The 56,434-nt window shown below is 74.3% G+C and carries 52 protein-coding genes, 1 tRNA gene, 1 pseudogene and 1 riboswitch (1 of these 55 only partly in view); of the genes and pseudogenes, 29 read left to right on the plus strand and 25 right to left on the minus strand.

Features of this window, described 5'->3' with window-relative positions; translation table 11 throughout:
- Positions 1 to 895, minus strand: a pseudogene (purU, locus tag J7523_RS06800) (formyltetrahydrofolate deformylase); the annotation flags it as partial.
- Here purU and J7523_RS06805 point away from each other — a divergent pair.
- Complete coding sequence (locus tag J7523_RS06805) at positions 894 to 1,391, plus strand: GNAT family N-acetyltransferase (protein WP_291883970.1); 498 nt, start codon at positions 894 to 896, stop codon at positions 1,389 to 1,391. The pseudogene purU and the gene J7523_RS06805 overlap by 2 nt on opposite strands.
- An 80-nt stretch (positions 1,392 to 1,471) precedes the next feature.
- Here J7523_RS06805 and J7523_RS06810 read toward each other — a convergent pair whose 3' ends face one another.
- Both J7523_RS06810 and J7523_RS06815 read right to left on the minus strand, forming a co-directional pair.
- The gene (locus tag J7523_RS06810; RefSeq protein WP_291883973.1) at positions 1,472 to 2,020 is read right to left on the minus strand and encodes a hypothetical protein; all 549 of its coding nucleotides are present in this window, start codon (positions 2,018 to 2,020) and stop codon (positions 1,472 to 1,474) included.
- Positions 2,021 to 2,121: 101 nt separating this feature from the next.
- Positions 2,122 to 3,051: a DMT family transporter gene (locus tag J7523_RS06815; RefSeq protein ID WP_291883975.1), complete on the minus strand. Its 930-nt coding sequence runs from the start codon at positions 3,049 to 3,051 to the stop codon at positions 2,122 to 2,124.
- Positions 3,052 to 3,092: 41 nt separating this feature from the next.
- On the opposite strand from J7523_RS06815, the gene J7523_RS06820 reads away from it, so the two are divergent.
- The 7 genes from J7523_RS06820 (at position 3,093) to J7523_RS06850 (ending at position 10,103) form a co-directional block, all read left to right on the plus strand.
- A complete protein-coding gene (locus J7523_RS06820; protein ID WP_291883978.1) occupies positions 3,093 to 3,608 on the plus strand; it encodes a MarR family transcriptional regulator in 516 nt (171 codons plus the stop codon).
- Positions 3,609 to 3,711: 103 nt separating this feature from the next.
- Positions 3,712 to 5,964, plus strand: a complete 2,253-nt coding sequence (locus tag J7523_RS06825; RefSeq protein WP_291883981.1) for a carbon starvation CstA family protein — start codon at positions 3,712 to 3,714, stop codon at positions 5,962 to 5,964.
- Entirely contained in the window at positions 5,961 to 6,206 is a 246-nt protein-coding gene (locus J7523_RS06830) for a YbdD/YjiX family protein (RefSeq protein WP_291883983.1), read from the plus strand. The genes J7523_RS06825 and J7523_RS06830 overlap by 4 nt, the downstream gene beginning before the upstream one ends.
- A 57-nt stretch (positions 6,207 to 6,263) precedes the next feature.
- Positions 6,264 to 6,350, plus strand: a riboswitch (ZMP/ZTP riboswitch).
- Positions 6,351 to 6,438: 88 nt separating this feature from the next.
- The gene (gene glyA, locus J7523_RS06835; RefSeq protein WP_291883986.1) at positions 6,439 to 7,728 is read left to right on the plus strand and encodes a serine hydroxymethyltransferase; all 1,290 of its coding nucleotides are present in this window, start codon (positions 6,439 to 6,441) and stop codon (positions 7,726 to 7,728) included.
- Positions 7,728 to 8,609 (plus strand): bifunctional methylenetetrahydrofolate dehydrogenase/methenyltetrahydrofolate cyclohydrolase, encoded by an 882-nt coding sequence (locus tag J7523_RS06840; protein ID WP_291883989.1) that lies wholly within the window; start codon positions 7,728 to 7,730, stop codon positions 8,607 to 8,609. Before glyA ends, J7523_RS06840 begins: the two co-directional genes overlap by 1 nt.
- A 121-nt stretch (positions 8,610 to 8,730) precedes the next feature.
- The gene (locus J7523_RS06845) at positions 8,731 to 9,216 is read left to right on the plus strand and encodes a VOC family protein (protein WP_291883992.1); all 486 of its coding nucleotides are present in this window, start codon (positions 8,731 to 8,733) and stop codon (positions 9,214 to 9,216) included.
- Positions 9,217 to 9,290: 74 nt separating this feature from the next.
- Positions 9,291 to 10,103: an exodeoxyribonuclease III gene (locus J7523_RS06850; protein WP_291883995.1), complete on the plus strand. Its 813-nt coding sequence runs from the start codon at positions 9,291 to 9,293 to the stop codon at positions 10,101 to 10,103.
- 3 nt (positions 10,104 to 10,106) lie between these two features.
- On the opposite strand, the gene J7523_RS06855 is transcribed toward J7523_RS06850, so the two are convergent.
- On the minus strand, positions 10,107 to 11,489 hold the full coding sequence (locus tag J7523_RS06855) for an MFS transporter (RefSeq protein WP_291883999.1): 1,383 nt from the start codon (positions 11,487 to 11,489) through the stop codon (positions 10,107 to 10,109).
- A 103-nt stretch (positions 11,490 to 11,592) separates the two neighbouring features.
- Here J7523_RS06855 and J7523_RS06860 point away from each other — a divergent pair, with 103 nt between their 5' ends.
- Complete coding sequence (locus J7523_RS06860; RefSeq protein WP_291884001.1) at positions 11,593 to 12,174, plus strand: winged helix-turn-helix domain-containing protein; 582 nt, start codon at positions 11,593 to 11,595, stop codon at positions 12,172 to 12,174.
- Positions 12,175 to 12,236: 62 nt separating this feature from the next.
- On the opposite strand, the gene J7523_RS06865 is transcribed toward J7523_RS06860, so the two are convergent.
- The 9 genes from J7523_RS06865 to J7523_RS06905 all read right to left on the minus strand — a co-directional run bounded on the left by J7523_RS06865 (position 12,237) and on the right by J7523_RS06905 (position 21,993).
- Positions 12,237 to 13,481, minus strand: a complete 1,245-nt coding sequence (locus J7523_RS06865) for an ABC transporter permease (RefSeq protein ID WP_291884003.1) — start codon at positions 13,479 to 13,481, stop codon at positions 12,237 to 12,239.
- Entirely contained in the window at positions 13,478 to 14,401 is a 924-nt protein-coding gene (locus J7523_RS06870; protein WP_291884005.1) for an ABC transporter ATP-binding protein, read from the minus strand. Before J7523_RS06870 ends, J7523_RS06865 begins: the two co-directional genes overlap by 4 nt.
- Positions 14,398 to 15,435 (minus strand): secretion protein HlyD, encoded by a 1,038-nt coding sequence (locus tag J7523_RS06875; protein ID WP_291884008.1) that lies wholly within the window; start codon positions 15,433 to 15,435, stop codon positions 14,398 to 14,400. The genes J7523_RS06870 and J7523_RS06875 overlap by 4 nt, the downstream gene beginning before the upstream one ends.
- Positions 15,436 to 15,681: 246 nt before the next feature.
- Positions 15,682 to 16,896, minus strand: a complete 1,215-nt coding sequence (gene galK, locus J7523_RS06880; protein WP_291884011.1) for a galactokinase — start codon at positions 16,894 to 16,896, stop codon at positions 15,682 to 15,684.
- Positions 16,893 to 18,071 carry a galactose-1-phosphate uridylyltransferase gene (gene galT, locus J7523_RS06885; protein ID WP_291884014.1) on the minus strand — a complete coding sequence of 393 codons (1,179 nt, stop codon included), beginning with the start codon at positions 18,069 to 18,071 and terminating at the stop codon, positions 16,893 to 16,895. Before galT ends, galK begins: the two co-directional genes overlap by 4 nt.
- Before the next feature lie 8 nt (positions 18,072 to 18,079).
- Positions 18,080 to 18,880 (minus strand): DeoR/GlpR family DNA-binding transcription regulator, encoded by an 801-nt coding sequence (locus J7523_RS06890; RefSeq protein WP_291884016.1) that lies wholly within the window; start codon positions 18,878 to 18,880, stop codon positions 18,080 to 18,082.
- A gap of 75 nt (positions 18,881 to 18,955) precedes the next feature.
- Positions 18,956 to 20,125: an Mrp/NBP35 family ATP-binding protein gene (locus J7523_RS06895; protein ID WP_291884019.1), complete on the minus strand. Its 1,170-nt coding sequence runs from the start codon at positions 20,123 to 20,125 to the stop codon at positions 18,956 to 18,958.
- Positions 20,126 to 20,183: 58 nt separating this feature from the next.
- Complete coding sequence (locus J7523_RS06900; protein ID WP_291884022.1) at positions 20,184 to 20,702, minus strand: DUF1003 domain-containing protein; 519 nt, start codon at positions 20,700 to 20,702, stop codon at positions 20,184 to 20,186.
- On the minus strand, positions 20,695 to 21,993 hold the full coding sequence (locus tag J7523_RS06905) for a CBS domain-containing protein (protein WP_291884024.1): 1,299 nt from the start codon (positions 21,991 to 21,993) through the stop codon (positions 20,695 to 20,697). Before J7523_RS06905 ends, J7523_RS06900 begins: the two co-directional genes overlap by 8 nt.
- A gap of 119 nt (positions 21,994 to 22,112) precedes the next feature.
- Here J7523_RS06905 and J7523_RS06910 point away from each other — a divergent pair, with 119 nt between their 5' ends.
- Entirely contained in the window at positions 22,113 to 22,853 is a 741-nt protein-coding gene (locus J7523_RS06910) for a general stress protein (RefSeq protein ID WP_291884026.1), read from the plus strand.
- Between the two features lie 80 nt (positions 22,854 to 22,933).
- Positions 22,934 to 23,431, plus strand: coding sequence for a hypothetical protein (locus tag J7523_RS06915; RefSeq protein WP_291884028.1), 498 nt, complete (start codon positions 22,934 to 22,936; stop codon positions 23,429 to 23,431).
- A gap of 6 nt (positions 23,432 to 23,437) precedes the next feature.
- Here J7523_RS06915 and J7523_RS06920 read toward each other — a convergent pair whose 3' ends face one another.
- Positions 23,438 to 23,629 (minus strand): hypothetical protein, encoded by a 192-nt coding sequence (locus J7523_RS06920; RefSeq protein WP_291884030.1) that lies wholly within the window; start codon positions 23,627 to 23,629, stop codon positions 23,438 to 23,440.
- Between the two features lie 111 nt (positions 23,630 to 23,740).
- Positions 23,741 to 25,276 (minus strand): aminopeptidase P family protein, encoded by a 1,536-nt coding sequence (locus tag J7523_RS06925; RefSeq protein WP_291884032.1) that lies wholly within the window; start codon positions 25,274 to 25,276, stop codon positions 23,741 to 23,743.
- An 83-nt stretch (positions 25,277 to 25,359) separates the two neighbouring features.
- On the opposite strand from J7523_RS06925, the gene J7523_RS06930 reads away from it, so the two are divergent.
- Together J7523_RS06930 and J7523_RS06935 are read left to right on the plus strand one after the other, a co-directional pair.
- A complete protein-coding gene (locus tag J7523_RS06930) occupies positions 25,360 to 26,202 on the plus strand; it encodes a PHP domain-containing protein (RefSeq protein WP_291884034.1) in 843 nt (280 codons plus the stop codon).
- Positions 26,199 to 26,825 carry a MarC family protein gene (locus J7523_RS06935; protein ID WP_291884037.1) on the plus strand — a complete coding sequence of 209 codons (627 nt, stop codon included), beginning with the start codon at positions 26,199 to 26,201 and terminating at the stop codon, positions 26,823 to 26,825. The genes J7523_RS06930 and J7523_RS06935 overlap by 4 nt, the downstream gene beginning before the upstream one ends.
- A gap of 78 nt (positions 26,826 to 26,903) precedes the next feature.
- Here the strand turns inward: J7523_RS06935 and J7523_RS06940 are convergent, their stop codons facing one another.
- Complete coding sequence (locus J7523_RS06940; RefSeq protein WP_291884189.1) at positions 26,904 to 28,559, minus strand: DEAD/DEAH box helicase; 1,656 nt, start codon at positions 28,557 to 28,559, stop codon at positions 26,904 to 26,906.
- A gap of 399 nt (positions 28,560 to 28,958) precedes the next feature.
- On the opposite strand from J7523_RS06940, the gene J7523_RS06945 reads away from it, so the two are divergent.
- Positions 28,959 to 29,711 (plus strand): ferritin-like fold-containing protein, encoded by a 753-nt coding sequence (locus J7523_RS06945; protein WP_291884040.1) that lies wholly within the window; start codon positions 28,959 to 28,961, stop codon positions 29,709 to 29,711.
- Between the two features lie 69 nt (positions 29,712 to 29,780).
- Here J7523_RS06945 and J7523_RS06950 read toward each other — a convergent pair whose 3' ends face one another.
- A complete protein-coding gene (locus J7523_RS06950) occupies positions 29,781 to 30,005 on the minus strand; it encodes a DUF3107 domain-containing protein (protein ID WP_291884191.1) in 225 nt (74 codons plus the stop codon).
- 72 nt (positions 30,006 to 30,077) lie between these two features.
- Positions 30,078 to 30,743, minus strand: a complete 666-nt coding sequence (locus J7523_RS06955) for a TetR/AcrR family transcriptional regulator (protein WP_291884043.1) — start codon at positions 30,741 to 30,743, stop codon at positions 30,078 to 30,080.
- A gap of 47 nt (positions 30,744 to 30,790) precedes the next feature.
- Between J7523_RS06955 and J7523_RS06960 the strand changes: the two genes are divergently transcribed.
- The 3 genes from J7523_RS06960 to J7523_RS06970 all read left to right on the plus strand — a co-directional run bounded on the left by J7523_RS06960 (position 30,791) and on the right by J7523_RS06970 (position 38,594).
- Positions 30,791 to 31,786: a DUF3152 domain-containing protein gene (locus J7523_RS06960; RefSeq protein WP_291884045.1), complete on the plus strand. Its 996-nt coding sequence runs from the start codon at positions 30,791 to 30,793 to the stop codon at positions 31,784 to 31,786.
- Positions 31,787 to 31,902: 116 nt separating this feature from the next.
- Positions 31,903 to 35,121, plus strand: a complete 3,219-nt coding sequence (locus J7523_RS06965) for a UrvD/REP family ATP-dependent DNA helicase (protein ID WP_291884048.1) — start codon at positions 31,903 to 31,905, stop codon at positions 35,119 to 35,121.
- Positions 35,118 to 38,594, plus strand: a complete 3,477-nt coding sequence (locus tag J7523_RS06970; RefSeq protein WP_291884050.1) for an ATP-dependent DNA helicase — start codon at positions 35,118 to 35,120, stop codon at positions 38,592 to 38,594. The genes J7523_RS06965 and J7523_RS06970 overlap by 4 nt, the downstream gene beginning before the upstream one ends.
- A 34-nt stretch (positions 38,595 to 38,628) precedes the next feature.
- Here the strand turns inward: J7523_RS06970 and J7523_RS06975 are convergent, their stop codons facing one another.
- Positions 38,629 to 39,573, minus strand: a complete 945-nt coding sequence (locus tag J7523_RS06975; protein ID WP_291884053.1) for a phosphotransferase — start codon at positions 39,571 to 39,573, stop codon at positions 38,629 to 38,631.
- A gap of 128 nt (positions 39,574 to 39,701) precedes the next feature.
- On the opposite strand from J7523_RS06975, the gene nudC reads away from it, so the two are divergent.
- Complete coding sequence (gene nudC, locus J7523_RS06980) at positions 39,702 to 40,694, plus strand: NAD(+) diphosphatase (RefSeq protein WP_291884055.1); 993 nt, start codon at positions 39,702 to 39,704, stop codon at positions 40,692 to 40,694.
- A gap of 3 nt (positions 40,695 to 40,697) precedes the next feature.
- On the opposite strand, the gene J7523_RS06985 is transcribed toward nudC, so the two are convergent.
- A complete protein-coding gene (locus tag J7523_RS06985) occupies positions 40,698 to 40,958 on the minus strand; it encodes a mycoredoxin (RefSeq protein ID WP_291884059.1) in 261 nt (86 codons plus the stop codon).
- 162 nt (positions 40,959 to 41,120) lie between these two features.
- Here J7523_RS06985 and J7523_RS06990 point away from each other — a divergent pair, with 162 nt between their 5' ends.
- From J7523_RS06990 to J7523_RS07000, 3 genes are all read left to right on the plus strand, one after another.
- Positions 41,121 to 43,139 (plus strand): ATP-dependent DNA helicase UvrD2, encoded by a 2,019-nt coding sequence (locus J7523_RS06990; protein WP_291884062.1) that lies wholly within the window; start codon positions 41,121 to 41,123, stop codon positions 43,137 to 43,139.
- A gap of 200 nt (positions 43,140 to 43,339) precedes the next feature.
- A complete protein-coding gene (locus J7523_RS06995) occupies positions 43,340 to 43,600 on the plus strand; it encodes a hypothetical protein (RefSeq protein WP_291884065.1) in 261 nt (86 codons plus the stop codon).
- Between the two features lie 132 nt (positions 43,601 to 43,732).
- Positions 43,733 to 44,086, plus strand: coding sequence for a WhiB family transcriptional regulator (locus tag J7523_RS07000; RefSeq protein WP_291884068.1), 354 nt, complete (start codon positions 43,733 to 43,735; stop codon positions 44,084 to 44,086).
- Positions 44,087 to 44,128: 42 nt separating this feature from the next.
- On the opposite strand, the gene J7523_RS07005 is transcribed toward J7523_RS07000, so the two are convergent.
- Together J7523_RS07005 and J7523_RS07010 are read right to left on the minus strand one after the other, a co-directional pair.
- On the minus strand, positions 44,129 to 45,181 hold the full coding sequence (locus J7523_RS07005; protein WP_291884072.1) for a thiamine biosynthesis protein ThiF: 1,053 nt from the start codon (positions 45,179 to 45,181) through the stop codon (positions 44,129 to 44,131).
- 147 nt (positions 45,182 to 45,328) lie between these two features.
- Positions 45,329 to 45,487, minus strand: coding sequence for a DUF5679 domain-containing protein (locus tag J7523_RS07010; RefSeq protein WP_203747096.1), 159 nt, complete (start codon positions 45,485 to 45,487; stop codon positions 45,329 to 45,331).
- Between the two features lie 195 nt (positions 45,488 to 45,682).
- Here J7523_RS07010 and J7523_RS07015 point away from each other — a divergent pair, with 195 nt between their 5' ends.
- Positions 45,683 to 46,399: a YgjP-like metallopeptidase domain-containing protein gene (locus J7523_RS07015; RefSeq protein WP_291884077.1), complete on the plus strand. Its 717-nt coding sequence runs from the start codon at positions 45,683 to 45,685 to the stop codon at positions 46,397 to 46,399.
- Between the two features lie 102 nt (positions 46,400 to 46,501).
- On the opposite strand, the gene J7523_RS07020 is transcribed toward J7523_RS07015, so the two are convergent.
- Positions 46,502 to 47,983, minus strand: a complete 1,482-nt coding sequence (locus J7523_RS07020) for a zinc-dependent metalloprotease (protein ID WP_291884081.1) — start codon at positions 47,981 to 47,983, stop codon at positions 46,502 to 46,504.
- Positions 47,984 to 48,048: 65 nt separating this feature from the next.
- Here J7523_RS07020 and J7523_RS07025 point away from each other — a divergent pair, with 65 nt between their 5' ends.
- Positions 48,049 to 49,110 carry an NAD-dependent epimerase/dehydratase family protein gene (locus J7523_RS07025; RefSeq protein ID WP_291884084.1) on the plus strand — a complete coding sequence of 354 codons (1,062 nt, stop codon included), beginning with the start codon at positions 48,049 to 48,051 and terminating at the stop codon, positions 49,108 to 49,110.
- Between the two features lie 42 nt (positions 49,111 to 49,152).
- A complete protein-coding gene (locus J7523_RS07030; protein WP_291884088.1) occupies positions 49,153 to 50,262 on the plus strand; it encodes a S16 family serine protease in 1,110 nt (369 codons plus the stop codon).
- 4 nt (positions 50,263 to 50,266) lie between these two features.
- Here the strand turns inward: J7523_RS07030 and J7523_RS07035 are convergent, their stop codons facing one another.
- Positions 50,267 to 50,812, minus strand: coding sequence for a PPA1309 family protein (locus J7523_RS07035; RefSeq protein WP_291884092.1), 546 nt, complete (start codon positions 50,810 to 50,812; stop codon positions 50,267 to 50,269).
- A gap of 152 nt (positions 50,813 to 50,964) precedes the next feature.
- On the opposite strand from J7523_RS07035, the gene J7523_RS07040 reads away from it, so the two are divergent.
- The 4 genes from J7523_RS07040 (at position 50,965) to J7523_RS07055 (ending at position 55,439) form a co-directional block, all read left to right on the plus strand.
- Positions 50,965 to 53,937, plus strand: a complete 2,973-nt coding sequence (locus tag J7523_RS07040; RefSeq protein ID WP_291884094.1) for a UPF0182 family protein — start codon at positions 50,965 to 50,967, stop codon at positions 53,935 to 53,937.
- Positions 53,938 to 54,003: 66 nt separating this feature from the next.
- Positions 54,004 to 54,077 (plus strand) — tRNA-Met (locus tag J7523_RS07045).
- 135 nt (positions 54,078 to 54,212) lie between these two features.
- Entirely contained in the window at positions 54,213 to 54,683 is a 471-nt protein-coding gene (locus J7523_RS07050; RefSeq protein WP_291884096.1) for a GNAT family N-acetyltransferase, read from the plus strand.
- Positions 54,684 to 54,743: 60 nt separating this feature from the next.
- On the plus strand, positions 54,744 to 55,439 hold the full coding sequence (locus J7523_RS07055) for a carbon-nitrogen hydrolase family protein (protein WP_291884099.1): 696 nt from the start codon (positions 54,744 to 54,746) through the stop codon (positions 55,437 to 55,439).
- 43 nt (positions 55,440 to 55,482) lie between these two features.
- Here J7523_RS07055 and J7523_RS07060 read toward each other — a convergent pair whose 3' ends face one another.
- Positions 55,483 to 56,169: a hypothetical protein gene (locus J7523_RS07060; RefSeq protein ID WP_291884102.1), complete on the minus strand. Its 687-nt coding sequence runs from the start codon at positions 56,167 to 56,169 to the stop codon at positions 55,483 to 55,485.
- 135 nt (positions 56,170 to 56,304) lie between these two features.
- On the opposite strand from J7523_RS07060, the gene yidD reads away from it, so the two are divergent.
- Positions 56,305 to 56,434, plus strand: the beginning of a protein-coding gene (gene yidD / locus J7523_RS07065) for a membrane protein insertion efficiency factor YidD (protein ID WP_291884105.1). The gene runs 161 nt beyond the window's last position; the window shows 130 of its 291 coding nt (coding positions 1-130); its start codon is at positions 56,305 to 56,307; its stop codon lies beyond the right edge, outside the window.

Here is a 56,434-nt window from a genome sequence, read left to right on the forward strand (position 1 = left end):
GGTGCCCGTCGAGCAGCACCCGGTGCTCGGCGTGCCACCGCACGGCCCGGGCGAGCGCGCGCCGTTCCACGTCCTGACCGAGCGCCACGAGGTCCTCGACTCCCCGGGTGTGGTCGACCCTCTCGACGTCCTGCTCGATGATCGGCCCCTCGTCGAGGTCCCCCGTCACGTAGTGCGCGGTCGCGCCGATGAGCTTGACGCCCCGGTCGTGCGCCTGCGCGTACGGGCGCGCGCCCTTGAACGACGGCAGGAACGAGTGGTGGATGTTGATGACCCGGCCGGCCAGGGCGCGGCACAGGTCGTCGGACAGGATCTGCATGTAGCGCGCGAGCACCACGAGCTCGACGTCGAGCTCGTCGACGAGCTCGAGGAGCCGGGCCTCGGCCTGCGCCTTCGTCGCGCTCGTCACCGGCACGTGGTGGAACGGGATGCCGTAGAAGTCGGCGAGCGGCGCGAGCGACGTGTGGTTCGAGACGACCGCGACGAGGTCGACGGGCAGGTTCTCCGACCGCTGGCGGAACGCGAGGTCGTTGAGGCAGTGCGCCGCGGTCGAGCCCATCACGAGCGTCCGCATGGGCCGGCCGTGCTCGTCGAGGGTCCAGGTCATCGCGAAGTCGCGCGCGACCTGCGTCATCGCCGCCTCGAGCACGTCGCGCGGCGCGTACGCCGTGACCTGCACCCGCATGAAGAACAGTCCCGACAGCGGGTCGCCGAACTGCTGCGACTCGGTGATGTTCCCGCCGTGGTCCGCGAGCAGCCCCGCGACGGCCCGGACGATCCCCGGGCGGTCCGGGCAGGACAACGTCAGCACCCAGTGGGTCGGCACATCTGCACTCTGAGACACGAGCACCGAGAGTAGTGCGCCCGCGCGCACGGCTGACACGATGGGCCGCATGACGCAGGACGACCTCACCATCCGCAGTGTCACCCACGACGAGGCGGGCGAGCTGCTCACCCTGCGCCGCGCGGCGTTCGTCACGGAGGCGCAGCAGTACGGCGACCCGAACATCCCGCCCCTGACGCAGACGCTCGACGAGCTCCGCGCCGACCTCGACGCCGAGGGCGTCATCACGCTGGGGGCCTGGAGCGGGCACCGGATGATCGGCTCGATCCGCGTCCTCATCGAGGGCACCAAGGCCACGCTCGGACGGTTCGCCGTGGCCCCCGACCTGCAGGGGCGGGGTGTCGGCACGCGCCTGCTCATGGCGATCCTGCCGTACCTGCCGGACGGCATCGAGGAGGTCTGGGTGTTCACCGGGCGCGACTCGCTGCAGAACCTGGCGCTCTACGAGAAGCACGGCTACGAGTTCGAGCACGACCGGACCGCCGGCGACCTCACCTACTCGTACCTGCGCAAGATGCTCGGCGACGACGACCGGGCGGACGCCTGACGTCGTCGTCGACCCGACGCTGACGACCCGGATACGACACGCCGGGCGGGTGCCGGTCACCCCGCCCGGCGTGTCGTGCGTCAGGCGCGGCCCGCGGAGCGCGCGCGGTAGTACTCCGAGGACGAGGGACGCCACAGCAGCACCAGGATGACCACCGCGAGCACGACCGACACCAGGCTGACGAGGGTCGCGGGGGTGACGCCGGTCGTGAAGCCGTAGAGCGTGAAGACGACGTTCAGGCCGCCGAACACCGTCGCGACGACGCGGGCCCACGACCGGCCGCCCTTGTTCGCCGCGGCCATCCAGAGCCACAGGCCGACGCCGATCAGGCCGACGACCGTGCCCAGCACGAGCGAGATCATGACGGCGGTGTCGAGCGCGTCCGCCGAGAGGTCGGTGCCCGACTTGGCGATCCCGTCGCGGATCGTGTCCTGCGTGGCCCAGCCGATCACGATGCCGACGAGGCTCAGCGCGGCACCGACGTACATCAGCTGGACGGCGCGGGTCAGCGACGCGGGGCGCTCGACGGCCGGGCCGACCTCCTGCTGGACGGGGTACGCGGGCGCGACGGGAGGGGCGACGGGCGGGGCGGACGGGGGGCCGCTCGGCACCTGGTCGGGGTGGGTCATGACGATCTCCTCGGGACGTGGGTCCGTGCTGGACAGCCGGACAGTGGCACCAGGACGCTACCCGCTGTGCTCTGCTGACCTGCGAAGATTTCCCCACGTGGTCACGACCTGCGGCCCGACCGCCCGACGTCCACGAGGACAGCGGAGGGTCCCCGGCGTGTGCGGCGGCGGGCGACGGCGCGATCGACGGTCGGCTGGCCGAGGAGCACGCCGGCGAGCACGACGAGCACGCCCGCGACCTGCAGCGCGGACAGGTGCTCGCCCGCGACGGCGACACCGAGCAGCACGCCGGTGACGGGGTTGAGCAGCCCGACGAGCCCGACCGTGCCCGCGGGCAGGTGGCGCAGGCCGGTGAACCAGGCGAGGTAGGCGACGGCGGTCGCGACGAGCGAGACGTACGCGAAGCCGAGCAGCGCGCGCCCGTCGAGGGGCGGCGGGCCGCCCTCGACGACCAGCGCGACGGGCACGAGCACGAGCCCGCCCGCGACGAGCTGCCACGCGGTCGACGACACGACGTCGACGCCGTCGCTCCAGCGCGCCGCGAGCACGAACCCGACGCTCGCCATGACCATCGCGCTGACCGACGCGAGCAGCCCGAGCCCGTCGATCGTGCCGCCTCCGGTGAGCACGGTCGCGGCGACGCCGACCACGCCGAGCCCGGCGCCGACGGCGGCGAGCGGGCGGGGTCGCTGCGCGAGCAGGGCCCACGCGACCAGCATCATCACGACGGGCGAGGTCGCCATGACGGTCGACGCGACGCTCGTCGGCAGGAGCTGCGCGGCGACGTACACGAGCGCGAAGAACGCGCCCATCGTCAGCGTGCCGAGCACGAGCGACCGCCACCACCACGCGCCACGGGGCAGACGCCGCGCGACGAGGAGCAGGACGAGCCCGGCGGGCAGCGCGCGCAGCACCGCACCCCAGAGGGCGGCGTCCGCAGGGAGCGCGTGCCGGGTCACCCAGTAGGTCGTGCCCCAGGTGATCGGGGCGACGGCGGTGACGAGCGACCAGCGGGCCGAAGTGTCTTCCATGGAAGACAATCTAGCTTCCACGGAAGGTATCGTCGACCCCTGTGACCGACGACCGTCCCGACCGGCTCGACCTCATCCAGCGCGCGTGGCGTACGGAGCGCCCTGACCTCGACGTCCGTCCCCAGGGCGTCATCGGGCGTCTGCACCGCGTCGCGGGGCACGTCACCGCGGAGCTCACCGCGATCTACCAGCAGCACGGGCTCGGGGAGGGTGACTTCGACGTCCTCGCGACCCTCCGTCGGGCCGGCGCGCCCTACGAGCGCACGCCGACCGACCTCGCCGCCAACACGCTCGTCACGTCCGGGGCGATGACCAAGCGAGTCGACCGGCTCGAGCGCGCCGGGCTCGTCACGCGCAGGCCCAGCGACGTCGACGGGCGCGGCCGCGTGGTCGCGCTCACCCCGCACGGCAAGGACGTGATCGACGCCGCCTTCACCGACCACATGGTCAACGAGCGCCGGCTCCTGGACGCGCTCGACGCCGACGATGTCGCGCAGCTCGAGCGCCTGCTCAAGCGGTGGCTCGCCGTGTTCGAGGAGCCCGCGGCGCGCGACTGAACGCGTTGCGGGCACCTCGGCCGCAGGAGGGCGGCCCGGTTGCGGCCGGACCGGCCCCGCGTAGCGTGACCTGCGATTCGTCGACGACGCCGCAGGGGGCAGCATGGTCGCGCAGTCGCAGGTCGAGCTCGTCCGGACCGACCCGGAGCTCCCTCCGGTCGGCGTCGTGGAACGCGGCCCGGCGCCGCCCGCCCGTCGGGTCGGGCTGGTCGTCGTCGCGGTGCTGGGCGCCGTCGCATGGTCGGTCCTCGCGCTCGTGCGCGGCGAGCACGTCAACGCGGTCTGGTTCGTGTTCGCGGCCGTCTGCACGTACGTCATCGCGTACCGCTTCTACGCCCGGCTCGTGGAGTCCCGCATCGTGCGGCCGCGCGACGACCGCGCGACGCCCGCCGAGCAGCTCGACAACGCCAAGGACTTCATGCCGACCGACCGGCGGGTCCTGTACGGCCACCACTTCGCGGCCATCGCCGGCGCCGGCCCGCTCGTCGGCCCCGTGCTCGCGGCCCAGATGGGCTACCTGCCCGGGACCGTCTGGATCATCGTCGGCTGCGTGCTCGGCGGTGCCGTGCAGGACTACCTCGTGCTCGCGCTGTCCGTGCGGCGGCACGGGCGCAGCGTCGGGCAGATGGCGCGCGACGAGCTCGGCCGGGTCGGTGGAGTCGCGGCGCTGGTCGCCGTGTTCGTCATCATGATCATCCTCATCGCGGTGCTCGCCCTCGTGGTCGTCAACGCGCTCGCCCAGAGCCCGTGGGGCGTGTTCTCGCTCGCGATGACGATCCCGATCGCGCTGTTCATGGGCGTGTACCTGCGGGTGCTGCGGCCCGGACGGGTCTCGGAGGTCACGCTCATCGGCGTGGGGCTGCTGCTGCTCGCGATCGTCGCGGGCGGGTGGGTCGCCGAGACGTCGTGGGGGCAGGACTGGTTCACGCTCAGCCCCGTCGCGCTCGCCTGGTGGCTCGCGGCGTACGGGTTCGCCGCCTCGGTGCTGCCCGTCTGGCTGCTGCTCGCGCCGCGCGACTACCTGTCGACGTTCATGAAGGTCGGCACGATCGTGCTGCTGGCCGTCGGCATCCTCGTCGCGCGTCCCGAGGTGCAGGCGCCCGCGGTGTCGCAGTTCGCGCTGCGCGGCGACGGGCCGGTGTTCGCCGGCGCGCTGTTCCCGTTCCTGTTCATCACGATCGCGTGCGGCGCCCTGTCCGGGTTCCACTCGCTCATCGCGTCGGGCACCACGCCGAAGATGCTCGAGAAGGAGAGCCAGGCCAAGCTGATCGGCTACGGCGGCATGATGATGGAGTCGTTCGTCGCCGTGATGGCGCTGGTCACCGCGGTGGTCATCGACCAGCACCTCTACTTCGCGATCAACGCGCCGGCGGGGGCGACCGGTGGGACGGCCGAGACGGCCGCCGCGTACGTCAACGGGCTCGGCCTGGGCGGCACGCCGATCACGCCCGGGGAGATCCAGCAGGCGGCGACGGCGGTCGGGGAGGAGTCCGTCGTCTCGCGGACCGGCGGTGCGCCGACGCTCGCACTCGGCATGTCGCAGGTGCTCAGCAGCGTCGTCGGCGGTTCCGGGCTCGCGGCGTTCTGGTACCACTTCGCGATCATGTTCGAGGCGCTGTTCATCCTCACGACGGTCGACGCCGGCACGCGCGTCGCGCGGTTCATGCTGTCCGACAGCCTCGGCAACCTCCCTGGCCCGGGCCGCAGGTTCCGGGACCCGTCGTGGCGCGTCGGCGCGTGGCTGTGCGCGCTCGTCGTCGTCGCCCTGTGGGGCGCGATCGTGCTCATGGGGGTCACCGACCCGCTCGGCGGCATCAACACGCTGTTCCCGCTGTTCGGCATCGCGAACCAGCTGCTCGCCGCCGTCGCGCTCACCGTCGTCACCGTCGTCGTCGTGAAGAAACGGCTCTACCGGTGGGTGTGGATCCCCGCGCTGCCGCTCGTGTGGGACCTCGCCGTCACGATGACCGCGTCGTACCAGAAGGTCTTCAGCGCCGAGCCGCGCATCGGGTACTGGGCGCAGCATCGCGCGTTCCAGGACGCGCGTGCCGCCGGCGAGCAGTCGTTCGGCGTCGCGAAGACGCCCGCCGAGATGGACGCCGTCATCCGGAACACCGCGATCCAGGGGACGCTGTCGATCGTGTTCGCCGGCCTCGTGCTGGTGGTCGTCCTCGCCGCCGTCGTGGTCGTCGTGCGGTCCGTGCGGGCCGGTGGCCTGCCGACCACCGAGGACCCCGAGGTGCCGTCGCGCCTGTTCGCGCCGAAGGGCATGATCCCGACGCCCGCCGAGCGTGAGGTCCAGGCGCAGTGGGACGCGCGCGCCGCCGACCGGGTCGGGAGCGTGGCGGCGAGATGAGCGACGCGACCGCCGTCGGGCGCCGGACGGACGCTCGCGGACGAGGTGTCGTCCGCGGGATCGTGCGCGCCGGCGCGGCCGTCCGCTGGTACACCACGACGCTGCTCGGGGACCGCGACTACGCGCGCTACGTCGCGCACCTCGCGCGCACGCACCCCGGCGCCGTCCCGGTGACCGAGAAGGAGTACTGGCGCGCCCGGCACGCGGAGCAGGACGCCCACCCGTCGGCGCGCTGCTGCTGACGCCGGCCGCCCGGGCCGCGGAATCGCGGGACCGGAACCGGCTCCGGCTTGGTAGCCTGTCCCGGTCGCGACTGGCGCAGAGGTGGGGAACCACCGGGGAGCGACGCAGCAGCAGACTTCGGGTCGGACGCCTGGGCCCACGGTCACCACACCGCTGGTGTGCGTGCCCGTCCGTGTGCCGGGTGCGACCACGAGCTTCGACAAGCCGTCCGCTGATGCCTGAGGAGTGTCCATGAGCGCCGACAACACCCCGATCCTCGACCAGAACATCTCCGAGCTCGACCCGGAGATCGCCGCCGTCCTCGACGGCGAGCTCGCGCGCCAGCAGGGCACGCTCGAGATGATCGCGTCCGAGAACTTCGTGCCGAAGGCCGTCCTGCAGGCGCAGGGCTCCGTGCTCACCAACAAGTACGCAGAGGGCTACCCGGGCCGCCGCTACTACGGCGGCTGCGAGCAGGTCGACATCGCCGAGAACATCGCGATCGACCGCGCCAAGGCCCTGTTCGGCGCCGAGCACGCGAACGTCCAGCCGCACTCGGGCGCGACGGCGAACGCCGCCGTGCTGCACGCCCTCATCAACGCGGGCGACAAGATCCTCGGTCTCGAGCTCGCGCACGGCGGCCACCTCACGCACGGCATGCGGATCAACTTCTCCGGCAAGCTCTACGACGTCGCGTCGTACGGCGTCGACCCGCAGACGTTCCTCGTCGAGCCCGAGGCCGTCCGCAAGGCGGCGCTCGAGCACCGCCCCGACGTCATCATCGGCGGCTGGTCCGCCTACCCGCGGCACCTCGACTTCGAGGCGTTCCGGTCCATCGCCGACGAGGTCGGCGCGAAGCTCTGGGTCGACATGGCGCACTTCGCGGGCCTCGTCGCCGCGGGCCTGCACCCGTCGCCCGTGCCGCACTCCGACGTCGTGTCGTCGACCGTGCACAAGACCATCGGCGGCCCCCGCTCGGGCTTCATCCTGAGCAAGGAGGAGTACGCCAAGAAGATCGACTCCGCCGTGTTCCCGGGCCAGCAGGGCGGCCCGCTCATGCACGTCGTGGCCGCGAAGGCCGTCGCGTTCAAGGTCGCCGGCACGGAGGACTTCAAGGCCCGCCAGCAGCGCACGCTCGACGGCGCCCGCCTCATCGCGGACCGCCTCAACGCGCCCGACGTGGCCGCGGCCGGCGTCTCCGTGCTCACCGGCGGCACCGACGTGCACCTCGTACTCGTCGACCTGCGCCACTCGGACCTCGACGGCCAGCAGGCCGAGGACCTCCTGCACGCCGCCGGCATCACCGTGAACCGCAACGCCGTCCCGTTCGACCCGCGCCCCCCGCGCGTCACGTCCGGCCTGCGGATCGGCACGCCCGCGCTCGCGACCCGCGGCTTCGGCGACGCCGAGTTCACCGAGGTCGCCGACATCATCGCGAACGCACTGGTCAACGGTGCCGCGACCGACGTCGAGGCGCTCAAGGCCCGGGTGGCCAAGCTCACCGAGGCCTTCCCGCTGTACGGCGACCTGAAGCAGTACTGATGACGGCACAGATCCTCGACGGGACCGCGACCGCGGCCCGGATCAAGGGCGAGCTCACCGAGCGGGTCGCCGCGCTCGCGGCCCGTGGCATCGTCCCCGGGCTCGGTACGCTGCTCGTCGGCGACGACCCCGGCTCGCGCTGGTACGTGGCGGGCAAGCACAAGGACTGCGCCGAGGTCGGCATCGCCTCCATCCGCGAAGACCTGCCGGAGACCGCGACGCAGGAGGACATCGAGGCCGCGGTGCGCCGGCTGAACGACGACCCGGCCTGCACCGGGTTCATCGTGCAGCTGCCGTTGCCGAAGGGCATCGACACCAACCGCGTGCTCGAGCTGATCGACCCCGACAAGGACGCCGACGGGCTGCACCCGACGAACCTCGGGCGCCTGGTGCTGCGGGTCAACGAGCCCGTCACGTCGCCGCTGCCGTGCACGCCGCGCGGAATCGTCGACCTGCTGCTGCGGCACGACGTCGACCTGCGCGGCGCAGACGTCGTGGTCGTCGGGCGCGGAGTCACCGTCGGGCGGTCGATCGGGCTGCTGCTGACGCGCCGTGAGCTCAACGCGACCGTCACGCTCACGCACACCGGGACCGTCGACCTCGCGGAGCACACCCGCAACGCCGACGTGGTCATCGCGGCCGCGGGCGTGCCCGGCATCATCACGGCCGACATGGTCAAGCCGGGTGCCGCGGTGGTCGACGTGGGTGTGTCCCGCGCGACCGACCCCGAGACCGGCAAGAGCCGGGTCGTCGGGGATGTCGACCCGGGTGTGCGCGAGGTCGCGGCGTGGGTCTCGCCCAACCCGGGCGGCGTCGGGCCGATGACGCGCGCGATGCTGCTGAGCAACGTGGTCGACACGGCGGAGCGCCTGTCCGCCTGAGCTCGTGCTGACGGCCGCTCCGGGGACCTCCCCGGGGCGGCCGTCTCGTCGTCCGGCCGATGTCGGCTCCCGGTGGCAGCCTGGACCCTGACCGCAGCGCCGCGTCTCGGGAGGGATCGTCATGGGCAGGATCCACACGCACCTCTGGTTCGCCGACCAGGCCGAGCAGGCCGCCGAGTTCTACGTGTCCCTCATCCCGAACTCGTCCATCACGTCGGTCGTCAAGGCGCCGCCGGGTGTGCCCGACGTCCCCGAGGGGGCCGTGTTCGTGGTCGACCTGCTGCTCGACGACCACCAGGTCACGCTGCTCAACGCCGGTCCCGCGTTCCAGCTCGACGAGGCGTTCTCGTTCGTCCTCGACTGCGGCGACCAGGCCGAGATCGACCACTACTGGGACGCGCTCGTCGCCGGCGGCGGCGAGCACAGCCAGTGCGGCTGGCTCAAGGACCGGTTCGGCGTCTCGTGGCAGGTCGTGCCCGCGGGGTTCAACGACATGCTCGGGGACGACGCCGACCCGGCTGCCCGGGCGCGGGCGATGGCCGCCGTGCTGACGATGACCAAGCTCGACATCGCGGCGATCGAGGCCGCGTTCGAGGGCACCGCCTGAGCCTGCCCGTCGCGTGACCGGCACCTCACGCGAGGTGCGGCGGGGGTGTCGGTGAGGTCGTGTTGGATGGTCCGGTGCTGACCATCGCGAGCGTCAACGTCAACGGGATCCGGGCCGCCTTCAAGCGCGGCATGGGGGAGTGGCTGGAAGCCCGTCGGCCCGATGTGCTGCTGCTGCAGGAGGTCCGGGCGACCGACGAGATCCTCGCGGACCACCTGTCGAGCGACGAGTGGCACCTCGCGCACGAGGCGAGCGAGACGAAGGGCCGGGCAGGTGTGGCGATCGCGTCGCGGCTGCCGATGGACGCGATCCGCATCGGCCTGCGCACAGGCGTGACGGGCGACTCGGGCCGGTGGGTCGAGGCGGACCTCGCGCTCCCCGGGCACGACGGTGCCCCGGCGCGCACACTCACGGTCGTGTCGACGTACCTGCACTCCGGCACGGTCGGGACGCCCTCGATGGACGAGAAGTACGCGTTCCTCGACCACGTCACGTCGCGGCTCGCCGACATCGCCGAGCAGGGCGGCTACGCCGTCGTCGCGGGCGACGTGAACATCGCGCACCGCGAGGTCGACATCAAGAACTGGAAGGGCAACCTCAAGTCCGCCGGCTTCCTGCCGCGCGAGCGCGCGTACCTGGACCGCTGGATCGACGACCTGGGGTGGCACGACCTGGGCCGCGAGCTCGGTGGCGACGGACCCGGGCCCTTCACGTGGTGGTCCTGGCGGGGGCAGGCGTTCGACAACGACGCGGGGTGGCGGATCGACTACCAGCTCGCCACGCCGGACCTCGCCGACGCCGCGGTCAGCGCGACCGTCGACCGGGCCGAGACGTACGCGGCGCGGTTCTCGGACCATGCGCCCGTGGTGGTCGTCTACGACCTCTGACGGTCAGCCGACCGGCGGTTCGCCCGTGGTGCCCGCGGGGCCGCCCGGGGCGGTGTGCGGACTCGGGGTGGCGTCGAGGAGCGCGTCGTCCTCGGCGTCGTCGACCGCGTCTGCGGGCTCGTCGTGGGACGGGACGGGCAGCTCGCGCATGCGGAGCATCGGCGACAGGAGCACCGGCAGCGCGGCGACCAGCATGCCGATCGCGCCGACCCACAGCGTCGGGACCACGCCGGCGCGCGTGCCGAGCCAGCCGCCCAGCAGGCCGCCGATGGGCATGGTGCCCCAGACGATGAACCGCACGGACGCGTTCATGCGCCCGAGCAGCGCGGGTGGGCACAGCCGCTGCCGGAAGCTCACCTGGGCGACGTTGTAGACGACCACCGCGAAGTAGAACGTCACGCCGCTGGCGATGAGCAGCACCTGCGGGTCGATCGACGTCGACGCCGACAGCGGGATGAGCGCGTACGTCGGGAAGCAGAGCAGGGCGGACAGCGGGATGATCCGGCCCTCGCCGACCCAGCGTGCCAGCCGGTCGGCGACGACGGCGCCCACGAGCCCGCCGATCGCGGAGGCCGACAGGACGGTGCCCCACGCGGCCGTGCCGAGGTCGAGCGTGCGGAGCACGTAGATCGCGGTGACGGCGCCGGCGATCGAGTTGAACAGGTTGGACAGCGACGTGCACGCGACGATCCGGCGCAGCAGCGGCTGGCGGACGACGAAGGAGAGGCCCTCGGCGATCTCGGTCTTGAGCGGGCGCCGGGTCTCGGGGGCCGGTGGCGTCTCCTCGTGCGTGATGCGTCCCACCGCGAACGCGGAGACCAGGTACGTGACGACGTTGATGCCGATGAGCGCGGGTGCCGTCACGACGCGCAGCAGCACGCCGCCGAGGGCCGGAGCCGCGATCTGCGCGACCGACTGCGTGGCCTGCAGCTTGGAGTTGCCTTCGACGATGTGGTCGAGCCCGACGAGGCCGGGCACGTAGCTCTGGTGCGCGACGTCGAAGAACACGCTCGCGGCGCTGACCACCAGGCCGGCGCCGATGAGCAGCCACATCGACGCGTTGCCCGTGACCGCGGCCGCGACGACGACCGCGAGCACGACGGCCCGCACGAGGTCGGACACGATGAGCACCTTGCGCTTGCGCATCCGGTCGACCCACGCGCCCGCCGGCAGGCCGATGACGAGGAACGCTGCGGTCTCGGCGGCGGTGAGGGCACCCATCTGCCACTCGGTCGCGGCGAGGTGCTGCACCGCGTAGACGGGGAGCGCGAGGCCGGTGAGCTGCGCACCGAGCTGGCCGAACGCGTCGCCGGTCCACAGTCGGCGGAAGTCGGCGTGGTGGATCAGCGACCGGTGGGTCGTGGCGGGGGGCGTCGTGGTGCTCACGGAGCCAGGATGGACGAAGTGATTGGGATAAGTCAATCAGTGAGAGGATGGGCGCATGACAGCGGTCCAGCCCGAGCCCCGGCGAACGTCCGAGCCCGCGTCCGTGCCAAGGTCGAACCCCGAGCCGGCGACGTCGACCGCCGCCGACCGCGACGCGGACGCCCGCGCCCTCGCGTCGACCCTGCGCATCCGCATCCTGCGGCTCTGCCTCGACGAGGCGCTCACCAACCGAGAGATCGCGGCCCGGCTCGACAAGAACCCCGCGACCGTCCTGCACCACGTCCGTACGCTCGTCGACCGCGGGTTCCTCGTCGCCGAGCCCGTCCGGCGCGGCGCTCGCGGATCACGGGAGGTCCCGTACCGGGCGACCCGCAAGTCCTGGCGCACACCGGGCGGGTCGGGCCAGACGCGCGTGCTCGTGGACGCGTTCCTCGAGGAGCTCGCCCTCGTGCCGGACCTCGACGCCGTCCAGTCCGCCCGGCTCGGCCTCCGGCTCGACGAGGCCGGTCACGCGGAGCTCACCGACCGCGTGAACGCCCTGCTCGAGGAGTTCGCGGCCCGTCCGATCGACCCGGACGGCCGGCCGTACTCGCTGTTCTACGTGCTGCACGAGGACGTGACGCGCGGCTCGCTGCGTCCGCGGGAGGCGGCGGAGCAGGACGGGTCGGACGAGAGCGCCGGCTGACGGCGGAGGCCCAGGCCGGCGCTCCCCGGGGGAGGTCGGCCCGGGCCCCGGGTGAGCGGCGCTCAGTACCGGATGGCGTCGATGACCTTGACCCGCACGGCGACGGTCGCGGGGATGATCCCCGCCAGCGCGCCGACGGCCGTCGCGCACGCCATACCGACGAGGGCGGCCGACACCGGGAACGGCGGCATGTCCGCGATCTGGCTGCCGAACACCCGCTCGATCGGGATGTTCTTGATGATCGCGACCGCGATCACGACCCCGACGAGCCCGGCGACGACGGTCGCGACGACCGACTCGAGCATGACCCCGAAGAACACCCGCCCGGACGTCGCGCCGAACGACCGCCGGATGCCGATCTCGCGGATCCGGTACCGCACGGTGACGAGCGCGATGTTCACCAGGCCGAGCCCGCCGAGGAGCAGGGCGAACCCACCGACGCCGATGCCGACCCACTTCGTCGCCCGCCCGATCGGGTCACGCCCGTCGCCGTTGGGTGACACGTCGACGCCCCAGCCGGGGACCGACGAGGAGACGTCGTGCTCGATCGCGTCGGCGAGCTCGGTGGCCGACCCCGTCGGGACCCAGACCTGCATCATCGGGTACGACTGCATCATGTTCGCCGCGGCCTGCCCGGTGGTGGCCTGTCCGGGCGGTCCCGCGTTGCCGTCGGACCCGATCCACCGGTGCAGCTGGTCGTACAGGACGTACGCCATCGGCTCGGCCTCGGGCCAGTCGTTCCTCATCACACCGACGACGGTCGCGCGGACCGGCGCCTCGCCGCCGAGCTGCACGGTCGGATGGCTGGACAGGTCGGTCAGCCCGAACGCGGTGAGGAACGACTCGTTGACCACGAGGGTCGGGGCGAATGCCTCGGCGTCGGCGTCGGTGAACCAGCGGCCCTGGGACGGGACGGTCCGGTTGATCACCGCGTAGTCCGGGTCCACGACCGTCACCTGGAGCTGGCGGGTGCCGTCCGGGAACCGCGCGAGCACCTGGTTCCACTCCTGGCGGCTCGAGTACTCGATGGAGTACCGGTCGAGCACCTGCGCGAACACGGCATCCACGTCGGTCGTCATCGTCGCGTCCGGGCCCTGGGGGTACACCTGCACCGTGAGCGTGATCTGCCGGCCCATGCTCCGGTCGGCGTCCTCCTGGAACGCCTGCTTGAGCATCGACACCGCCGCCGTGACCCCGGTGATTGCGGCGACCGCGCACGCGACGCCGATGAGCGCGAGCAGCACCCGCAGCTTGTGGATGCGCAGCTCGTCCCACGCCTCGACGAGCGCGCCGACGACGCCGGTCATGCGCGGGCCCCGTCCTCGTCGCGCCCGAAGCCCAGCTCGGCGCGAAGGTCGCCGCCCAGGTCGGAGACCAGGTCGGAGCCCAGCTCGGCGCCGAGGTCGGAGCCCTGGCCGGCGCCGAGGTCGCCGCGCCGGTCGGGGCCCAGGTCGACGCCCGTCGGCAGCAGGCGCCGCTCTGCGACGGCCGAGCGGTCCGCGACGAGCGTCGGCACGTCGCCGACCCAGTCGCTGTCGCGGTCGAGGCGGATAGGGACGAGAACGCCGTCGGTGAGCCGGTACTGCCGTTCGGCGCGCGCCGCGACGGCGAGGTCGTGCGTGATGGTCACGAGCGCGGCGCCGGTCTGCGACGCGATCTCGTCGAGCAGGTCCATGACCTCGCCGCCGGTCTCGACGTCGAGCGCACCCGTCGGCTCGTCGGCGAGGATCACGCGCGGGCCGCGGACGAGCGCGCGGGCGATCGCGACGCGCTGCTGCTCGCCGCCGGACAGCTTCTCGGGCATGGTGTCGAGCCGGTCGCCGAGCCCGACGCGGGTGAGCATCTCCGCGGCGAGTCGCGTGCGCGACCAGAACTGCCGTCCGCGGGCGTAGAGCAGGGGAGCGGTGACGTTCTCGAGCGCCGTGCGTCCGGGCAGCAGGTTGAACTGCTGGAAGACGAACCCGAAGTCGCGGCCGCGACGGCGGGTGCGCGCGCGGTTCGACAGGCGCGCGATCGGCACGCCCTCGAGCAGGTACTCGCCCGAGGTCGGCGCGTCGAGCAGCCCGAGGATGTTGAGCAGCGTCGACTTGCCGGTGCCCGACCGGCCGACGACCGCGACGTGCTCGCCCGCGCCGACCGTGAGCGTGACGCCCTGCAGGATGTGCAGCATCCGGTCGTCGGGCAGCCGGACCGACCGGGTGACGTCGGTGAGCTCGAGGAGGCTCATCCGGCGCACATGCTCGGGTCGTAGGTCTTCGAGCTCGGGTCGCACGGGTCGCCGCCCGCACCACCGGGCACGGGGATGAACTGCAGGATCTCGTCGCCCGCTGCGAGGCCAGACGTGATCTGCACGTTCTCGCCGTCGGTGAGCCCGAGCCCGACCTCGCGCTTCTCGTTGGTCCCGTCGGGTCCGACGACCCAGACGTTGCCCTTCTGCACGGTGCCCTGCACCGACGTGACGGGCACGACGACGGCGTCCGCCGCGGTGCCGTTGGTGATCGCGAGCGTGGCGCCGAGGCCCGCGAACGCGGTGACGCCGGCGGGGACCGCGCAGCTGACCGTCCCGGACGCCGGGGTCTGCGCGCCCGGGTCGGCGTTCGGGTCGGGCTGCTGCGACGTCGTGGCGGCCGCGCCGATCTTGACGCCCGTGCAGTCGAACGGCGCGGGTCCGCCGTTGAGCGTGACCGTGGCCTGCGACGGCGCGCCGATGAGCCGGTACTGCTGGTCGGGCGTGAGCGTGCCACTGACGGACAGCGTGCCCGGCGCGATGGTGCCGATCTGGTCGCCGACGGCCACGACCTGGTCCTTGAGCGTCGGCAGGCTCAGTGTGCCGGCGACCTTGGCCTTCACGGTCTCGATCGTCACCTTGGGCGCGCGCTCGGTCGTCGTCTGCTCGCCCGTCTCGGCGTTCGTCGTCACGACGGGGTCCTGTGGGGTCTCCTGGCGGATCTGGAGGATCGGGGTGTCGACGGCCACGACGTCGCCGTCCTTGGCGAGCAGCTTCGAGACGGTGCCCGCGAGCGTCGCGCGGACCACGACCGCCGGGTCCGCGACGACGCTCGCCTGCACGGTGACGGCGTTGGTCACGGTGCCGGTCGCGACCTGGACCGTCGGCTCGACGAGCTGCCCGGTCGGGTGCAGCGACGTGTCTTCGGTCTCGACGGACGCGCCGTTGAAGGCGATCTTGACGAGCGTGGCGGCGATGACGGCCCAGATGAGTATCCGGAGCGTCGGGAAGATGTACCTGCGGGTGACCCCCATGGGGCGGAACTCCTCGCGTCGTGCGGCGGGCGCGGACGGGTGGTGCAGCCGCACGCTAGCGGCGGCGCGGTGACCTGCGGATCCACCCGGGGGAGGATGCGTGGGGTTACCGCGTGGACGACACTACTGCGCGATGCGCTGTAGATGTGTCGGTTTGGCCCGCGAGCATCTCGTCGACGCGGCAGGGTCCGCCGCACGGCGCGCGGGCGCCCGTGAGCGCCGCCCGCCGTCACCGCGAAGAGGGCGTCAGGACGCCGAAGCCTCCGCCGTCGCCACCAGGAACGCCGGCGCTCGAAGCCCGGCCGCCGCGAACGCGTCCGCGACCGCCGCCCGCACGCGCTGCACGTCCGTGTGCTCGACGAGTGCGATCGCGGACCCGCCGAACCCGCCGCCCGTCATCCGCGCACCGAGCGCCCCGGCCTGGCGGGCCGTCGCGACCGCCAGGTCCAGCTCGCGGCACGACACCGTGTAGTCGACGCGCAACGACTCGTGCGACGCGTCGAGCAGCGGCCCGACCTCGCGCACACGCGCGCCGTCGAGCAGCGCGACGAGGTCGCGGACGCGTCCGATCTCGGTGACGACATGCCGGACCCGCGGCACCTCGACGTCGGCGTCGGGGGAGCCGGCGAGCGCGTCGACCGCCCAGCCCCAGCCCCGCTCGTCGTCCGCGAGGGCCCGCAACGACGGCAGCCCGAGCCGGGCCGCGGCCGCCTCGCACGACGCGCGCCGAGCCGCGTACTGGCCGTCCACCAGGGCGTGCTCGGCGCGCGTGTCGACGACCAGCAGCGCGAGCCCCTCGGCGGCGAGGTCGAACGGCACGTGCCGCACGGCCCCGTCGCGGCAGTCGAGCAGCAGCGCGTGACCGGCCTGCGACCGCAGCGACGCCGCCTGGTCCATGCCGCCCGTGGGCGCGCCCGCGATCTCGTTCTCGGCGCGGACGCACAGCGCCGTGAGCGTCGCGCGGCCCGCGTCGTCCGCGCCGAGGCCCAGGTCGTGCAGGGCGTCGAGCGCGATCGCGACGGACGACTCGAGCGCCGCCGACGACGACAGGCCCGCGCCGTACGGCACGCACGAGTCGATCGCGACGTCGAAGCCGCCCACCCGGTGACCACCCTGCCGCAGCGCCCACGCGACACCCGCGACGTAGGCGGGCCAGCCGTCGACCGTCCCCGGGCCGACGCCGGCGAGGTCCACCTCGCGCGGGTCGCCCGCCTCCTGCGCGGACACGAGTCTGATCCGCGAGTCGTCGCGCACGCGCACCGCGGCGTACGTGCGGTGGGGCAGCGCGATCGGCAGGCAGAGGCCGTCGTTGTAGTCGGTGTGCTCGCCGATGAGGTTCACGCGGCCGGGCGCGGACCACACGCCGTCGGGGTCGGTGCCGAACCGGTCGACGAACAGCGTGCGGGCGCGCGCGGAGCCCTCGTCGACGGTCCAGGGGGCGAGCCGGTCGATCGCGGTCACGCGAGCTCCTTCAGCCGGGCCGCGATCTTCTCGGGCGTCGTGTCGCTGATCCAGGCGCCGGCGCCGGACTCGACGCCCGCGAGGTACTTGAGCTTGTGCGGGGCGCGCAGCACCGAGATGACCTCGAGGTGCAGGCGGGAGACGTCGCGGCCCTCGCCGACCGGGGCCTGGTGCCACCCGGAGATGTAGGGCAGCGGGATGCTCGTACCGTCGTCCTCGAAGAACCGGTCGAGCCGGTCCAGCAGGGTCAGGTACGTGGTCGCGAGGTCGGCGCGCTCGTCGTCCGTCAGTGCCGGGAGGTCCGGCACGTCGCGGCGCGGGGCCAGGTGCACCTCGACGGGCCAGCGCGCGGCGAACGGCACGTACGCGACCCAGTGCTCCGACTCGAGCACGACGCGCTCGCCGTGCTCGAGCTCGGCGTCGAGCACGTCGCGGCCCAGCAGGCGGCCGGTCGCGGCGTGGTGCGCACGGGCCTGCTCGAGCATCCGCGTCGTCCGCGGCGTGAGGTACGGGAACGCGTAGATCTGCCCGTGCGGGTGGTGCAGCGTGACGCCGATCTCCTTGCCGCGGTTCTCGAAGACGAACACCTCCTCGATCCCGGGCAGCGCGCCCAGGGCGGCGGTGCGGTCCGCCCACGCCTCGATGATCGTGCGCATGCGGCGCGGGCCGACGGTGCGCAGCGACTGCGTGGGGTCGGCGGAGAAGCAGACGACCTCGCAGCGACCGGCGGCGGGGCGGACGGTCCACAGCGGCTCGTCGTCGCGGTGGCGCTCTGCGTCGGTCGCGCCCGGCACGGCGAGCAGCGACGGGAAGCGGTTCTCGAACACCACCACGTCGTAGTCCTCGGCCGGGATCTCGCCGTCCTGGTACGTGGCGCCGGGCCGCGCGGGGGCCAGGGGGTTCGCGTCGGCGGGCGGCAGGAACGTGCGGTTCATGCGGTGCGCCGCGATGGCGATCCACTCGCCGGTCAGCGGGTCGCGACGCAGCTCGGGGCCGGTGACGGGCTGCGGCACGCCGTGCTCGTCGGGCACGGGCGCGAACCGGTCCGGGAGCGGGCGGGGGTCGTCGAGCCGCCGCGTCTGCGCGCCCGACACGTACGGCTCGGTGTCGTCGAAGTAGATGAGCTCGCGGCCGTCCGCGAGGTGGGTCGTGGTCTTGCGCACGTCGGCGGTCACTGCAGGTGTCACTGTGCGGCTCCGAGGGGGGCGAGCGTGAGGTGGGTGGGCAGGTCGCAGAGGCGTCGACGTACCTCGTCGGGCAGGCCGTCGTCGGTGAGCAGGGTGTCGACCTCGTCGAGCGGGGCGATGCGGGCGAGCCCGACGACGCCCCACTTGGTGTGGTCGGCGAGCACAGTCGTGGCCGCGGCGCTCGCCATGAGGGCACGGTCGGTGGCGGCCTCGGCGAGGTTCGGGGTCGTGAGCCCGTCGGCGTCGAGGCCGTGCACGCCCAGGTAGGCCCGGTCGACGCGCAGGTGCGCGAGGGTCGCGTCGGCGACCGGGCCGACGAGCGCGTCCGACGGCGTCCGCACGCCGCCCGTGAGGATGACCTCGAGGCCGGCGGACGACGGCGCGTGGTGCAGCACGTCGGCGACGCGCAGGCCGTTCGTCACGACCGTGAGCGGGCGCAGGCCGACGTCCGCCGCGAGGAGCTCGGCGAGCAGGTACGTGGTGGTCCCGGCGGACAGCGCGATCGCCTGGCCCGGTTCGACGGTCGCGGCGGCGGCCCGGGCGATCGCCTGCTTCTCGGGCCCGGACCACTCGCGCTTCGCGTCGAACCCGGGTTCGTCGGTCGGGCGGCCCGCGGCGTCCGGCGCGACCGCCCCGCCGTGCACGCGGCGGACCAGGCCGGCGCGCGCGAGCTCGGCGATGTCCCGCCGGATCGTCATGTCCGAGACGTCGAGGCTCTCGACGAGGTCGGCGACGCGGGCGGCGCCGTGCAGGCGCACGGCGGCGAGGATCTGCTCCTGGCGTTGCGTGGCCAACACCCGGACATCATCGCACCGGATCGAACATAAACCAACACGGCGCGCGCGGACGCCGCGACGCGGCAGGTCAGCCGCTCAGCGCCCCGCGGGCGTCAGTCCGAGCGAGCGGCCCGCGAGGCCCCGACGACGAGCCGCGAGCGACGTCGCGACCGACCGCAGCGCCTGCGCCGCGGGGGAGTCCGGCTCCGCGAGCACGACGGGCGTGCCGCCGTCGCCCGCCTCGCGCAGCCGCACGTCGAGCGGCACCTGGCCCAGCAGCGGCACGTCGCCGCCCGTGAGCTGCGACAGGTTCTCCGCGACGCGTTGCCCGCCGCCCGAGCCGAACAGCTCGAGCCGTGACCCGTCGGGCTGCGGCAGCCACGACATGTTCTCGACGACCCCGACCACGTGCTGGCGCGTCTGCACCGCGACCGACCCGGCCCGCTCGGCGACCTCCGCGGCCGCGACCTGCGGCGTCGTCACCACCACGATCTCGGACCCCGGCAGCAGCTGCGCGACCGAGATCGCGATGTCGCCCGTGCCCGGTGGCAGGTCGAGCAGCAGCACGTCGAGGTCGCCCCAGAACACGTCCGCGAGGAACTGCTGCAGCGCACGGTGCAGCATCGGCCCGCGCCAGACCACCGGCTGCCCGGGCGGCACGAACATCCCGATCGACACGACCTTCACGTCGTGCGCCACCGGCGGCAGCAGCATGTCGTCGACCTTCGTCGGCTGCCGCGTCACCCCCAGCATCCGCGGGATCGAGAAGCCGTAGATGTCCGCGTCGACGACGCCGACCCGCAGCCCGTCGGCAGCCATCGCGACCGCGAGGTTCGCCGTCACGGACGACTTGCCGACACCGCCCTTGCCCGACGCGATCGCGAACACCTTCGTCAGCGACGTCGGCTGGGCGAACGGGATGACGGGCTCGGCGTCCGTGCCGCGCAGCAGCGTGCGCAGCGCGGCCCGCTGGTCGGCGCTCATCACGCCGAGGTCCACGACCACGTCCGTGACTCCGTCGACCGCGACCGCGGCGGCGGTGACGTCGCGCGTCAGCGTCTCCTTGAGCGGGCAGCCCGGCGTCGTGAGATCGATGCCGACCCGTACCCGGCTGCCGTCGACGTCGACCGAACGGACCATGCCGAGCTCGGTGATCGGCCGGCGGATCTCCGGGTCCAGCACGGTCGCGAGCGCCTCGTGGACCGCCGCCGTGAGGCCGTCGGTCCCTTCGGCGCCGGAGGTCGGGTGGGCGGCGTTCGACGACATGGCGCCCATCGTAGGTCGGTCCCGCGCGCCGCTCGGTCGCCGAAAGGCCCTTGCGGCGTCAGGTGCGGTCGGACCCCTGGTCGGGCCGCCCCTCCGCCTCGCGCTCCTCCGCGAGGTCCTCGAGCAGGTTGCGCAGCTCCGAGCGGACGAAGTCACGCGTCGCGACCTCGGACAGCGCGATGCGCAGCGCCGCCATCTCGCGGGCCAGGAACTCGGTGTCCGCGAGGTTCCGCTCGGAGCGCTGCCGGTCCTGCTCGGCCTGCACGCGGTCGCGGTCGGTCTGCCGGTTCTGCGCCAGCAGGATCAGCGGGGCGGCGTACGACGCCTGCAGCGACAGCATCAGCGTGAGGACGGTGAAGCCGTTCGACGGGTCGTCGAACCGCGGGCGGTCCGGCCCCCAGTTCGCGTTCCACGCGAGCCACACGATGCAGAACACCGTGAGCCAGATGATGAACAGCGGCGTGCCGAGGAAGCGCGCGATGCTCTCCGCGATCTTGCCCGACGTGTCCTCGTCGAACTGCGCGCGCGGCAGCAGGGACCGCCGCGTCTCGCGCGGCTGGTCGAGCCGGTCAGCCACGACGGCCCCCCGCGGTCGGCCCGGCCGCGGGCGTCGGGTTCTCGTCGTCGTCCGTCTCGCGCCAGTCCTCGGGAAGCAGGTGGTCGAGGACGTCGTCGACGGACACCGCGCCGAGCAGGCGCTTCTCGGCGTCGACCACGGGCATGGCGAGCAGGTTGTAGGTGGCGAGCTGCCGGGTCACCGCGAGCAGCGGGGCCTCGGCGGGGGCCGCCTCGATGTCCGTGTCGACGATCGAGCCGATCGCGTCGTGCGGCGGCTCGCGCAGCAGGCGCTGCAGGTGCACGACGCCGATGAAGCGGCCCGTCGGCGTCTCCAGCGGCGGGCGGGCGACGAACACCATCGACGCGAGCGCGGGCGTCAGGTCCTGTCGGCGCACGTGCGCGAGCGCTGACGCGATCGACGTCTCCGGGCCCAGGATCACCGGCTCGGTGGTCATCAGGCCGCCCGCGGTGTTGTCCTCGTAGGCCAGCAGGCGTCGCACGTCCTCGGCCTCGTCGGGCTCCATGAGGCCGAGCAGCTCGGCCTGCTGCGCGTCCGGCAGCTCGCCGAGCAGGTCGGCGGCGTCGTCGGGCTGCATCGCCTCGAGCACGTCGGCCGCGCGGGTCAGCTCCAGGCCCTGGAGGATCGCCACCTGGTCGTCCTCGGGCAGCTCCTCGAGCACGTCGGCGAGGCGCTCGTTGTCGAGGGCGGTCGCGACCTGCAGCCGGCGCGCGCGACCCAGGTCGTGCAGCACGTCGGCCAGGTCGGCGGGCTTGAGGTCCTCGTACTGCGCGAGCAGCAGCTCTGCGCCCTGCTCGGCGGACCGGCGGGCCAGGCCCGTCACCTCGTCGACCGAGACCAGCACCGTCTCGCCGCGCCGCCGCAGCAGACCGGACTTGCCGGGCCGGTGCCGCCGGACGAACAGCTTGGTGACGACCCAGTCGCCGTTGCGCTGCAGCTCGATCGCGACGTCCTCGATGGACGCCTGCCCCGAGCCGTCCACGAAGTCGACCGTCCGGTCGAGCAGCTCGCCGACCACGACCGTCTCGAACGCGCGCTGCTCGAACCGGCGCATGTTCACCAGGCCCGTGGAGATGACCTGCCCCGCGTCGATGGAGGTCACGCGCGTCAACGGCAGGAACACCCGGCGCCGTCCGGCGACCTCGACCACCAGGCCGACCGCCCGCGGCGGACCCTTGGGTCGGACCAGCACGACGACGTCGCGCACCCGCCCGACCTGGTCACCGAGCGGGTCGAAGACGATGGTCCCGGCGAGGCGCGCGACGAACACCCGGGTCCCGACGCTGCTCACGCCGGTCAGCCTAACCAACAGCCCCACCTCGGCCCTGGCACCACGCGCACACCGTCGCTGACCTGCGCGATCACGGTCCTGCCCTGGCGCCGGGGCGCGCTTCGGGGGAGGATCGCCGCATGTCGTTCTCGGGCCAGCCGAGGCCTCCGCGCACCCCGACCCCGCCGCAGGGCGAGACCATCGCGGCCTACGCGACGTACCTCGAGGCGCAGCGCGCCGTCGACCACCTCGCCGACTCGGCGTTCCCCGTGCAGCTCGTGACGATCGTCGGCACCGACCTCAAGATGGTCGAGCGGGTCACCGGGCGACTGTCCTACCCCCGCGTCGCGATGGGCGGGTTCGTGTCCGGGGCGTGGTTCGGCCTGTTCGTCGGGCTGCTGCTCTCGCTGTTCACGGCCCCCGGCTCGCGCAGCCCGTTCCTGCCCGCGATCCTCATCGGCGGCGCGTTCGGCCTCCTGTTCTCCGTCGTGCCGTACTCGTTCACGCGCGGGCGGCGGGACTTCACGTCGTCGAGCCAGATCGTCGCGTCGTCGTACGCGGTGCTGTGCCGCACCGAGCAGGCGCACAAGGCGCGGGAGCTCCTGCGGGAGGTCGGCGGGGTGCAGTCCGGCGTCGTCCGGCCGCCCGCCGCCGTCATCCCGGGCGGACCGCCGTCGGACGCCGCCGTGACGTACCCGCCGCCGTCCGCGCCCTCCGGGCCGCCGACGGGCTCGCCGACCGTGCCGCCGGTCGCCCCTCCCGGGCCGCCGTCCGGACCGGGCGGACCGTCCGGACCGGGCACGCCATCCGGACCAGGCACGCCATCCGGACCGGGCACGCCATCCGGACCGGGCACGCCACCCGGGCCGCCGCCCGGCTGACGACCCGGTCGTCAGGACCGCACCGGCCGCACCGGCGTCGGCCCCACTCCGCGCTCCACGCGATCGACAACGGGTGTCCCATGAACGCCAAGAAGCAGGTCGTCGCCGTGCTCGCTGCCGGGCTCCTCGGGGTCGTCTACGTGTCGTCCGCCGCCGCCACACCGCCCTCCACCGACCCGCCCGAGGCGAGCGACCTCGTCAGCGGGCCGCTCGACGGCAGCGCGGGCCGGCACCCGCTACGCGTCGAGCAGGACGGCGTCGAGCTCACGGTCAAGCAGCCGACCACGGTGGCGACGTTCGACCTCACGTACGAGCCGCTCGAGTTCTCCGGCTGGCACTCGCACCCGGGGATCGTCGTCGTGGTCGTGAAGTCCGGCACGGTCGAGCGCACCACGCCCGGCAAGCACGGGCACTGCACCACGCAGACGTTCACCGCGGGCACGTCGTTCACCGAGGTCGGCACGCACTACGTCGCCAACCCGAGCGCGACCGACGCGGCCGTCCTGTCGATCACGCGCATCTACCCGACCGACGCCACCGTGAGCCGCATCGACCAGCCCGCGCCCGACTGCGGCTGACCGCCCTCACGACACGGGGGAGGGCTCCACGCCCCGGGCCCGGCGCACGCGCCACACCGTTCTCCACCAGCGGTGCCCGTGCACGCGCGGGTCGCGCGGCTCGGCAGGTTCGACGACAGGTGCGTCCGGCCGTGCGCTCGCGGCGAGTGCCGCGGTCGTCTGCCCGGCGAGCACCGCCAGCAGGTGCGATCCGTCCATCATGAGATCCCCCGAGAGGCCGTGGGTCGGGGCGAGGTGCTCCGACGGGGGATGACGCACGACGGCCCGCGACCTCGACAGAGGCCGCGGGCCGATCGTCCGGCGGCGGGGTCAGGCCAGGAGGCGGGCCATCCACGCCTCGACGGCGTCGGGGTCGCGCGGCAGCGCGGCGGACAGGTTCTCGTTGCCGTCGGCCGTGACGAGCACGTCGTCCTCGATCCGCACCCCGATGCCCCGGTACTCCTCGGGGACCAGCAGGTCGTCGGACTTGAAGTACAGGCCCGGCTCGATCGTGAACACCATGCCCGGCTCGAGGATCCCGTCGAGGTACAGCTCGGCCCGGGCCTGCGCGCAGTCGTGCACGTCGAGGCCGAGGTGGTGGCTCGTGCCGTGCACCATCCAGCGGCGGTGGTGCTGGTTCTCGGGCAGCAGCGACTGCTCGGCGCTCACCGGCAGCAGGCCCCACTCGTCGAGTCGCGCGGCGATGACCTCCATCGCGGCGGCGTGCACGTCGCGGAACTTCGTGCCGGGCTTCGCGACGGCGAAGGCTGCGTCGGCGGCGTCGAGCACGGCCTGGTAGACCCGGCGCTGCACCTCGGTGAACGTGCCGTCGACGGGGAGCGTGCGCGTGACGTCGGCGGTGTACAGGCTGTCGATCTCGACGCCCGCGTCGACGAGCACGAGCTCGCCCGACCGGACGGGGCCGTCATTGTCGATCCAGTGCAGCGTCGTCGCGTGCTCTCCCGCCGCCGCGATCGTCTCGTAGCCGACCGCGTTGCCCTCCTGGCGGGCGTGCCCGATGAACGTGCCCTCGATGACCCGCTCGCCGCGCGCGTGCGCCTGCGCGGCCGGCAGCGCCCGCACGATCTTCTCGAAGCCCTCGATCGTCGTGTCGACCGCGAGGCGCATCTGCTCGACCTCGTACGCGTCCTTGACCAGCCGCAGCTCCGAGAGCGACTCGGCCAGCGCGGTGTCGCGCTCACCCGACGCCTCCGCCGCGCGGATCTCCTCGATGACGGCCTCGACGGCCTCGTCCACGTCCGGCACGACGAGGAGCTGCACGCCGTCCGCGCCCACGTCCTTCGCGAGCGCGTCCCGCAGGTCGTCGAGGTGCGCCGTGCGGATGCCCGTCGTCGTCTCCATGTCCTCGAGCGTCGGACGGGCGCCGACCCAGAACTCGCCGTACCGCGAGTCGGAGAAGAACTCCTCGGTGTCCCGGCCCGCGAGCGGCCGCAGGTACAGCACCGCGTGGTGCGCGCTGCCGTCGTCGCCCGTGCCGTCCTCGACCGGGTGCAGCACGAGTACCGCGTCGGGCTCCTGCTCCATGCCCAGGCCCGTGAGGTGCGCGAACGCGGAGTGCGGCCGGAACCGGTAGTCCGTGTCGTTGGAGCGGACCTTGAACGCGCCGGCCGGCACGACGAGCCGCTCGCCCGGGAACTTCGCCGACAGCGCCGATCGCCGGGCCGCCGTGTGGTCCGCGGCGGGGCTGCGGGTCGCGGTCGACGCGGGACGCTCCGCCCAGCCCGACGTGACGAAGCGCAGGAACTCCGCCGACCCCGGTCGCTGGGACCGGTTGCTCCCTCGGTCCGCGAGCGGCTGCTCGCTGGTCGGGGTCTCCGGGGTGTCAGGCGTCGTGTCCGAGGTCATCGGGCCAGTCTCCCACCGGCGCCCGGCGCGGCTCGACCCGGGCCGGTGCGGGCGCAGGCCCGTCCGCCGGATACCTTGGCCCGATGCGCATCGACCTGCACACCCACTCGACGGCCTCCGACGGCACGCAGTCACCCGCCGACGTGGTGCTGGCGGCAGGGGAGGCCGGTCTCGACGTCGTCGCCCTCACCGACCACGACACGACGGCCGGGTGGGACGAGGCCGCGGAGGCGGCCCAGCTCGTGGGCGTCACGCTCGTCCGCGGCACGGAGGTGTCCGCGCGCTCGCGGGGGATCAGCGTGCACCTGCTGTCCTACCTGCAGGACCCGACGCACCCGGCGCTCGTGACCGAGCTCGACAAGACCCGCGACGCGCGGCTCGGCCGGGCCCGCGCGATCGTCGACCTGCTCGCCGCGGACTTCCCGATCACATGGGACGACGTGCTCGCGCAGGCGAAGGACGCGGTCGTCGTCGGTCGGCCGCACCTCGCGGACGCGCTCGTCGCGAACGGCGTCGTCCCGGACCGCGACGCCGCGTTCGCGCGGCTGCTGCGCGCGGACGGCCCCTACCACGTGCCGCACTACGCGCCCGCAGCACCCGATGCCGTCCGCGCGATCCGGGCCGCCGGGGGAGTGCCCGTGTTCGCGCACCCCGGTGCTGACGCGCGCGGCCGCATCGTGCCCGACGCGGTGTTCGACGAGCTCGCCGCGGTTGGGCTCGGCGGCATCGAGGTGCACCACCGCGACCACTCGCCGCAGCAGCGGGAGCGGCTCACCGCGATCGCGGAGCGGCTCGGGCTGCTCGTCACGGGGTCGAGCGACTACCACGGGGACGGCAAGGCCAACCGGCTGGGAGAGAATCTCACCGAGCCGTCGGCGCTGGCCGCGATCGAGGAGCAGGGAGCAGTGGACGTGATCCGGGCATGAGCGAGCTCTTCGACCTCCAGCTCTTCATCTCCGTCTTCATCACCCTGTTCGTCATCATGGACCCGCCCGGGACCGTGCCGATCTTCCTCGGGCTGACAGGCGCGATGACGCGCGCGCAGCGCAACCGGGCGGCGCGGCAGGCGATCCTCGTCGCCTTCGGCGTCATCGTGTCGTTCGCGGTGTTCGGGCAGCAGCTCCTCAGCTACATGCACATCTCGCTCGCGGCGCTGCAGGCGTCGGGCGGGCTGCTGCTGCTCGTGGTCGCGATGGAGCTGCTCACCGGCAAGATGGAGGAGCCCGAGCCGTCGGGCAACGCCAAGGTCAACGTGGCCCTCGTCCCGCTCGGCACGCCGCTGCTGGCGGGGCCCGGCGCGATCGTCGCGACCATGGTGTTCGTCAAGCAGGCCGACCTGTCCACCTCGCACGACTGGATCGCGATCGCGCTCGGCGTCGTCGCGGTGCACGTGTGCCTCTACCTGGCCATGCGGTTCGCCAACGTCGTGCACCGCGTGCTCAAGGACTCCGGCACCGTGCTCGTCACCCGCATCGCCGGTCTGCTGCTCGCCGCGATCGCGGTGCAGCTCGTCGCCGACGCCGTGGAGGCGTTCATCCAGAGCGCCTGACGGCGCGGACGACGAAGGGTGGGCCCGCCGCGGCGGACCCACCCTTCACGTCGTGCTGCGCCAGGTCGGCGCCGGTCCTCAGCCCTCGCTCGGCGCGGGCGCGGCGGCCTCGCCGCCGGCCGGACGGCCACCGCGCGTGCGGCGACGGTTGCGGGTGCGGCGTGCGCCACCGGTCGACGAGCCGCCCTCGGCGGGACCGTCGGTCGTCGCCGGAACGGTCGACGTGCCCTCGGCCGGCGCGCTCGACGCGCCCTCGGCCTGTGCGCTCGCCGCGCCCTCGCCGCGACCACCGCGACCGCCACGACGGCGACGGCCACCCTCGCGAGGGGCGTCGCCCTCGCGCGCGGGACGACCGCCCGAGCGCGTCCGGTCGCCGCCACGGCCACCGGCACCGCCTGCGCCACCGCTGCGCTTGCCCGTCTCGCCCAGGTCCTCGAGCGCCTCGGCCGCCAGCCCGGCGCGGGTCTGCTGCGCCTTGGGCAGGCGCCCCTTGACGCCCTCGGGGATGTCGAGGTCGGCGTACACGTGCGGCGAGCTCGAGTACGACTCGACCGGCTCGGGGATGCCCAGGCCGAGCGCCTTGTCGATGAGGCCCCAGCGCGGCATGTCGTCCCAGTCGACGAACGTCACGGCCGTGCCCTTGTTGCCCGCGCGACCCGTGCGGCCGGTGCGGTGCAGGTACGTCTTCTCGTCCTCGGGGCACTGGTAGTTGACGACGTGCGTGACGTCCTCGACGTCGATGCCGCGCGCGGCCACGTCGGTCGCGACGAGCACGTCGACCTTGCCGTGGCGGAACGCGCGCAGCGCCTGCTCGCGGGCGCCCTGGCCGAGGTCGCCGTGCAGAGCGCCGGCGGCGAAGCCGCGCTCGACGAGCTCGTCGGCGACCTTCGCCGCCGTCCGCTTGGTGCGCGCGAACACGATCGTCAGGCCGCGGCCGTTGGCCTGCAGGATGCGGGCCAGCAGCTCCACCTTGTCGAGCGCGTGCGCGCGGTAGACGACCTGCTTGATGTTCTTGACGGTCTGGCCGTCGTCGTCCGGGTCGGCCGCGCGGATGTGCGTCGGCTGCGTCATGTACCGGCGGGCCATCGCGACGACCGCCCCGGGCATCGTCGCCGAGAACAGCATCGTGTGGCGCGACGCGGGGGTCGCCGCCAGCAGCGTCTCGACGTCCGGCAGGAAGCCGAGGTCGAGCATCTCGTCGGCCTCGTCGAGCACGACCGTGCGGACGCGCGACAGGTCGAGGTGGCGCTGCTTGAGCAGGTCGATCATGCGCCCGGGCGTGCCGACGACGACCTCGACGCCCTTGTTCAGCGCGTCGATCTGCGGCTCGTACGCCCGGCCGCCGTACACCTGCACGACGCGCACCGTGCGGCGGGCCGACGCGGTCGCGAGGTCGCCCGCGACCTGCACGGCGAGCTCGCGCGTCGGGACGACGACGAGGGCCTGCGGCTTGCCGGCGGCGGGGAGCTGGTCGTAGCCGTCCTCGCCCGGCGCCACGATGGCGTCGAGCAGCGGGACGCCGAAGCCGAGCGTCTTGCCGGTCCCGGTCTTGGCCTGCCCGATGATGTCGTGCCGCGACAGGGCCACGGGCAGCGTCATCGCCTGGATGGGGAACGGGTGCGTGATGCCCGCGTCGGCGAGCGCCTGGACGATCTCCGGGCGGACGTCGAAGTCGGCGAACGACGCGTCGACCGCCTGGACGGACGAGTACGTGTTCTTGAGCGGGCGGGTCATGGGCGCTGCGAGGGCGGAAGCCGCTTCCTCGGGCGCGTTCGTGCTGGTCTGTGTGGTCACGGTCGACTCTTCGCTGCGAGGGTGGTGAGCCGCGCGCGGTCCGGGGCCGACGGGCGTCGGGGGCGTCCCGGGCGACAGCGGTCGTCACCACGTGAGTGGCCGGCAGCCGATCGTGAAAGTCCTCCCGCGAGCGACTCCGGACCACGTGTCCGGGGCTGCGCGGGATGGTCGCTGAACCGGGGACGACGCCCCCACCGTGACGACCGGGCAACCGATGTACCCGTACAGGGTATCGGACGGGTCCCGCCAGCCGGGGCGAGCGTCGCGCGCGTCACACGTTCCACCCCACAGGTTCACCGGCCGGACGCCTGCGCAACCCCGGCGGTCTACGATCTTCGGATGACGACGCACGCACGTCCGGGTGTCACCGGCGCCACCACGTCCCCCGTCGCCACCTCCCGCGAGCCCGACACGATCGAGCTGCTCGGTCTCGTCGCGCAGCTGGAGGACGTCGCGTTCGCGCGGCTCGCCGCCGACGCCGCCGAGGCCCCCACCACCGAGCAGCGGCTCGAGCTGAGCCGGTTCGCGGCAGCGGCCGTCGAGCGGCGCGAGCGGGTGCTCGCCCGGATCGCCGAGCTCGGCGCGGATCCCGTCGCGGCACTGCGCCAGTTCGACCACGTGCTCGACGACTTCGACGCGCGCACGCAGCCGGCCACCTGGTGGGAGCGTCTGCTCAAGGCGTACGTGGGCTACGGCGTGGCGGACGACTTCTGCCGGCTCGCGGCCGAGGGGCTCGACCCCGAGTCGCGCCGCGTGGTGCTCGAGGTGCTGGACGACGCGTCGCACGCGGAGCTCGCCGTCGCGGAGCTCGACGCGGCGGGCGGCGCGGACGACGTGCTGTCCGCGCGGCTCGCGCTGTGGGGCCGCCGGCTCGTGGGGGAGGCCCTCGGCGTCGTGCAGCGGCTGCTCGTGCAGCGGCCGGGGCTCGTCCGGCTCGTCAGCGAGGGCGCCGCGGCCGAGCAGCCCGGCGGTGGCGAGCAGAACGCGGGGACCGACGTCGTGGCGGCCCCGGCGAACGCGCCCACCAAGCTCTTCGGCGAGCTCACCGCACAGCACACCCGGCGGATGTCCCGGCTCGGCCTGACCGCGTGACCTGCACAGACGACGAGCCCGCGCCGACCAGGAGGTCGACGCGGGCTCGTTCGTCCGTCGGGAGGGCCCTCAGATGGTCCCGAAGCCGACGCGGGCCTTGGCCTCCGAGCCGATCTCGACGTAGCCGATCGTCGCGGTCGGCACGATGATCCGCCGGCCGCGCACGTCCTGGAGCTCGAGCACGGCCTGGCCGTCGAGCGCCGAGGCGACGGCGGCCGCGACCTCGTCACCCGTCTGCTCGGTCTCCAGGACGATCTCCCGTGCCAGGTTCTGCACGCCGATCGTGATCTCCACCGTCATCTCTTTCACGTCCCCTTCGCAGTCGTCGGGCGCCGGTCCACCGACCTGGTCCGCCTCCAGGCGATCCTAGGCGTCCTCGTAGACGAAGTCGGGCCGGATCAGCCCGGCCACGCCGCCCCACGCCAGCTCGGCCACGAGGTCGGCGGTGCTCTCGGCGTCGACGCCGCCGGTGGAGCGGAACCGGTGCGTCGCGGCGCCCTGCGCCATCGCGATGAGGGAGACGGCGAGCGTGGCCGACTGGTCGGGGCCGAGCCCGGTGACCTGGCCGAGCACCCCGGCGATCCGGCGCGACGCCTCGGCCGAGGCGTGCTCGACGCGGGCGCGCACGTCCGCGTCGTGCGTCACGTCGGACTCGAACAGCAGCGCGGACGACTCCCCGGCCACCTCGACGAACATGATGTAGGCGTGCACGACTGCCGACACGACGGCGCGTCCGTCGCCGCGGCGGACCGGTCCCTGCTCGATCGGCTCGACCGCACTCTCCACGGCCGCGAGCAGGTCGGCGCCGCACTGGTCCACGACCGCGAGGTACAGGTCGAGCTTCGACGGGAAGTGCCGGTACAGCACCGGCTTGCTGACCTGGGCGCGGTCGGCGATGTCGTCCATCGAGACGTGGTGGAAGCCCTCGGTGGCGAACAGGTCCTGGGCGATCTTGAGCACCTGGGCGCGACGTTCGTCCCGGCCCATGCGCGGGTTGCGGGCCCGTGGAGGTGAGTCGTCCGTCCCGGTCATCCCGGCATGGTAGCCACGCCGTGTGTCATCGATGGCACCATGTCCGGGTGACACCCGCCGACGTCCCCCGGATGCCCGACGCTGCACGGACGCGCGGGCGCCGGCGTGCCGAGCCGCCGACGGGGTCCCGGCAGCGGCGTCGCGACCGGCGGTCGCGCTCCGGGTCGGCGCGCACGATCGTGGTCGCGTTCGGCGTCGGCGCGTTCGGGCTGGTCGCCGGTGCCGGTACCGCGCTCACCACCTCGACGGGCTCTCCGGCGGCCGCGCTCGACGCCGTCGTCGGCCGGGTCGCGGCGATGCGCGCGCAGCCCGCCGCGCAGCTGCCTGCGCCGTCCGGGCTCGTCGAGCGCGCCGACGCGGTGAGCCGCGCGGACGCGCAGCGGTCCCCGTTCGAGGACGACGCCCTCGTCGCCGTGCCGACGCCGACGCCGCAGGCGCTCGTGGACGACGCCCCGGCGGTGCTCGCGCTTCCGCCGGGCCTCACGCAGGTCGACTTCGCGGCGGGCCTGCGCGCGGCCGACGTGCCCGAGGCGGGGGCCGGGACGTTCTCGGTGGTGCCGGGCTCGGACCCCGGACCCGGCACGGGCCAGGTGCGGACGATCCGTGTCGAGGTCGAGGACGGGCTCGCGGTCGACGGTCGGGCGTTCGCGGCGACCGTCATGGCGACGCTCAACGACCCGCGCAGCTGGGGCCACGACGGGTCGATGTCGTTCGCGCGCACCGACGGGGATGCCGAGCTGCGGGTGATGCTCGCGTCGCCCACCAGCGTCGACGTGCTGTGCGCGCCGCTCGAGACCGAGGGCGAGGTGTCGTGCGGCCGGGCCGGGCACGCGGTGCTCAACCTCAAGCGCTGGGTGCTCGCCACGCAGGAGTACGCGCAGGACAAGGCCGCCTACCGCCAGTACCTGGTCAACCACGAGGTCGGCCACCTGCTCGGGCACGGTCACGACCAGTGCACGACGCCCGGCGCCGTGGCGTCCGTCATGCAGCAGCAGTCGTACAAGGTCGCGCCGTGCCTGCCGAACCCGTGGCCGTTCCCCTGACCTGGGACCTCGTCGTCTGAGCTCGTCGTGGCCCTGCTCGGGGTGCTGCCGGCGCGCGCGGCGCCCCGGGTCGAAGGTCCACGCCGGTGTCGGTGGTCCGTGATGGGATCGACCGCGTGACGTCCTCGACCGCGCTGCGCCTCGTGCGCCCGTCGCTCGCGGACAGCCCTCTCTCCGGGCCGGGGTCGCCGGTGGCGCTCGACGACGCGCAGCGGTCCGCCGTGGCCCGGGCGGTGGACGGCGGTCGTGGCGCGCTCCTCGTGCTGGGTGCGCCCGGCACGGGCAAGACGACCGTCGCGCTCGAGACGGTCGTCGCCGCGGTCGCCGGTGGGATGCGGCCGGAGGACGTGCTGCTGCTCGCTCCGGCGCGCCGAGCGGCAGCGGACCTGCGCGACCGACTCGGCGCACGCCTGCGGACCACGTCGGGCCGCGCGCTCGTCCAGACGCCTGCCGCCGCGGCCTTCGCGGTGCTGCGGGCCCGCGCGTCCCTGCTCGGCGAGCCTCCGCCTGCCCTGGTGTCCGGCGCCGAGCAGGACCTGCTGCTCGGCGAGCTGCTCGCGGGCCACGTCGCGGGCGAGGGCGTGCCGCTCGCGTGGCCGCCGCACGTGCGTGACGACGTGGTCGCGATGCGCGCGTTCCGCGACGAGCTGCGCGACCTGCTCATGCGCGCGGCCGAGCGCGGCCTCGACCCGGTCGACCTGGCGGACCTGGGGCGCACGCACGACCGGCCGGAGTGGGTCGCTGCGGCGACCGTGTACGAGGAGTACCTCGACGTCATCCAGCTCCGGTCCGGCACACCCGACCTCGGGCAGCGGCTCGACCCTGCGGTGGTCGTCGAGGAGGCCGCGCAGGCGCTGCTGGCGTGGGACGACGAGGTGCCGCGGGCGCCGCGGCCGCGCTGGCGGCTGGTGGTGGTCGACGACCACCAGGAGAGCACGTCGGCGACGGCCCGGCTGCTGCGCGTGCTCGCCGACGACGGCGCGCGCGTCGTGCTGCTGGCCGACCCCGACATCGCCGTGCAGACGTTCCGAGGTGCGGCCCCCACGCTCGTCGGTCGGGCGTCCGTCCTCGGCGTCGGTCCCGGCGAGCTCGGCGCCGAGACGGTCGTGCTGGGCACGGTGCGACGGCACGGTCCTGCGGTGCGGGAGGTCGTCGGGCGCGTCACGTCCCGGATCGGGTCGGTGGGGGCCGTCCAGCACCGGCGTGCGACGAGCGACCCCGACGCGGCGACCGGCGAGGTGCGTGCCGCGGTGCTGCCGAGCGGTGCCCAGGAGGCGGCGTACGTCGCCCGCGCCCTGCGGACCGCGCACGTCGAGCAGGGCGTGCCGTGGTCGGACATGGCCGTCGTCGCCCGCTCGGGAGCGCAGGTCACGGCGCTGCGCCGCGCGCTCGCGGGTGCCTCCGTGCCGGTGAGCGTGCTCAACAGCGACGTCCCGCTCCGCGAGGAGCCCGCCGTGCGTCCGCTGCTCGACGCGATGCGCGTCGTGGTCGGTGCGGTCGAGCTCGACGCCCCGACGGCCGCCCGGCTCGCGTGCTCGCCGCTCGGCGGGCTCGACGCCGTGGCGCTGCGCCGCGTCCGCCGTGCGCTGCGCGCCGAGGAGCTCGCGGGCGGCGGCGGACGGACGAGCGACGCGCTGCTCGTCGAGGTCCTCGGGGACCGGGGGCGTGCCTCGACCCTGCCGCCGTCCGTCGCCCGGCCCGTCGCCCACCTGGCCGAGGTGCTCGCGCGCGGGCGGGACGCGGCCGCGCTGCCCGGTGCCGACGCGCAGACGGTGCTCTGGGCGCTGTGGCACGCCGCCGGGACGGCCGAGGCGTGGCGTCGCTCCGCGCTCGCGGGGGGCGCCGCGGGCGAGCGCGCGGACCGTGACCTCGACGCGGTGCTGGCGCTGTTCCGTGCCGCGGAGACGTTCGTCGACCGGATGCCGCAGTCCGCGCCCGGCGCGTTCGTCGAGTGGCTGCAGGCCCAGGACCTCCCGTCCGACTCGCTCGCGGCGCGCGCCCGCCGGCAGGCCGTCCCCGTGCTGACCCCGGCCGGTGCAGCGGGACAGGAGTGGCAGCTCGTCGTGGTCGCCGGCGTGCAGGAGGGCGTGTGGCCTGACCTGCGGCTGCGGGACTCGCTGCTCGGGGCACAGGCGCTCGTCGACGTCGTCGAGGGTCGCGCGGTGCACGGCGCGGACGCGGGTGCCCAGGCCGCGGCCGCCCGCGCCGCGGTGCTCGCCGACGAGCTGCGGTCGTTCGCGGTGGCCTGCTCCCGCGCGCGCGGCACGCTCGTCGTGACGGCCGTCGCGGAAGCCGACCAGCAGCCGTCGCCGTTCCTCGACCTCGTCGAGCCCTCGGACTCCGACGTCGACACGCGCCGCACGTCCGTCGCCGCGCCGCTCGACCTGCGGGGCCTGGTCGCCGAGCTGCGCGGACGCCTGGAGCAGGCGGCGGACGACCGTACCGAGCCCGACCCGGCGTGGGCGCGCACGCTCGCCAGGCTCGCCGCCGCGGGCGTCCCGGGTGCCGACCCCGACGCCTGGCACGGGCTCGCCGACCCGTCCACCGACGCTCCGCTGTGGGGGCCCGACGAGCTCGTCCCGGTGTCGCCCTCGAAGGTGGAGACCGCCCAGCGGTGCGCCCTGCGGTGGGCCCTCGAGTCCGCGGGCGGCACGGCGGCCGACAGCGGCGGGCAGACGCTCGGCACCCTCGTGCACGCCATCGCCCAGGAGCATCCGCAGGGCACGCGCGACGAGCTCATGGCTGCGCTCGACCGGCGGTGGGGCGAGCTCGGCCTCGGCGACGGGTGGCCCGCCCGGGCGACGCGGCGCAAGGCCGACGCGATGGTCGACCGGCTCGCGGCCTACCTGCGGACGGCAGGCGAGCCCGTGCTCGTCGAGGGTGGCTTCTCGACGACCACCGCGCGGGCCGTGCTGCGGGGAACCGTGGACCGGGTCGAGCTCGACGGCGACGTCGACGGGACGCCGACGGTCCGCGTCGTCGACCTCAAGACGGGCGCCTCGCCGCCGTCGGTCGCGAAGGCGGCCGAGAACCCGCAGCTCGGCGCGTACCAGCTCGCGGTCGACGCGGGCGCGTTCGACGGTCTCCCGGCCGGGGCGACGAGCGCGGGCGCGCAGCTCGTGTACCTCGGCACCGGCGCGAGCGCGGCCGTCCGTCGCCAGGACCCGCTCGGCCCCGAGACCGACGGGCCGAGCTGGGCCCGGGTGCTGGTCGACGAGGTCGCGGAGCGCATGGCGGCGTCGACGTTCGAGGCCACCGCGAACGACCTGTGCGACCGGTGCCCCGTCCGGCGGGCGTGCCCGGTGCGTGCCGAGGGCGGGCAGGTGGTCGCATGACGCTCCTCGACGCCGAGCAGATCGCGCTGCTCGTCGGCCAGCACCCGCCCACGCCCGAGCAGCGGCGCATCATCGAGTCGCCACTGACGCCGTCGCTCGTCGTGGCGGGAGCGGGGTCCGGCAAGACCGAGACGATGGCCGCCCGGGTGGTGTGGCTGCTGGCCAACGGGCTGGTCGCTCCCGAGCAGGTGCTGGGCCTGACGTTCACGCGCAAGGCCGCGGCCGAGCTCTCCGACCGCGTGCGTCGGCGGCTGCGTCGGTTGTGGCGGGCAGCCGCCGAGGCCGGCGTCGTGCTGCCGGGGTCGGCGGGCGACGCGCGCGGCGGGCCCGACGACGTCCTGGGCGGTCTGGCCCGGCCGACGATCGCGACGTACAACTCCTACGCGGCGTCGCTGGTCTCGGACCACGCCCTGCGGCTGGGGCTCGACCCGTCGGCGAAGCTGCTCGGCGAGGCTGCGCAGTGGCAGCTCGCGAGCGACGTCGTCGAGGCGTGGCGCGGCGACCTCGACACCGACGCGGCGACGTCGACCGTCGTCGAGGCCGTGCTGGCGCTGTCCGGCGCGCTCGACGAGCACCTGCTCACGGCCGACGAGGCCAGGCGCCAGGTCGAGGCGGTGATCGAGGCGATCGTCGCGACACCGGCGGGCGACCCGCCCCGCGAGCCGTACGCCGAGGTCAAGCGGCTGATCCGGTCGCTCGGCGAGCGCGCGCGGGTGCTCGACCTCGTCGCGGAGTACCGCCAGCGGAAGCGGGCCGCCGACGCCATCGACTTCGGCGACCAGGTGGCGCTCGCGGCCCGGCTCGCGCGTGACGTGCCGGAGGTCGGCGCGGGGGAGCGGGACCGGTACCGCGTGGTGCTGCTGGACGAGTACCAGGACACGTCGTACGCCCAGCTCACGCTGCTCGGCTCGCTGTTCGGCGACGGCCACCCGGTGACCGCGGTCGGCGACCCGCACCAGTCGATCTACGGCTGGCGCGGGGCGAGCGCGGGCGGGCTCGAGGGCTTCCCGACGTCGTTCCCGGCGGTCGACGCCGACGGCACCCGGCGGCCGGCGGACGTGCACGCGCTGTCGACGTCGTGGCGCAACGACCAGCGGATCCTCGACGCGGCGAACCACGTCGCGGCACCGCTGCGGACGCCGGCGGGCCGCGTGCCGGTCCCGGTGCTCGCCGCCCGCCCGGGGGCCGGCGAGGGCCATGTGCACGCGCACGTCGCCGAGACGCTCGAGACCGAGGCCGAGGCTGTCGCGCAGTTCGTCGCCGCCCGGTGGCGTCCCGCGGACGCCGCGGGAGCCGGTCGCGTGACCGCGGCCGTGCTGTGCCGCAAGCGCTCGCAGTTCGAGCCGCTGCGCGTGGCGCTGCGTGCCGCGGGCCTGCCCGTCGAGGTCGTCGGGCTCGGGGGCCTGCTGTCGACGCCGGAGGTCGTGGACCTCGTGGCCGCGCTCCAGGCCGCGCACGACCCGACGCGCGGCGACGCGCTCATGCGGCTGCTCACGGGCGCGCGGACCCGGCTGGGTGCCGCGGACCTGCATGCGCTCGGCGCGTGGGCGGGCGAGCTCGCGGCCCGGCACCCGGGCGGAGGCCGGCCCGTCGACGGCGTCGAGGCCGACGTCGTCGACCAGCGCAGCATCGTCGACGCGCTCGACGACCTGCCGCGACCCGGCTGGCGCAGCGCGACGGGCCGCGCGCTGACCGACACAGGCCGTCGCCGGCTCGTCGAGCTCGCCGGCCTGCTGAGCGCGCTGCGCGCCCACACCTACCTCGCCGTCCCCGAGCTGGTCGCGGAGGCCGAGCGGCTGCTCGGGCTCGACATCGAGGTCGCCGCTCGCGCCGGCGTCTCCCCGGGACGCGCCCGCGCGCACCTCGACGCGTTCCGCGACGTCGCGGTCGAGTTCGCGCGGTCCGCCGACCACCCGACGCTCGGCGGTTTCCTCGCGTGGCTCGACGCGGCGGACGTCCGGGAGAGCGGCCTCGACATGCCGGTGTCGGAGCCCGACCCGGACGCCGTGCAGATCATCACGATCCACGCCGCGAAGGGCCTCGAGTGGGACGTCGTCGCGGTCGCTGGTCTCGTCGACGGCGGCCTGCCCGCGACGGCGACACGAGGCAAGGACGGCCCGAAGGACTCGGCGTGGCTGACGGGGCTCGGCACGCTGCCGTACCCGCTGCGCGGCGACCGGCACGACCTGCCGGAGTTCACGTACGCCGGTGCCGCCGACCCGAAGGACCTCGAGGAGCGCCGCAAGCGGTTCGTGCTCGACGCGGGCCACCACGAGGTGGCCGAGGAGCGCCGGCTCGCCTACGTCGCCGTGACCCGCGCGCGCAGCGACCTGCTGCTCACGGCCGCGTGGTGGGGCGACGGCTCCCGGGTCCGCGCGCTGTCGACGTTCCTCGAGGAGCTCGCGGAGTCGGGCCTCGTCGAGACGGACGACTGGTCGGCGGCGCCGCCTGACGGCGAGACGAACCCGCGCGCGTCGCTGACCGTGTCCGCGACGTGGCCCGCGGACCCGTTCGCGGTCGAGGGCGCGGGCGGGCGCCGAGCCGCCGTCGAAGTCGCCGCGGCCCAGGTCCGGGCGGCGATGGCCGCGGAACCGGCCGAGGAGCCGGCATCGCGGTCGCGGTGGGACGAGCTCGCCGACAGGCTGCTCGCCGAGCACGAGCGCGCACGCACCCCCGACCGGGAGGTCGAGCTCCCCGCCCACCTGTCGGCGTCCGCACTCGTCCGGCTCGACGCCGACCCCGGCGAGTTCGCCCGGCACCTGCGCCGCCCGGTGCCCGCGGAGCCGTCCGCGCAGGCCCGTCGCGGCACGCGGTTCCACGCGTGGGTCGAGGGGTGGTTCGGTGCGGCGTCGCTGGTGGACGTCGACGCGCTGCCGGGCGCCGACGACGACTCCCTCGCGGTGGACCTCGACGAGCAGGCGCTGCGCGACTCGTTCCTCGCGACCCCGTGGGCGCACCGCACGCCGCTGGCCGTCGAGGTCGACGTCGAGACGTCCGTCGACGGGTACGTCCTGCGGTCCCGCATCGACGCGGTCTTCCCCGACGAGGACGCCGAGCCGCACGGCACGGGCGCCGGTGACGCCGTGATCGTCGTCGACTGGAAGACCGGTGCCCCGCCGACCGACGACGCGTCCCGCGCCTCGCGCGAGCTGCAGCTCGCGGTCTACCGGCTCGCGTGGTCGCGCTGGACGGGCACCCCGCTCGACCGGGTCCGGGCGGCCTTCTGCTACGTCGGCACGGGCGAGACGGTGCATCCGCAGCGGCTGCTCGACGAGGTGCAGATCACCGCGCTCCTGCATGCCGCGACGTCCGCAGAGGAGCGGGCGGAGCAGGGCCGTCGGACCGTGCCGAACGTGCGGCGCGAGGTCGGCAACGCGTGGCGACCGGACGCGACCGCCGAGCGCGACGGCCGCAGCGGACGTGGTCGCTCCAGGGACGGCGACCGCACGAGCGAACGCGACCCCGCCAGGTAGTGCGAGAGCGGTCCGCCCGCGCAGCGGACGAGCGTCAGGCGTACGAGACGTTCTCCGCGTCGGCCGCCTCGCTCGTGTGCGCGTCGAGGTCCTCGAGCATCCCGACGGCGTCCTCGACGACCTCGTCGCTCCCGGACCGCACTCCGTACATGAGCCACCGGGCCAGCGCGAGCTCGCCGGCCAGCATCGCGCGGCGCGCCAGGTGCGGGTCGATGAGCTCGGTCCGGCGGAGCTGGTACGCCTCCATGATCGAGTCGGCGGCGTCGGGCGCGGCACCGACGAGCAGCCACGACAGGTCGTCGGCAGGGTCGGCCACGATGGTGTCGCCCCACCCGAGGATCCCCGACACGGCGCCGTCGCGGACGAGCACGCGGTCGCCGGACAGGTCGCCGTGCACGACCGTCGGCGTGAACCGCCACAGGGCGACGTCCTCGAGCTGGGCCTCCCAGCGGCGCAGCAGCCCGGTCGGCACCTTGCCGGTGCGGGCGGCCTCGTCGACCTCGGCCTGGCGACGCTCGCGGTACGCCGAGGCGTCGTAGACGGGCAGCCCGGCGTCCTCGACCAGCGAGGTGGGCAGCTCGTGCAGCGCCGCGAGGGCGCGGCCGACGGACGCGGCGAGCCCCGGTCCGGGGCCGAGTGCCTCCACCCGCAGCGGGTCGCCGGGGATCTCGGCGTGCACCGCGGCGCGTCCACCCTCGGGCAGGTGCGCGAACCCGACGGGCTGCGGCACCGCGAACGGCAGCCGACCGGCCTCGACGTGGTCGGCGAGCCGGCTGATGAGCGCGACCTCGGCCTCGAGCGCGGCACCAGCCGCGGCGTGCTGCGGGGCGCGGACCACCCAGCGGCGGCGGGTCGAGTCGATGACCACGGCGACGTCGTAGTCCGTCCCGGGCTGTGCGGGCCGTCGCACGTCGAAGGCGTCCAGCCCCGGGACGGCCACCGTCGCGAGGGCGGCGAGAGCGAGGGGTGAGCGAGGCACGGGCCCAGAGTAGGCGGGGGCCTGCCGCCGACCCGGCTCTGCGCGCGGCGTGTCGGTCCGGTTCGTCCGCACGCGTGCCGCTTGTCCGGGGTGATGTCGGGTGGTCGCGCACCGCGTACCGTGGCGCGGTGATCGTCGACCTCCTGCCCCTGTCCCGTGCGCTCGTGGACCGGGCCGCGGCCCTCCGGGTCGAGGAGGGGGTGCTCGACGCCGCGCTGCGCGACGCCGGCACGCGGGTGCTGCTCGTCGACGACGGCGCCGTCGCGACGGTCACGGACGGGTCGGTGGCGCTGCTGGCCCCGGACGAGCTGCCCGCCGGGACGACGACGGACGGCGAGCCCGACGAGCACGACGAGCGCCTGCTGCTGCTCGGTCGCGACGACGACGGCGTCACCTACGTCGGTGTCCGCGTGGGCGGCCCGCATCCGACCCCTCGCGCGGGCGCGGCGTCGGACGTGATGGTGCACCGCCGCTCGTCGACCGCGGACCACCCGCAGCTCCCGGACGGGCTGACGTGGTCGCCGCTGCGCGTGGTCGGGGCGGACCTCACCGCCCTCGAGGCGGGGCTCGTGACGACGGCGGTCGCGCTCGACGCCTGGCACGCCCGCCACCCGCGCTGCCCCCGCTGCGGTGCGGCGACCCGGGTCACGCAGGCGGGCTGGGTCCGGACGTGCACCGTCGACGCGTCGGAGCACTACCCGCGCACCGACCCGGCGGTGATCATGGCCGTGGTCGACGACCAGGACCGGCTGCTGCTCGGCCAGTCGACGGCGTGGGCGTCGGACCGCTGGTCGACGCTCGCGGGGTTCGTCGAGCCGGGGGAGTCGCTCGAGCACGCGGTGCGTCGTGAGGTCCTCGAGGAGACCGGTGTCGTGGTGGGAGCGGTCGAGTACCGGGGCAGTCAGCCATGGCCGTTCCCGGCGTCGCTGATGCTCGGCTTCCACGCCCGCGCGGCGACCACGGACGTGCGCGTCGACGGCGTCGAGCTGGCCCGCGCGCGGTGGTTCACACGCGACGAGCTGCAGGACGCGGTCGAGCGCCGCGAGGTCGTGCCGCCCGGGCCGTCGTCGATCGCCCGGGCCCTCGTCGAGGACTGGTTCGGCGGCCCGCTGGGCCGCTGACCGTCAGCTCAGGCGGTCGCGGACCTGCACGAGCGACGGGTTGGTGAGCGCGGAGCCGTCGGGGAACACGACGGTCGGCACGGTCCGGTTGCCGCCGTTGAGCTGCTCGACGAGGCCCGCCGCGTCCGGGTGGTCCTCGATGTCGACCTCGGTGTAGCCGATGCCCGCGGAGTCCAGCTGGGTCTTCAGCCGGTGGCAGTAGCCGCACCAGGTGGTGGAGTACATCGTCACGGTGCCGGCCTGGGGCAGGGTCTGCGTCGTCATCGGTCCTCGTCGTTCGGCGGCGCGGCCGGTGGGGACCGGTCGCAGTCTTGACGCCGGGGCGCTCGCACGCCCCGGTCGTCACGTCCAACAGGGTCGCACGCGCGCATGTTCCCGGCCGCGGCCCGACGTCCCGTGTCGGCGCGGCCTGCGAGACTGTGCGCGATGTCCGCCGACGCCCTCCTCGACGCGCTCGATCCCGAGCAGCGCGCTGTCGCCACCGCCCTGCGCGGGCCCGTCTGCGTGCTCGCGGGTGCGGGCACGGGCAAGACGAGGGCCATCACGCACCGCATCGCGTACGGCATCCGCACGGGCGTGTACCGGCCCGGGAGCGTGCTGGCGGTGACGTTCACGGCGCGGGCCGCGGGCGAGATGCGCACGCGGCTGCGCGGCCTCGGCGCGACCGGCGTGCAGGCGCGCACGTTCCACGCCGCGGCCCTGCGCCAGCTCGGCTTCTTCTGGCCGAAGGTCGTCGGGGGTGCGGCGCCGCGGATCGTCGAGCAGAAGGCGCAGGTCGTCGCGGAGGCGGCCCGGCGCGTGGGCCTGTCGGTCGACCGGGTGAGCGTGCGCGACCTCGCGTCCGAGATCGAGTGGGCCAAGGTCTCGCTCGTGACGGCCGACGACTACGTGCGCGCGGTGACCGCGATCGAGCGCTCGGTGCCGAGCGGCGAGGACCCGCAGGCGGTCGCGCGGCTCATGACGGCGTACGAGCAGGTCAAGCTCGAGCGCGGCGTCATCGACTTCGAGGACGTGCTGCTGCTGCTCGCGGCGATGCTCGTGGAGCGCCGGGACATCGCCGACGAGGTGCGCGACCAGTACCGCTACTTCGTGGTCGACGAGTACCAGGACGTCAGCCCGCTGCAGCAGTACCTGCTCGACCAGTGGCTCGGCGGCCGGCACGAGCTGTGCGTGGTCGGCGACCCGTCGCAGACCATCTACTCGTTCGCGGGCGCGACCCCGTACCACCTGACGACGTTCCCGCAGACCCACCCGGGCACCACCCTCGTCCGCCTGGTCCGCGACTACCGGTCGACGCCCCAGGTGGTAAACCTGGCGAACCACGTGATCGACGCGAGCCGCCGCGTCGGCGGGCCCGCGCCCCTCGAGCTGCGGGCCCAGCGCCCGGACGGCCCCGAGGTCCGGTACGCGGCGTTCGACGACGACGACGCCGAGGCGACCGGTATCGCCCAGGCGGTCGCCCGGCTGGTCCGCTCGGGTGTGCGACCCAGCGAGATCGCGATCCTGTACCGGACGAACGCCCAGTCGGAGGCGTTCGAGGAGGCCCTCGCGAGCGCCGGCATCGCGTACCAGGTCCGCGGCGGCGAGCGGTTCTTCGCCCGACGGGACGTGCGCGACGCGCTCGTGCTGCTGCGCGGTGGCGCGCGGGCCGCCGACCCGCAGGCCGCCATGCCCGACTCGGTCCGCGACATCCTGCGCAACGTCGGCTGGGCCGAGCAGCCGCCCGCCGCACGCGGTGCGGCCCGCGAGCGGTGGGACGCGATGCAGGCCCTCGTCACGCTGGCCGACGAGCTGGCCGCGGCACCGGTGGCGAGCGGCCGCGCGGCGACGGTGTCCGACCTCGTCGCCGAGCTCGACGAGCGCGCGGCCGCCCAGCACGCACCCACCGTCGAGGGCGTGACGCTCGCGTCCCTGCATGCCGCCAAGGGTCTCGAGTGGGACGCCGTGTTCCTCGCCGGCCTGAGCGACGGCCTCCTGCCGACCGCGCTCGCGGACACCGACGCGATGGTCGCGGAGGAGCGGCGCCTGCTCTACGTCGGCATCACGCGAGCCCGTGAGCACCTGCAGCTCTCGTACGCCCGCGCGCGCATGCCCGGTAGCCGGCCGACGCGATCGATGTCCCGGTTCCTCGTCGACCTGTGGCCCGACGGCCGGGGGCGGACGGGTGCGGGTCGAGCTGCCCGCGCCGCCACGACGGCGGACGACGCCGATCCGGTCACCCGCGAGACGGCGGCCCGGCTGACCCGCTGGCGCGACGACTACGCGCACGCGACCGGCGTGCCGGCCGTGCGGGTGCTGACCGCGGCGACGATCGCCGAGGTCGCCCGCCGCCGGCCGGCGAGCCGCGAGGAGCTCGGGCAGGTGCGCGGCATCGGCGCGGTGACGCTCGCGACCATCGGCGACGAGATCGTCGACGTCGTGGTCCAGGGCTCCGCCCGGGCCTGACCGGGGCCCGCGACCGGTCCAGATACGTGCCTCGACGCACGTATCTCAGGAGGAACCGGACCCGCTGAAGAACTTGTCGAAGTTCTTCGGTTAATTCGGTTGTCCGGCCTTCAGACGTCGCCCTAGGGTGAGACCCGTCCTTGAAACGTGGGCTGCGCCGTGAAGGCGGAGGCCCGGACCCGGAAGGAGGTGGCGAGCTGATGGACATGACCATGACGAACACGTCGAGCGTCGAGCGCGCGGTGTCCCTCCGGAACCTCGTGCCCACCTCCACCGTGTCCCAGGGGCGAGCTCTGCCTACGCCGGTGTCGTGCGCCATTCATGGCGTGATCTCCGAGTCGAAGCAGAGCACGGCGAAGCAGCCGGCCTTTGCCCCCGGGTACACGACGCTCGGCGGAGCTGTCGCATGGCGCAAGCGTGGCGCCGATCTGCGACTCCGCCCTCGGGCTCCTCTGGTCTGACCGCACAACGGTCACAGGCCGCGGAGTCCGTCACTCGGATCCGCGGCCTTTCTCATTCCTCCCGATGACGGGGGAGCGAGTCGGTCCCGGTCCGGAACCATCGCTCACCCGCAAGGACATCAGGAGGACATCGTGCGGCTCACGACGCTGCTCGACACCGTGAACCAGGGCGGATCCGGCCCTTGGCCCCTCACGGGCAGCACCGCGACCACCGACGACCGTCAGCAGTTCGACCAGCTGCTCGCCGACCTCATCCCGTGCCGCTCGAACGACCCCGAGCTCTGGTTCGCCGAGCAGACCGCGCAGGTCGAGGCGGCGAAGGCCCTGTGCCGGGAGTGCCCGCTCATCGACGGCTGCCTCGCCGGCGCCATCGAGAGGGCCGAGCCGTGGGGTGTCTGGGGCGGTCAGGTGTTCATCGGCGGTGTGGTCGTCCCGACCAAGCGTGGTCGGGGCCGGCCGCGGAAGAACCCGGTCGTCGCAGCCTGACGCCACGGGTCCCGGGCCCCCGCCCGGGACCAGGGCGTCGGTTCATGTCGACACATGCGCACCCGCCGGGACGGCGGGCAGGGCGGTGCACCCGCAGTCGGGGTGCACCGCCCACGTGCGTCTGCGGGGGACGACGTCGGGCAGCCCCACCTCGAACGTCACGCCGCGCAGGTGCGACGACGTGCCGCCGAGGTGACCGAGCACCGCGGCGGCGCCCAGCGCGGCGCACACGCCCGCCACGGTCCCGACCTCGCCGGGCCCGGTGTCCGGACCGACGGCCGGCGCAGACGGGTCGCCGAGCAGCTGGGCCACGAGGATCGGCCACGCGGGGTCGGCGTCGGTGCGGTGCAGGTCGAGGCACCGCAGGCAAGGGCCGTCGCCGGGGACGACGAGCGGCCCGACGACCGCGTCCGCCTCCCGCACGACGATCGAGAGGTGCGGCGTCGCCGACGAGAGCAGGACGGGGGCGCGGCCCGGGTCCGCGGCGGACCGTTCGACGAGCACGAGCACGTCGGGCTCCTGCGTGCTGTCGACGCGGACGTGCGGGGCGACGTCCCGCAGCACACGCGTCGCGACCTGCTCGCGGACGGAACCGACGTCGCCCCAGCGGTAGCCGCCGGGTCCCACGTCGTCGGACCGGACGGGGCGCGGGTCGTCGAGCAGGACCGTGCCGACGCCCGCGGCGGCGAGTGCGACCGCGACGCCCAGCCCGGTAGGACCCAGGCCCATCACGCCCACGGTGCGACGAGAGCGGCCGGCCACGACGTCGGCACCGTCGGCGCGCGGACGCAGCAGCGACCACGTGGCCGCCTCGGGTGCCGCGGGACCCGGCCGGGCCCGACCGGCAGGATCGGTGTCGGTCAGCCGTGCCTCGTCGAGCAGTGCGACGAGCGTCGAGACACGCCCCGGGTCCGCCCCGCTGCGGCGGGCCGCCGTCGGCAGGGCGGCCAGGTCGGTGCGTTCGTCGACCGACAGCAGGAGGCGGCACTCGGCGGGGGTCAGGTCGGTCAGCCGGACCGCCCAGCGCGCGTCGGTCCCCACCTGGACCTCGGTGTCCCCGCGGCGCAGCACCCGCAGACCCGGTCGCAGTCGCATGCACCCTCCTCGATGTCCGCGCCACTCTGACAGCGCCCGGACGGCCGTGCGCCGGGATGTCCACAGGTCGCGCGACCCCAGGCACACCTCAGGGGGCACCGTCGACGACGACGGTGCCCCCTGACGGACGACGTGCTGCGGTGGTGCTCAGGCCTTGCCGAGGATCCGGTTGAGCTTGGTGCCGCAGACCGGACACGTGGCCTTCGCCATGCGACGACCGGACTCGGAGACGACGACCTCGCCCTCCGCCTCGCGCTTCTCCTTGCACTTCACGCAGTAGAACTCACCCGCGTACGTCTCGGCCATGGTGCCCTCCCTCGGTGTCGTGCACCGGTCCGGGACAACCGCCGGCCGGCGGCCGGGCATGGTCGTCACCGACGCGCCCGCGCGCGTCCACAGTAGTGGCGCAGGGTGCGCCGGACGCGTGATCACGCGGCGGCGCGCCGCGCGTCGGTCGGGTGAAGCGCGCTGCGCGTGGGCGCCTGGCGCTAGCGTGCACCTGTGCAGCCGTCCACGCACGACCTGTCCCAGGTCGAGGTCCGCCGTTCACGCAAGCGCGTGCGCACGGTCACGGCCTGGCGCGAGGGCGAGCGCACCATCGTCGCCATCCCGGCGCGGTTCACGCATGCGCAGGAGCGCGAGTGGGTCCGCCGGATGCTCGCGCGGCTCGCCGCCCAGGAGCGCAGGCGGCGGCCGTCGGACACCGAGCTGGCGTCGCGCGCCACCGAGCTGTCGGCCCGGTACCTCGGCGGACGGGCGGTCCCGACCAGCGTCACCTGGTCCACCAACCAGGGGCGGCGCTGGGGGTCGTGCACGCCGACGGACGGCACCATCCGCATCTCCGACCGGGTCCGCGGCATGCCGCGGTGGGTGCTCGACTACGTGCTGCTGCACGAGCTCAACCACCTGCTGCACGCGGGTCACGGCCCGGACTTCTGGGCCGAGCTCGAGGGGTACCCGCGCACGCAGCGCGCCCGGGGCTTCCTCGAGGGGTACGCGTTCGCCGGAGAGCCCGCCACCGGGCGTGGCGGCGAGGGGCCCCCGCCCGCCGATGCGCGCGAGGGCGAGGACGACGTGTTCGAGGACGACGTGGCCGGCGAGCTGGACGACGTGCTCGGCGGCATCGACGGTGGCCCGGAGGTCGTCGACGTGCTCGGCGGGATCACGGACGACGCCGAGGTCGTCGACGTGGTGGCGCAGGTCGACGCAGGGCGCTGAACCGGTGGCGCCGGTCGACGCAGGCCGCTGAACCGGTGGCGCCGGTCGACGCAGGCCGCTGAACCGGTCGTCGCTCGGCCCTGTCCCGCGGCCGGCCGTCGGTCAGGCGTCTTTGCTGGTGCCTGATCCGTCCGTGCCCCGCCCGGTGTCCGTGCCGTCGGTATCCGTGCCGTCGGTATCCGAGCCTTCCAGCCCCACCCCCCGCGCACCGGGGTCCTCGCCGAAGATCTCGGCGAGCGCCCGGTCGACGTCGGCCGGCTCGTCGACCGCGGCGGCGCCCGGAGCGGCATAGCCGGTCGGGTCGTCGAGGTCCTCCTTGCCGGGCAGCAGGTCGGGGTGGGCCCAGACGGCGTCGCGCGCCTCCGGGCCGGACTCGCGCGTGATCTGCGCCCACAGGGCTGCCGCGTCGCGGAGCCGGCGGGGGCGGAGCTCGAGCCCGACGAGGCTCGCGAACGTCTGCTCGGCGGGTCCGCCCGCGGCGCGGCGGCGCCGCACCATCTCGCGCAGCGCGACCGTGTGGGGCAGGTGCGGCAGCGCTGCGGCGGCGGTGACCTCGTCGACCCAGCCCTCGACGAGCGCGAGCGCGGTCTCGAGCCGTTCGAGGGCCGCCTTCTGCTCCGGGGTCGTGTGCGGGGCGAACACGCCGCTCGACATCGCGGCCTGCAGGGCGGCGGCATCGGTGGGGTCGACCGAGCGGACGGCCTCCTCGAGCTGGTCGGCGTCGATCGTGATGCCGCGCGCGTACGTCTCGACGGTGCCGAACAGGTGCGCGCGCAGCCACGGGACGTGCGTGAACAGCCGGGTCGCGGCGGACTCGCGCAGCGCGAGGAACAGGCGGACCTCGTCGGCGGGGGCGTCGAGGCCCTCGGCGAACGCGTCGACGTTGGCCGGGACGAGCGCCGGGGTCGGTGTCGAGACGAGCGGGAGCCCGACGTCGGTGGTGCCGAAGACCTCGCGGGCGAGCGTGCCGGCGCCCTGGCCGACCTGCATGCCGAACACGGCGGACCCGAGCCGGCGCAGCAGCTGCGTGGCGTCGATGCCGCCGGGCAGGGCGGGGGCGTCGGCCGGCAGGCTCGAGCCGAGCGCGCCGACGAGCGCGGCCGACAGCGACGTCGCGATGGGCTCCGTGAGCGTGCGCCACGTCGGCAGGGTCGCCTCGACCCACTCGGCGCGGTTCCACGCACCGGGCGTCACGGCGGCCGGCGGCAGGTCGGTGGCGGCGTCGAGCCACAGCTCGGCGGCCGCGAACGCGTCGCGGACCTGACGCACCTGCTCGGCGGTCAGCGACGGGTCGCCGCCCGTCGCGGCCTGCTGGCGGGCCAGGTCGTGCGCCATCTGCCAGTTCACGGGCTGGTCGCCGGACAGCGCGAGCATGCGCTGCACCTGCGCGAACACCTGCTCGAGGGCGGCCGGGTCCGACGGGAGGCCCGAGGCCTCGGCCATCGCGGCCGGGTCGATGCCGCGCGCCTGCAGCTCGCGGATCGCGTCCTGCGCGCCGTCGCCGAGCACGGCCCGCAACATCTGCTCCCAGGCGGGGACGTCCGACCCGCCGGGGTCCGGCGTGGCGGGGTTGTCGGGGCTCACGGAAACCTCCTGCGACGATGGGGTCCGGCTGCGACCACGGTAACCGCGCAGCCCAGGAACGGGGCATGGTGGTCGGACAGGTTCGCTCAGGGCGCACGGAGGTCGTCGCCGACGACGCCTTCGTGCTCGTCGTCGGCCGCGGACCCGTCGCCGCCGCCGTCGCCGCGGCCTGGTCCGACGCACCCAGGCGGGTCGAGACGCTCGACGAGGTGCCCACCACCGAACCTCAGGCGGCGCTCGCCGGTGCCGACGTGGTCGTGCTCGTCGCCCACCCCGGCGACCTGCGGGAGGTCATCGGCCGGCCGGCGCGCGAGCGCCAGGCGGAGGTCGTCGCTCACACCCAGCGCACACTCGCGGCCGCCCGCGCGGCGAAGGTCCGGCACGTCGTCGTCGTGACGTCCGCCGTGGTGCACGGCGCGTGGCCCGAGCGGCCCGTGGTCCGGGACGGCGACCCCCTGCACCGCGGCGCCGACGACCAGCAGGACGGGCTCGTCGGGGACCTGCTCGCGGTCGAGGCGGTCGTCGCGCGGTCCGGGCGGCGGCGGACGCCGCTGGTCACGGTGCTGCGTCCGGCGCCGATCGTGGGGGCCGGGGTCGACACGTTCGTCACGCGCCACTTCGAGGCGCCGCGGCTGCTGACCGTGCGCGGCGCGACGCGGCAGTGGCAGTTCGTGCACGTGGACGACGTGGCGTCCGCCGCGCGGTTCGCGGTCGAGCACGGGCTCACAGGCGCACTGACCGTGGGCGCGGTCGACGTGCTGGAGCCGCCGCAGGTCGAGGCTGCGGCCGGCATGCGGCGGGTCGAGCTCGCGGCGACGACCGCGTTCGGGACGGCCGAGCGGCTCCACCGCGTCGGGGTGCTGCCCGCGCCGGCCGCGGAGCTCGCGTTCGTCGTCTACCCGTGGACCGTGGCCGCGGACCGGCTCCGGGCCGCCGGCTGGGAGGCGCAGTGGTCGAGCGCCGCGTGCCTCGACCTGCTGCTCGAGGGGGTGCAGGGCCGGGTCGCCGTCGCGGGCCGGCGGCTCGGCGCACGCGACGCCGCGGCGCTCGGTGCCGCCGGGGCGGCGGTCGCGGTCATCGGCACGGCGGCGGTCTGGCGGCAGGCCCGCGCGCGGCGCGGACGCTGAGCGCCGGCCGTGGCGGACAGGCACGTGGGGGATGATCGGGGGGTGCTCGACGAAAACGACCCGTTCGACGTCCCGCCGTACGAGCCGGAGCGGGTCAGCCCGCGCTCGCTGATGCTGTCCGTCGGCATGCTCGTCACCGCCGTGCTGCTCGCGCTCCTCGTCGTGCTGCCCACGCCGTACGCGGTGAACAGCCCCGGTCCGACGCGCGACGTGCTCGGCGAGCACGACGGCACGCCGCTCATCCAGATCTCCGGCGCCGAGACGTTCGACTCGACGGGCGAGCTGCGGCTGACGACGGTGTCCGGCACGGGTGGTCCGGGCTTCCCGTCGACGATCCTCGGCGCGCTGCAGGGCTGGTTGTCGCCGACGTCGGTCGTGCGGCCCGTCGAGGAGCTGTACCCGCCGGACGCGTCGCAGGAGCAGATCGACGAGGCGAACCAGGCCGAGATGGTGTCGTCGCAGGAGAACGCGAGCGTCGCGGCGCTCACCGAGCTGGGCTACGACGTGCCGGCCACGCTCGTCGTCGCCGGGACCGTCGAGGGCACCGACGCGGCGGACAAGGTGGAGAAGGGCGACGTCATCGTCGCGATGAACGGCTCACCCGTGCCCGACTACCAGAGCCTCATCGACGACCTCGACGCCGTCACCGCGGGCGACACCATCACCCTCACGGTCACGCGGCACGGCCAGACGGTCGACCTGCCGATCGTCACGGGGACGAAGGACGACGGCGGCGCGCAGATCGGCGTCTACATCGACCCGACGTTCGACATGCCCGTCGACGTGAAGATCAGCATCGACGACATCGGCGGCCCGAGCGCCGGGACGATGTTCGCGCTCGGGATCATCGACAAGATGACCCCCGAGGACGAGGCGGCGGGCGTCGACATCGCCGGCACCGGGACCATGGACGTGACGGGCGAGGTCGGCCCGATCGGCGGCATCCGGCAGAAGCTGGCCGGCGCGCGGCGGGACGGCGCCACGTGGTTCCTCGCGCCCGCGTCGAACTGCGACGAGGTCGTCGGGCACGTGCCCGACGGTCTGCATGTCGTGAAGATCTCGACCCTGCACGAGGCGCGCGAGGCGATGACGGCCATCGGCGCCGGGACTGCCGGGTCGCTGCCGACCTGCACGTCGTCGACCGCGGGCTGACGCCTCAGTCGAACGTCGAGCGGACCGCTGCCACGAGCCCGGGGACGAGGTCCGGCCCCTGACCCACCTGGTCGTCCGTGTCGTGCGCGCGCGCCCGCACGGCGCACCACGACGGGCCGTCGCGGAGCGCTCCGACGGCGAGCCGGACGTCCTCGCGCTCGGGGTGCTGCAGCAGGTACTCAAGCGCGGCGTCGGGGTCCTCCGGCATGTCCGCCTCGGCGGCCGGGGGCAGCACGACCCGCTCGACGGTGACCGCCATGCCGTCGACCGCGTCCGGCCAGGACAGCCCGGCGAGCAGCGACTCCAGGTCGGGCGCCGCGGGCAGGTCCTCCTGCTCGACGGACGTCAGGTGCCACGCGTCGCCGGTCGCCGCCGCGAGCACCTCGGGCGTCAGCTGGGACGCCAGGCCGGGCTCGGCCTGCAGCGCGTGCTGCGTGCGGACCAGCGCGAACACCCGCACGGGGCCGTCCCAGCCGGCGGCGGCCACGTGGTGCTCGATCTCCTTGACCGCGTCGGCGAGCGCGGCGCGTGCGGCTTCCTCGTTCGTCACGCGCCCATCGTCGCACCCGTGTGGGAACCTGGGTCGCGCCCGGCTCGTTCACGCTGCGAGCAGACCACCGCCCTGTGGTGGCCTGCCCGACGCGCCGGCTCACGCCGGTCGTGCCGCGATCCCCACCGTCGACGACGAGGACAGCCAGCACCGTGACCTTCGCCAGCCCGCCCCGCCCCCGGCCGACCCGTCGGCGGCGCGGAGCGCTCGTCCCCACCCTCGTCGTCCTCGGCGCGATCGTCGTGCTGGTGCTCGTGCTCGCGCAGGTCTGGACCGAGGTCCTCTGGTACGACCAGCTCGGCTTCCTGCAGGTGCTGCGCACCGAGTGGGGCACCCGCGCGATCCTGTTCGTGCTCGGCTTCCTGCTCATGGCCGGCGCTGTCGCCGCGAGCCTGAGCTGGGGGTACCGGTCGCGCCCGGTGTACGCGCCGTCGACGCAGGAGCAGCAGAACCTCGACCAGTACCGCGAGGCAATCGAGCCGCTGCGCCGGCTCGTCATGATCGTCGGCCCCGCGGTGCTCGGCCTGTTCGCGGGCGCCGCGGCGTCGCAGCAGTGGCAGACGGTCCAGCTGTGGATGCACGGCGGCAGCGTGGGCAAGACCGACCCGCAGTACGGCATCGACCTGGGGTTCTACCTGTTCACGCTGCCCGGGCTGCGGTTCGTCGTGTCGTTCCTCATGGCCGTCACCGTGCTGGCCGGCATCGCGGGCCTCGCGACGCAGTACCTGTACGGCGGCCTGCGGGTCGGCGGCCAGCGCGGCACCGCGCCGCGGACCACGCGCGCGGCACGCATCCACCTCGCCGTCGTCGGTGCTGTGCTCATGCTGCTCATCGCCGCGAACTACTGGCTCGACCGGTACTCGATCCTCACCAAGGCCGGCGCGAAGTTCGAGGGTGCCTCGTTCACCGACGTGCACGCCGTCATCCCGTCGAAGGCGATCCTCGCGGGCATCGCGATCTTCGTCGCGGTCACGTTCATCCTCACCGCGATCCGCGGCAACTGGCGGCTGCCCGCGATCGGCGTCGGGCTCATGATCGTCGCGGCGATCGCGGTGGGCGGGATCTACCCGGCCGTCGTCCAGCGCTTCCAGGTGCAGCCGAACCAGCAGGACCGCGAGGCCGAGTACATCAAGCGCAACATCGACGCGACGCTCGCCGCGTACGACCTTGAGGACGTCGAGACGAGCGACTACGACGCCAAGGTCACGGCCGAGGCCGGTGCGCTGCGGCAGGACGCCGACACCACCGCGTCCATCCGGCTCCTCGACCCGCAGATCGTCAGCCCGTCGTTCAAGCAGCTCGAGCAGATCCGGGCGTTCTACCACTTCCCCGAGACGCTCTCCGTGGACCGGTACGAGGTGAACGGCGAGAGCCGCGACACCGTGATCGCGGTCCGCGAGCTCGACCTGTCGGGTCTGGACGCGCAGGCGCGCAACTGGACGAACGACAGCACGGTCTACACGCACGGCTTCGGCGTGGTGGCCGCGTTCGGCAACACGACCGCCGGGCGCGGCGCCCCGAACTTCTGGGAGGGCGGCATCCCGTCCAGCGGCGAGATGGGCACGTACGAGCCGCGCATCTACTTCAGCCCCCGGGCGCCGCAGTACTCGATCGTCGGCGCCCCCGAGGGCACGAAGGCCTGGGAGCTGGACTACCCGGACGACAAGTCCGGCGGCGCGGTGAACACCACGTTCCCGACCCAGACGGTGTCCGCGGGCCCGAGCATCGGCAACCCGTGGAACCAGCTGCTGTACGCGCTGAAGTTCGGGTCCGAGCAGATCCTGTTCTCCAACCGCGTCACCGACGCGTCCCAGATCCTCTACGACCGCGACCCGCGCGAGCGCGTCGAGAAGGTCGCGCCGTACCTGACGCTCGACGGGCGCGTGTACCCCGCGGTCGTGGACGGTCGCGTGAAGTGGATCATCGACGGCTACACGACGAGCGACGAGTACCCCTACTCGGCGCTGCGCTCGCTCGAGGAGGCCACGACGGACTCCATCACCGAGACGTCCACCACGATCCAGGCCCTGCAGCCGAAGAACGTGAACTACATCCGCAACTCCGTGAAGGCCACGGTCGACGCCTACGACGGGTCCGTGGACCTGTACGCGTGGGACGCACAGGACCCGGTGCTCGCCGCATGGTCGAAGGTGTTCCCGACGTCGCTGCAGCCGATGTCCGCGATCGACGGCGCCCTCATGAGCCACATCCGGTACCCCGAGGACCTGTTCAAGGTGCAGCGGAACCTGCTCGGCCAGTACCACGTGACCGACGCCGGCCAGTTCTTCTCCGGGAACGACTTCTGGGCCAACCCGGCCGACCCGACGAAGTCGAACGTCAACGTGCCCCAGCCGCCGTACTACCTGACGCTCAAGATGCCCGACCAGGACTCGGCACGGTTCTCGCTCATGTCGACGTTCATCCCGAACGGCTCGGGTGCGCGCAACGTGCTCACCGGGTACCTCGCGGTCGACGCCGAGGCGGGCAGCGAGGCCGGCAAGCCGTCCGCCGACTACGGCAAGCTGCGCCTGCTCGAGCTGCCACGTGACTCGACCGTGCCCGGGCCCGGCCAGGTGAACAACAACTTCACCTCCGACCCCGTCGTGTCCAACGAGCTCAACATCCTCGGGCGCGGCGACTCGAAGGTGGTCCGCGGCAACCTGCTGACCCTGCCGGTCGGCGGCGGCCTGCTGTACGTGCAGCCCGTGTACGTGCAGGCCGCGTCGGGCACCACGTTCCCGCTGCTGCAGCGCGTGCTCGTGGCGTTCGGCGACAACATCGGGTTCGCCGACACGCTCGACGGCGCGCTGGACCAGGTGTTCGGCGGCGACTCCGGGGCGGATGCCGGCGACGCCGGCACGGCACCGGGTACCGACACCGGTGCGACGCCGACCCCCACGCCGTCGCCCGACACCGGCGGCGACACGGGCGGCGACACCGGGACGGACGCGTCCGCGCGCGCCGACCTCGAGGCCGCCCTGCAGGCCGCCAACAAGGCCATCCAGGACGGCCAGGCGGCCCTCGCGACCGGCGACTTCACGGCGTACGGGCAGGCGCAGAAGAGCCTCGACGCGGCCATCGACGCGGCGATCGCGGCGGAGGCGAGGCTCAACCCCAAGCCGTGACGTGACGGTGCTCACGGGGACCCGATTTGGGTCGCCCCCGTCGGTGAGGTAGGTTTGTCTCACCGACGCGGGGTGGAGCAGCTCGGTAGCTCGCTGGGCTCATAACCCAGAGGTCGCAGGTTCAAATCCTGCCCCCGCTACAAGAAGACGAAGGCCCGGACCCGATGGTCCGGGCCTTCGTCGTTCGTGCGGTCGTGGAGCGTCGCCGGCCGTCGAGCGACAGCGGACACGGGGTGCGAGGGTCCGCACCGCACAGGGGACGGTGGTGAACGGCTGTGGAGAGCGAGGGAGACGTGCGCGGTGTCGAGCGCGTGTCGGAGCCGGCTGTCGACGACCTGCGGGAGTTCCTGCACCGAGCGGACCTGACGGTGGCCGGGCTGGACGAGCCCACGGTGCAGCTGTGGATCCAGCGCGACGGCGACGGCGGGATCATCGGCAGCACGGGCTTCGAGCTCAGCACCGACGGGAGGCACGCGCTCGTCAGGAGCGTCGCGGTCGCGCCGGAGCACCGGGCTGCCGGGACAGGCTCGCGCCTGGCTCGGTTCGCGATCGAGCAGGCCCGGGGTGCCGGCGCGGGCCGTGCCTGGTTGTTCTCGCGTCGGTCCGGGCCGTTCTGGCAGAAGCTCGGGTTCACGAGCGCCGATCGGCACGAGCTCGCAGCGGCGCTGCCCGCCGCGCACCAGGTGCGCCTCTTCGTGGACAGCGGCCAGCTCGAGCGCGAGGTCGCCTGGTCCCGGGTCCTCTGACCGAGCGCAGGCCGCGTCGAGTCGCATCGTCCGCAGGTCGATGCCCGCATACTTCCGTGCGTGGCACTCACCGCAGCGATCGCGCAGCTCTCGTCGTCCCCGTCGGTCGTCGACAACCTCGCCCGCGGCCGGGAGCTCGCGGCGCGGGCCGCCGACGCCGGGGCCGACCTCGTCCTCTTCCCCGAGCTGTCGCTGACGGGCTACGACCTCGACCGCCTCGCGGCCGCCTCGAGCTGGTTCGCGCCGACCGACGCTCGGCTCGACGACCTGCGCGCCCTGAGCCGCGCGGCCGGTCTGACGATCGTGCTCGGCGCTCCCGTGAGCGACGGCGACGGTCGCGTGCTCGCCTCCCTGGTCCTGCAGCCGTCGGGCTCGGTGGTCGTCGCCGCCAAGACCTACCTGCACGGCGACGAGGTTGCGTACTTCTCGGCGGGAACCGGCCCGACCGTGGTCGACGTCGCCGGTGAGCGGGTCGCCCTCGCGATCTGCTTCGACACCGCGTTCCCCGCGCATGCCGCGGACGCCGCCGCCGCCGGGGCGAGCGTCTATGCGGCGTCGGTCGTCTACGTCGAGGGCGAGGAAGGCAAGCTCGGTGACCGGATGCGCGCCCGGGCTGGGGACCACGGGATGGTCGCCCTGGCCGCCAACGCAGGCGGTCCGGGGTCGGTGGGCGAGTCAGGCGCGTGGGCGACCGACGGTGCCGTGCTGGCCGCCGCGAAGGGTCCTGGCGACCAGCTGCTCGTGGTCGCCTGGTAGCTGACGGCATCCCCGGCAGCGGCTCGTTCGGGCCGAGCAACGATCACCGGGTCCACACCCGCAGGGGGCCGGCCGGCTCGAAACCGATGGCGCGCGGCGCGTCGAGATCGTCGCCCGACTCGTACCCCACGAGGGGGAGCGGGCCGAGCTCGCGCCGGGCGACGACCTGCAGGTCGGACCACACGGTCACGGCGTCGGCGCGCAGGACGCGCACGTTCGACACACCGACGACCGTTCCCGCCCCGGTGCCCGAGCGGTTGAGTGCGGCGACCGCGAGCGGGCCGTGCGCGTCCGTCGCGATCAGGAGGCGGACCGCGGGGTCGTCGAGCACGGCGGCACCGACCGCGGTCGGGCCGTGAACGGCCGCCCACGTCGGCAGGGTGGCCGCGTCGACGACCCGCCACGTCAGGACGGTTCTCGTGGGACGACCCGACGGAGCGGCGCGGGTGATCCACAGTGCCGAGAAGAGGAGCGTGAACCCGTGCGGCGTGAGGTCGAGGTCGGCGAACGAGTCCTTCACCGATGCGCCGGGTGACGAGTCGACGGCCGCGAGCACGTCGGTCGCGCGCACCCCGGCGCGGAGGGTGACGGCGTCCGGATAGGCGTCGGGGGAGCGGCGCGGCGTGGACCACAGGTCCGGCCGCGTGACCGTCGGCAGGCCGGCTGCCCGGCACACGAGGTCGCACCACGCGGCGTTGTTCGCTGCGGCTGCGACGGACGTGGCGGTCATCTCTCCATCCTGCCCACCTGCGGCGAGGCGGACGACCGACCGCGGGCCGAGATCCGCCTCGACCCGGCGGACGGCAGGCCGCACGCGTCCGCGGCTCGTCGCGCCCTCCACGCCGGCGGCACCTACCGTGGGGCGATGGGTCGGGCCGCCGCCGTCGTCGATCGTCTCGTCGCGAGCTACCAGAGGCTCCTGTCGCCGCGGAAGGGGTGGAGCTGCGCGCACCGGGTCGCGTACGGCGACGCATCGTGCTCGGCGGCGGTGCGAG

The organism is Cellulomonas sp. (assembly GCF_017744555.1).
Classification (GTDB): Bacteria; Actinomycetota; Actinomycetes; order Actinomycetales; family Cellulomonadaceae; genus Cellulomonas.

What these genes read in the sequence shown, in the direction of transcription:
- J7523_RS06805 (WP_291883970.1), top strand. Translation starts at nt 894, where the DNA reads ATGACGCAGGACGACCTCACCATCCGCAGTGTCACCCACGACGAGGCG.
- J7523_RS06810 (WP_291883973.1), bottom strand. Translation starts at nt 2,020, where the DNA reads ATGACCCACCCCGACCAGGTGCCGAGCGGCCCCCCGTCCGCCCCGCCC.
- J7523_RS06815 (WP_291883975.1), bottom strand. Translation starts at nt 3,051, where the DNA reads ATGGAAGACACTTCGGCCCGCTGGTCGCTCGTCACCGCCGTCGCCCCG.
- J7523_RS06825 (WP_291883981.1), top strand. Translation starts at nt 3,712, where the DNA reads ATGGTCGCGCAGTCGCAGGTCGAGCTCGTCCGGACCGACCCGGAGCTC.
- J7523_RS06830 (WP_291883983.1), top strand. Translation starts at nt 5,961, where the DNA reads ATGAGCGACGCGACCGCCGTCGGGCGCCGGACGGACGCTCGCGGACGA.
- glyA (WP_291883986.1), top strand. Translation starts at nt 6,439, where the DNA reads ATGAGCGCCGACAACACCCCGATCCTCGACCAGAACATCTCCGAGCTC.
- J7523_RS06840 (WP_291883989.1), top strand. Translation starts at nt 7,728, where the DNA reads ATGACGGCACAGATCCTCGACGGGACCGCGACCGCGGCCCGGATCAAG.
- J7523_RS06845 (WP_291883992.1), top strand. Translation starts at nt 8,731, where the DNA reads ATGGGCAGGATCCACACGCACCTCTGGTTCGCCGACCAGGCCGAGCAG.
- J7523_RS06865 (WP_291884003.1), bottom strand. Translation starts at nt 13,481, where the DNA reads ATGACCGGCGTCGTCGGCGCGCTCGTCGAGGCGTGGGACGAGCTGCGC.
- J7523_RS06870 (WP_291884005.1), bottom strand. Translation starts at nt 14,401, where the DNA reads ATGAGCCTCCTCGAGCTCACCGACGTCACCCGGTCGGTCCGGCTGCCC.
- J7523_RS06875 (WP_291884008.1), bottom strand. Translation starts at nt 15,435, where the DNA reads ATGGGGGTCACCCGCAGGTACATCTTCCCGACGCTCCGGATACTCATC.
- J7523_RS06895 (WP_291884019.1), bottom strand. Translation starts at nt 20,125, where the DNA reads ATGTCGTCGAACGCCGCCCACCCGACCTCCGGCGCCGAAGGGACCGAC.
- J7523_RS06910 (WP_291884026.1), top strand. Translation starts at nt 22,113, where the DNA reads ATGTCGTTCTCGGGCCAGCCGAGGCCTCCGCGCACCCCGACCCCGCCG.
- J7523_RS06915 (WP_291884028.1), top strand. Translation starts at nt 22,934, where the DNA reads ATGAACGCCAAGAAGCAGGTCGTCGCCGTGCTCGCTGCCGGGCTCCTC.
- J7523_RS06920 (WP_291884030.1), bottom strand. Translation starts at nt 23,629, where the DNA reads ATGGACGGATCGCACCTGCTGGCGGTGCTCGCCGGGCAGACGACCGCG.
- J7523_RS06925 (WP_291884032.1), bottom strand. Translation starts at nt 25,276, where the DNA reads ATGACCTCGGACACGACGCCTGACACCCCGGAGACCCCGACCAGCGAG.
- J7523_RS06930 (WP_291884034.1), top strand. Translation starts at nt 25,360, where the DNA reads ATGCGCATCGACCTGCACACCCACTCGACGGCCTCCGACGGCACGCAG.
- J7523_RS06935 (WP_291884037.1), top strand. Translation starts at nt 26,199, where the DNA reads ATGAGCGAGCTCTTCGACCTCCAGCTCTTCATCTCCGTCTTCATCACC.
- J7523_RS06940 (WP_291884189.1), bottom strand. Translation starts at nt 28,559, where the DNA reads ATGACCCGCCCGCTCAAGAACACGTACTCGTCCGTCCAGGCGGTCGAC.
- J7523_RS06945 (WP_291884040.1), top strand. Translation starts at nt 28,959, where the DNA reads ATGACGACGCACGCACGTCCGGGTGTCACCGGCGCCACCACGTCCCCC.
- J7523_RS06955 (WP_291884043.1), bottom strand. Translation starts at nt 30,743, where the DNA reads ATGACCGGGACGGACGACTCACCTCCACGGGCCCGCAACCCGCGCATG.
- J7523_RS06970 (WP_291884050.1), top strand. Translation starts at nt 35,118, where the DNA reads ATGACGCTCCTCGACGCCGAGCAGATCGCGCTGCTCGTCGGCCAGCAC.
- J7523_RS06985 (WP_291884059.1), bottom strand. Translation starts at nt 40,958, where the DNA reads ATGACGACGCAGACCCTGCCCCAGGCCGGCACCGTGACGATGTACTCC.
- J7523_RS06990 (WP_291884062.1), top strand. Translation starts at nt 41,121, where the DNA reads ATGTCCGCCGACGCCCTCCTCGACGCGCTCGATCCCGAGCAGCGCGCT.
- J7523_RS06995 (WP_291884065.1), top strand. Translation starts at nt 43,340, where the DNA reads ATGGACATGACCATGACGAACACGTCGAGCGTCGAGCGCGCGGTGTCC.
- J7523_RS07005 (WP_291884072.1), bottom strand. Translation starts at nt 45,181, where the DNA reads ATGCGACTGCGACCGGGTCTGCGGGTGCTGCGCCGCGGGGACACCGAG.
- J7523_RS07010 (WP_203747096.1), bottom strand. Translation starts at nt 45,487, where the DNA reads ATGGCCGAGACGTACGCGGGTGAGTTCTACTGCGTGAAGTGCAAGGAG.
- J7523_RS07025 (WP_291884084.1), top strand. Translation starts at nt 48,049, where the DNA reads ATGGTGGTCGGACAGGTTCGCTCAGGGCGCACGGAGGTCGTCGCCGAC.
- J7523_RS07060 (WP_291884102.1), bottom strand. Translation starts at nt 56,169, where the DNA reads ATGACCGCCACGTCCGTCGCAGCCGCAGCGAACAACGCCGCGTGGTGC.